The following is a 57,671-nucleotide window of genomic DNA, read 5'->3' on the forward strand; positions in this document are numbered from 1 at the left end:
TCAGGCCAGCACGGCGGATCAGAACCATGCTTACAGCGCCGAACAGCAGGCGTATCATCACGGTCTGGCCGATCTGTTTCCGCGTTATACAGGGCGTGGGACACCCGGTGGCGTAGGTGCTTTTTCAACCCGTGGGCAGGTTATGGGGTATTTTGACGGCAACACCGTCACGGCCTTCTGGAATTATGCGCAGAACTTCGCCATGAGTGATGCGGCTTATACCGATACATACGGTCCATCCACACCGGGTGCGCTCGAAGTCGTGTCAGGCCAGACGAACGGCATGACGATCGTGAAGTCCGCACAAAAGCGCTCCACACCCGAGCTCCAGTCTCCGTTCATCCCGGATGGTCAAGGTGGCTGGACTATGGTTAACGACATTGACCCGGCTGGAGATGTCTGCTCTGTCCCGACCGAACAGGTCATGATGACAAGCCGCAATATTGGAGACCTTCTGAACCAGCAGCATGTCAGTTGGGGAGGATTCATGGGAGGTTTTGATCTGACTGTCCGTAATCCTGATGGAACGACGGGCTGCAAACGCCAGACCTACTCCACAATCGTGGCGCAGAACATTCCTGACTATATTCCCCATCACAACTGGTTCCAGTATTACGCGAGCACGGCCAATCCGACCCATGCGCGCCCTTCATCATCCGATGTCATTGGTCAGACTTTTCAGAAAGACGGGATTCATAAAGACCCGGCCAATCATCAGTATGATCTGAAAGATTTTTACGCGACTGTCAGGGCTGGTCATCTTCCGGCAGTATCGTTTCTCAAGATGCCTGCTCTTCAGGATGGACATGCCGGGTATTCGGACCCACTGGATGAGCAACGCGGTGTCGTCAGTGTGATCAATTTGATCCAGCACAGTCCTGACTGGCGGGATACAGCCATTATCATCGCTTACGATGACTCGGATGGCTGGTACGATCATGCCTATGTCACACCCACACACGGCTCTTATGACAACCCGGCCGATCAACTGGATGGTCCAGGCCGTTGCGGAACGGCTCCGGCTCCGACTGGGGTCTCTGGTCAGCCTGTAAATGGTCGATGCGGTCCAGGGACACGGACCCCGCTGATCGTAATCTCGCCATGGGCTAAGACCAACTTCATCAGCCATGTTCAGATCACGCAAAGTTCGATTACGCGCTTCATCGAAGACAATTGGCTCCATGGTCAGCGCCTTGGCCAAGGGTCTTTCGACGCAGATACCGCAGACCTGACGGACCTGTTCGATTTCGGTCGTCAGCCACGTCTGTCTCCTGTTTTCCTGAACCCAGAGACGGGTGAGCCTGCCTCACAGCCGTCCGCATCTCCGCTTTGACCTCAAGAATAGTCTGGGGAGCCCTTTATTCTGGGCTCCTTCTGGGCACGCTTTTATCGGGACAACTCCATGCTCAGGGATGCCTGCCGACAGCAAATGGCAGCAATCCCTGCCCTGTTTCCCTGAAACGGCCGGGAATAGAGCCATTGTCAGAAATGGCCCTGATAGGGCGGGACATCTTTTACGATCCACTTCTTTCTGGTTCTGGCCGTCTGTCCTGCGCATCCTGTCACGACCCGCGTCACCATTACGGCCCTTCAAATAATCAATCCGTTTTCATGGGTGGAAAAGACCTGAAAAGCGCTGGCAGACGCGCCATCCCGTCTCTCGCCTATCTGGAGCATGTACCCAATTTCAGCATCGGACCTGATAATCCGGAAAGCGAGACGGCCCCTGTCCTGCCCTCTGCTGGCACAACCGCCTCACACACTGCTAAAAGTGCAATCGCCAGTTCCGCGACGGCGATTGTTCCGCAAGGTGGTCTTTTCTGGGATGGACGCGCTGATACCCTTCAGCAGCAGGCGTCCGGCCCACTTTTTGATCCGGCAGAGATGGCTTCTACGCCGTCAATCGCCCGTAACCGGATTGAAAATGCTCCTTATACCAAGCGTCTCAAAGCTCTCGCAGGCCCAGCTGCCGAAACATCACCAGATTTGCTTGTCTCTGAAGCCCTGTTCGCTCTGGCACGCTACCAAATCGAGGAACCGTCTTTTCATCCCTACAATAGCAAGTTCGATGCGTGGCTTGAGGGGAAGACCCGGTTTACACCGCAGGAAAGCGCAGGATATCGTCTTTTTAACGATCCCATGAAGGGCAACTGTGCAGCGTGCCACCTGGATCGACCTCTTCCCGGCAATCTGCCACCTCTGTTGACTGACCGGCAATATGAGGCTCTTGGTGCTCCACGCAATATGGCCCTCATGGGACCATATGAGAACGGTCATTTCGATCTTGGGCTATGCGAAACCATGCCCGGAGGAGCGGAACAGTCAGGCGCCTATTGTGGAATGTTCGCCACCCCAACACTCCGGAACGTGGCAGATCGCAAGGTCTTTTTCCACAATGGCGTTTTTCATGATCTCCGACGGGTTCTGGAGTTCTACGTTCTGAGAGATATTCAACCGGAGCTATTCTATAGCCGCGATGCACACGGGCATGTTCGAAAAACAGACGATCTCCCAGCGCAGTATCAGTCAAACCTTGATCAAACCGATGCCCCAATGGATCGCAAACCGGGCGATCAGCCAGCACTGACGCCCGAGGAGCGGACGGCTATCATCCGCTTCCTGGAAACTTTAACGGACGGGTGGTCTCCCACCCGCCCGTAAGTTTTTACTTCTGGCTGTCAGCTGTCAGACCACGATGAGCCAGCATCGGTTCAATATCCGGTGCCTTGCCATAGAAGGCTTCAAACATCGGCCCGTAATCCATGGTGTGACCCTTGGACAGGATCATGTCACGGAAGCGCTGGCCGTTTTCACGCGTCAGGCCACCATGCTGCGTGAACCAGGCAAACACGTCCTGATCCAGCATTTCCGTCCACAGATAAGCGTAATAACCAGCCGAATATCCATTGGACCAGATATGCAGGAAATAGCTGGATCGGTACCGCGGAGGGACGTTCGCCACATCAAGACCCATGCTGTTCAGAGCATCGGCTTCGAACTTGTCAGCATCCTGACGCGGAGCGCTTGCCGGAAGGGCATGCCACTTCATGTCCAGTTCAGCCGCAGCAACGATTTCGCCCAGAGCATAGCCCTGGTTGAACTTGGCGGCTTTCTTGATCTTGTCGACCAATGCCTGTGGCATAGGCGCGCCCGTTTTGTAGTGACGGGCGTAATGCGCCAGCACCTTCGGGTCCAGCGCCCAGTTTTCATTGAACTGGGACGGGAACTCCACGAAGTCACGGGCGACGTTCGTGCCAGACAGCGTTGGATAGGTTTGGCTTGCGAATAGACCGTGCAGCGCATGACCGAACTCATGGAACATGGTTGTCACATCATCAGACGTGATGAGCTGTGGCTGACCCGGCGCTGCCTTCGTGAAGTTTGCTACGTTGTAAATGACGGGCTTGGTACCAAGGAGCGAGGACTGGCCAACAAAATTGGACATCCAGGCACCGCCAGACTTCGTGTCACGCTTGAAGTAATCGAAATACATCAGGCCAAGCTGTGAGCCGTCCTTGTCGAAGACCTCGAACACCATAACGTCCGGGTTATAGACTGGAATATCTGTAACCTGCTTGAATGTAACCCCGTAAAGCTGGTTGGCAGCAAAGAACACCCCGTCCGTCAGGACCGTTTTGAGTTCGAAGTATGGCTTCACATCATCTTGGTTCAGCGCATATTTCTCACGACGGACCTGCTCCGCGTAACGGTTCCAGTCCCAGGGCTTCAGCGTGAAGTTTTCGCCATCACGATGGATTGCGTCCTGAAGAACGGCACCTTCCCGCGTCTGCTCGGCCGCCACGGCCGGAACGAGCTTCTGCATGAAGCCTTCGGCCGCTTCGGGCGTCTTGGCCATCTGGTCATACAGCGTATAGGCGGCGAAGCTTGGATAGCCGAACAGCGCAGCTTTCTGGGCGCGTAGCTGGGCCAGTTCGGAAATCGTGGCGCGGGTGTCGTTCTTGTCACCCTTCTCGGCACGGTTCCAGCTCTGTTCGAACAGGGCCTGACGGGTCTCGCGCTTGCTCAGGTTTTCCAAAGCGGGCTGCTGGGTCGTGTTCTGAAGCGGAAGAACCCATTTGCCGGTCAGCTTGCGACTTTCCGCGTCCTTCTGAGCCGAGGCGATGGCCCCATCATCAAGACCGGCTAATGCATCCTTGCTGTCAACGACAAGGGCTCCGTCTTTCGCAGCAGCGATTAGCTTCTGCTGATAGACGGACTCAAGATTGGCCAACTTGGTGTTGATGGCACGCAGTTTGGCCTTGTCGGCCTTGGATAGCTCCGCACCGGCATGAACAAACTGCTGGTAATACACATCCAGAAGCTGCGCCTGCTCGGCATTCAGGTTCAGGCTATCGCGGGTATCATTCAGTTTCTTGACGCGCGCAAACAGACGCGCGTTAAGATAGATCTCATCTTCATGCTGGGACAGGCGCGGCGCTTCGCGGCTCTCAACCTTGTCCAGCTCTGCATCACTATTCGCCTGATAAACGCCGAAGAACGTTTCCTGCACGCGATCCAGCAGACGGCCAGCCTTTTCCATGGCAACGATCGTGTTGTCGAACGTGGGCGCAGCCTTGTTGTTCGCAATGGCCGTGATTTCACGCAGATGATCCGCCATGCCCCGCTCGAAAGCGGGCGCGTAGTCACTATCCTTGATCAGATCAAAGCGCGGAGCCTGATAAGGAAGTGTGCTGGCCGTAAAGAAAGGATTAGTTGAAGCAGCGTGTGCCTCAGTTCCGGCGAGAGAAACCATAGACAGGGCAAAAGCAGCCCTTACCCAGAGGTTGGAAGTCATTGAAACATCCTGAAAGTCTTACGTTACCGCGACTGTATGGGAGAAGCCGCGCAACGTACAACCCTCTGTTTCGTCAGCCGGTTACGGGAATAGACGGGCCGCCCAGTCTTCCACGCTGTCGCCGCTACTGAATGCTGCATCAATCAACCCATCCACCATAAAGGTAGGAGACACATGAATACCGTTCTGGCGAGCATATTTCGCATGCCATTTCACGGCTTTCGTGACGTCTTCGAGAAGAAAGGCCTCAGCAAGGGCGACCCCACTATAAGCCTCAAGACGTTCAAGAATTTCTGCTGGCGTGGCATCCATGTTCGGGCCAGAACAATGATCAGTGAACTCGAACTCTTTCCGATGGTCTGCCACGGCAAGGAGGACGTCATGTGCTCTGTCCCGCCCCTGCTCCAGAGTGGATGCTGCAAGAATGGCACGGATGATCACGCCGGAAAACATGTGCCATGGCTGGGACTGAAGCCGGATGTGAACTGTCAGATTTTCGTGCCCCACCTTTTCAAGAAGCAAAGGAACTTTACGGAGCGCCTTGACCGAAAACGGACATGTCGGTTCCAGGAAGATCTCAAATATTCTCGTGCCTGTTCCCCATGTCAGTGCGGACAGATGTGCCATCATGTCTTTCTTTCTCAATCGTCCAAACGGACCTTGCGATTGCGTTTGATCCCCGCCCGGTGAGACTTCCCGTCCATTCGTCTTTGACGGGCCGCCTTGCCCGGTCGGGTTGGAACGCGGAAGACCTGCCGATGAGCGGCCTCCCGGATCATGGCTGCCAAACGTTCGATAACGTCTTCCCGATTGCGAAGCTGCGTGCGGAAGCGTCGCCCTGTCAACACGATTTCTCCGTCCCGGGTTGCGCGACTGCCTGCAATTTCAAGCAGTCTGGTCCGTACGCGCTCTGACAGTGCCGGAGAACCTGCTGCATCAAAACGAAGCTGTGCGGCTGTCGCAACCTTGTTGACGTTCTGGCCCCCTGGGCCAGATGCAAGGATATAGGTTACTCTCAGGTCTTCGTCTTTGAGGATCAGACCGGGCATGACTTCAACACTCATGCATGCGTTCCTACACGAGGTGGTCTCTCCCAGGAAATACCTATCGACTGGGGCGTCCGTTATTCTGTTGTTGCCAGACACGGGGAGACATTCCGAACCACCGGCGAAAAGCCCGGCTGAAGGCACTTGTTTCGGTGTAGCCCAGAAGAATGGCGATTTCGCTGATGTCTCTATTGGCTTCCGTCAGAAGGCGAATGGCGTCAATCTGACGGACTTCATCCAGTAAAGCAGAGTAGGAAAGCCCTAGCTGCCCCAGCCGACGCTGCAACGTCCAGGGAGAGAGGGCAAGTTTCTCAGCAATTTCCCAGAACTCGCATCCCCCATGCGGCAGACAGGCCCTGATCTGCATGATGACCTGCTGCCTTAGAGACGGTGCCTGTTCTGACTTCGCATTCTCAGGACCCCGGGCCAATGTTACCAGAGAAGATTTCATGATCTGCAACAGGCCAGCATCTGCTCCCGGCATCCGTGTCTCCAGCCTATCTCTCCGGAAGATCAGCGCATTTCGTCCTGCTGCAAAACGAACATCGGACTGAAACGCATCGCGGTGTTCTCCCGCCTGCTCCGGCTGATCGTGGGCGAACAGAACAGCCTGCGGGGTCCAGGCTGGCCCCAACCCTGTTCGGAGGATATTTGCAAACATGCCCATCGTCAGTTCGGCATCATGGCGACGGTGTTGAATGGTCGGGTCAGTAATCATGTAATCGAGCTGAAACGTCTCGGCGGTTTCGGTTAGACATGTCACAGTAGAAGCCTGATGATACCCGAAATAGGCAGCCAGATTGCGGACTGCCTGCTCGACGGTATCTGAACACAGGGCGATGTAGCCGATGAGGCCAAGTTGGTGGGGTTTGAACTGCTGGCCAAAGTGCAAACCAATATTTCCATTGCGCGTCTCTGTTTCGGCTTCGGTAAACAAACGACAATAAGACGCAAGGTTCAAAGTATCCGTGGGCAAGGCAAACTGTTGCGTGGAAAGGCCGGAACGTCCGGCAATCCGCTCCATGTCTCCCCCTTGGGATGTCAGAAAATCTTCTACTCCTGCTGCGGCTGCGGCAAGAACATGGGCTTCTGATTTAGAAGACTTTGAAAAGGATGGCATTGCATCTTCACGTTGCTGCTCACTCAACGCAGAGTGTTGGGCGTATTGTTGTCAAATGTCAAAATCTTGTCGTTTGTCGTCAAGTCACAATCAATCCGAAAGAGATATAATTGCGGTAACGGACAAAACTTTGAGCATCTCCTGATGGAGTTCGAACAGGTCAGTGAAGCAGGATTGTGACCATGGCTTACGGATACACCCTGAGAGGGGAACGGTATATATTCGACGACCTGAAAACCCTGATGGCCAAGGCTTCTCCCACGCGGTCCGGTGACGATCTCGCGGGACTTTCCGCCAGTTCGGATGCTCAGCGAATTGCTGCACGCTACGCTCTGGCCGACCTCCCGCTCAGCACGTTTCTGCATGAAGCGCTCATCCCTTACGAGGCAGATGACGTTACGCGCCTGATTATGGATACACATGATGCTCGGGCGTTTTCGCCTGTGGCGTCGCTGACCGTTGGTGGTTTCCGGGATTGGTTGTTGTCCGATGAGGCCTCATCAGAAGCGCTGTCTCCCATCGCTGCCGGGATCACGCCTGAAATGGCGGCCGCTGTCAGCAAGATCATGCGCAATCAGGATCTCATGACGGTCTCCCGCAAGATCCGGGTCATTACGAAGTTTCGGAACACTATTGGTCTGGAAGGCCGTCTGGCGACGCGCCTTCAACCCAATCACCCTACAGATGATCTAAAGGGAATTGCAGCTTCAACTCTGGACGGCCTTTTACGCGGGATGGGGGATGCCGTCATCGGTATCAACCCCGCGACCGACAGCGTCTCGAACGGCCTCGCTCTTCTGGAGATGCTCGACCATGCCCGTCAGCGTTACGAAATCCCGACCCAGACCTGCGTTCTGACACACGTTACAAACACGATCGAGATCATGAACCGTGGCGGCGCGGTCGATCTGGTCTTTCAGTCCATTGCGGGGACACAGAAAGCCAATGAAGGCTTTGGCGTCAGTCTCGGAATTCTGAAAGAAGCTCATGAGGCAGCGCTGGCTCTCAATCGTGGCACTCTTGGCAATAATGTCATGTATTTTGAGACGGGTCAGGGCGCTGCGCTGTCCGCCGAAGCTCATCACGGTGTTGACCAGCAGACCGTGGAAGCCCGAGCCTACGCCGTAGCACGGGCTTATAACCCCCTGCTGGTGAATACGGTCGTGGGCTTTATCGGCCCTGAATATCTTTATGACGGCAAGCAGATCATCCGGGCCGCGCTGGAAGATCATTTCTGCGCCAAACTGCTCGGCGTGCCGATGGGCTGTGATGCCTGTTACACCAACCACGCCGAAGCAGATCAGGATGATATGGATAACCTGATGGTCCTTCTGGGGGCAGCAGGCATCACGTTCCTGATCGGGGTTCCGGGTGCGGATGACATCATGCTCAACTACCAGAGCCTGTCCTTCCACGACCTTCTGAGTCTTCGCAAACTTCTGAACCTGAAACCAGCGCCGGAATTTGCGGGCTGGCTGGAGCGGATGGGTCTGTATGATGTGCGGAACGACCAGGTTCTCGACGTCCCTCCCGGACAGACTCTTCTCGGCCAGATGGTGCGCTGACCATGACGGACGACCGCATTACCTCCCCGTCATCCCGGATACCAGATCCATGGCAGGACTTGCGCCAACTCACCCGCGCCCGGATTGGGCTGGGCCGTACAGGAAATGCCCTAAAAACCAACGATGTTCTGGACTTTCAAGCCTCTCATGCACAGGCAAGGGATGCCGTTCATACGCCTCTGAACATTGAAACCCTGACAGGTTCTCTGGGCGACGAGCCATACTATTGCGTTCAGAGCCGTGCGCTCGACCGTTCGACCTATTTGCGCCGCCCGGACCTTGGACGGCGACTTGATCCGGAAGCCGCTACTACGCTTCCAAAAGGTGACTGGGATGTGGTTTTCGTCGCGGGAGACGGCTTGTCGTCCTTTGCCACACAGCAGAGCGCCATTCCCCTGTTCCGGGCTATGCAGGCACAGCTTGCTGACTGGACCGTCGCGCCTCTGGTCATCGCTACCCAAGCCCGTGTCGCGTTAGGCGACGACATTGCCGTGAGGCTTGGTGCGAGGATGGTTGTCATGATGATTGGCGAGAGACCCGGCCTCAGCGTGGCTGATAGTATGGGTGTCTATCTGACCTACGGGCCGTATGTTGGCTGCCCCGATTCATCCCGGAACTGCCTCTCGAACATCCACCCACACGGCATGACTGTCCCGGCTGCGGCAGCAAAGCTTTCCTGGCTGATGCGGGAAGCCAGCCACCTGAAGCTCACAGGCGTGGGTCTCAAAGATGCTGCTCCTGAAGTCGTAACCCTCGAAACTTCCGTTCCCCTTCTTGAAAAGGACAACGACCGATGAGCAATGCGCCGTCGCATCTCAACAAGTCCCTGAGTGCATTCCATCTTTGGGGCATTGCCGTTGGTCTTGTTATTTCCGGAGAATATTTCGGCTGGAGTTACGGCTGGGCAACGGCCGGAACGCTTGGTTTCCTGATCGCCACTGTGTTTGTCGCGCTGGTCTATACGAGTTTCATTTTCAGCTTTACGGAGCTTACCTGTGCCATCCCACAGGCTGGTGGCCCGTTCGCCTATAGTCATCGCGCCCTTGGCCGATGGGGTGGCCTGATTGCGGGTCTCGCCACTTTGGTCGAGTTCATTTTCGCGCCCCCTGCGATTGCTCTCGCAATCGGTGCTTACCTGAACGTTCAGTTTCCGCATCTCTCGCCCAAAGTCGCGGCTCTGGGCGCCTACATGATCTTCATGGCACTCAACATTGTCGGCGTGCATATTGCAGCGACGTTCGAACTGTTCATTACAATTGCCGCCATCATTGAGTTGCTCGTCTTCATGGGCGTCGTCGCTCCCGCCTTTTCGTGGGACAACTTCCTGCATGACGGCTGGGGCGTAGCCCCTCATTTCGGCTGGGAAGCCATGGGGGGCATTTTCGCGGCCATTCCTTTTGCCATCTGGTTCTTTCTCGCCATCGAAGGTGTGGCCATGGCGGCTGAAGAGGCCAGCAATCCGCGCCGGTCTATCCCGATCGCATATGTTGCGGGAGTTCTCACGCTTGTCTTCTTGGCCTTTGGCGTCATGGTTTTTGCTGGAGGTGCCGGAGACTGGCATGCTCTTGCCAACCTGAATGATCCTCTCCCGCAGGCCATGAAGCATGTCGTGGGCGCGCACAGCGGGTGGCTGCATATGCTGGTCTGGCTTGGTCTGTTCGGCCTTGTCGCATCCCTGCATGGCATCATCATGGGTTATGCACGCCAGATCTTTGCCATGGCGCGTGCCGGCTTTCTACCGGCGGCTCTCGGCAAAGTTCATCCGCGTTCTCATACACCCTATACGGCTACGATTGCTGGTGGCGTCATTGGCATTGCAGCCATTTTTTCCGATGATGTCATTTCGATTCACGGTCAGTCCCTGACGGCAACTCTTGTGACCATGGCTGTGTTCGGATCCCTCACGATGTATATCTTGAGTATGATCAGCCTGTTCCGCCTTCGTCGAACAGAGCCTTCCCTGCCGCGCACTTACCGCGCACCGCTCTACCCCGTCCTGCCCGGCATCGCCCTGACTGGCGCAATCGTCCTTTTGGCAGCCGTGACATACTACAATCCCGAAGTCTGCGCGATCTACATCGCATTCATGGCGATCCTGAGCACTGTCTTCATGCGAAAATACCAGAACGCACAAACGCGGCTCAGGGCCGAGGTCTGAGTTTATTCTCTGTCGTCTTTCCCCGAAACTTTCAGGAACGGATTTCGCGTGTCGGACAAACACGTCCTGGCAGTCTTCTGCCTGCTCGTTGGAGCGGCCCTCCCGTCTTTTGCTCACGCTCAGGCAGCCGCCACGTCGAACACAGCCATTACGCCGGACGGGACACCAAACCCCAATCCTCCGACCACGCTGCCGTCAACCTCTCATCAGGCTGACAGCACTGATCCGGATATACCGGTCCTGAAAGCGGGAAATCTGTTTTCACCCAAGACCGGGCGCTCCCTGTCCTACTGGGATGGGCTGGTTGGTCATCTGACGGTTGAAGCGGGGATCAGCGGTAATCCATGGACACGGTCTGGACGAAATTTCGGCCAGTTCTATCTGGACCGCGCCAATACCGTGACTCTTAATCAGATAATGGGTTCGATCTCTCATCCCATCACGTCCATAGGTGGTGGTTACGGGATCGGCTTTGTTGCTGAAGTCATGTACGGATCAGACGCGCGGTTCGATCCGACAATCGGTATGGGAGACGGTACGCTCACCGGGCTTTATCAATGGGCCCCTACTCAGGCGCATATCGACGTTCACACGCCGTGGATCTTTCGTCACGGGATCGATTTTCAGGCTGGGCAGATGTATGCTCTGATCGGCGCCGAAGGCACACCTGCCCTTGCCCGGCCGTTCTACTCCTTCAATTACGCATCAGACTATATCGTCCCGTTCGAAACGGTTGGTATCACCGCAACGATGCATCTCAGCCCGCATATGGACTGGATTCTTGGCATCGACGCAGGCAATTCTACAACATTTGGTCAGGCCGGAAACAATAGTCGCCCAAAGGGGTATTTCGGCTTTGCGTGGAACAATCTGATGGGCGGCAAGCTGAATCTGCATGCCATCGGCCACTTCGGACCACAGGGAAACAATGGTGCCAGTCGAACCTCTCCCGCTGGCTGGACCAGTTCAGGCATCGGCAAGGCCGCAAATGGTCTCATGCAATACAATGCGAGCCTTCTGGCTACCTATCATGTCAACAAAACGCTCTCGCTGATGGCGGAGGCACTTTACCTTCATGATGATGCGTCGCGCGATGATGCTTACGGCGTCACGTCCTACCTGTCGTGGGACATTCACCCCTCTTTGACTTTAAACGTTCGCGGTGAAATTTTCCGAGACAATACCGGCGGCATCATCAATCAGTATCCCGGCAATATGTCCTACACGAACTCCCTGCGAAACCGGCCCTATTTTTACTATGGCGCGCCTCCCACGACTTACGGTGCCCTGACGGTCGGCGTGGCCTATCGACCCCCCTTCGTTAACCGCCACCTTGGAAGTGGCGTCCTGACTGTTCGTCCGGAAATTCGTCTGGATAAGTCTCTCAACGGAACGCACCCCTTCAATCAGGCTGCCACGGTCTCTGGCGCAGCAGTCAATAATGGAACCAGCAATATGCTTTGGTTCAATCTGGATGCCGTTCTGAGTTTCTGATCTGCCACACCTGAGACTGCCAAAAGCAACAGAGCACGAAACTTCTTGACAGGTTCTGCGTGTTTGTGACGGTTTGCGCGTGTTTTACGCCCTGCCGGAGCAAATCCCATCCTCAAAGACGAGCGCCTGAGCCAGATCCGTGCCCGTTTGCTAAGTCACGGGCGCGTCCTTGCGGCCGATCTGGCTACTGAATGGCATGTACCCGTTGATATGGTCCGTCGTGATCTGCGCGAACTTGCAGAAGCTGGCGAATGCCGTCGGGTATATGGTGGTGCACTCCGTATGCAGCCGGCTGCGGCGCATATCCATGCCCGCATGGGGGAAAATATTGCGCTTAAAAACGCACTGGCCAGCCATACTGCGGGTCTTTTCAAAGCCAAACAGGTGGCCTTCATTGATACAGGCTCCACCAATATTGCCCTAGCAACGTCTCTTTCTCGGGATATGCCACTGACGGTCGTAACCTCCAGCCCTGCGGTGGCAGTCGCCTTGAGCGATGCAAGCCAGATTGAAACTATCATGATTGGTGGACGTCTTGATGACGCGACCGGAGGAGTCATTGGCTCGGTGGCTGTTCAATCGCTTCAGCATTACCGGTTCGATCTCTGCTCTCTGGGTGTCTGGGCGATTTCCGCCGAGGGCCCAAGCGTATGGGATCCGGAGGAAGCTGCTTTCAAGCGCGAAGTTCTCAGCCGGAGCGAAACCGTCGTGGTCATGGCAGAGGGGAGCAAGATCGGGTCGGGTGGTCGCTTTCCTGTTGCTCCGCTGGACACTGTTCATACGCTCATTGTCTCAGAAGACGCCCCTTCCGACGAACTTTCCCGCATGACCGCCTCAGGCGTATCCATTCTCAAGGTTCCAGTTCATGACTGACACGTCAGCCGAAACAGTTCGTCCCGTCCAGCGTGATCTCATCATTATTCTGGGGCTTCTGACATGTCTGGGGTCACTTAATATTGATATGTATCTGCCCGGTTTCCCAAACATCGGGCATGACTTTCAGGCAAGTGAAACAGCCGTTCAGTTCAGTCTGACCAGTACACTCATAGGGCTTGCGGTCGGGCAGCTTCTGGTTGGCCCATTCAGCGACGCCCGGGGGCGTAAGATCCCGCTTCTGGGGGCCATGGCTCTTTTTGCTTTATCATCGCTGTTCTGTGCCGTTGCTTCCAGCATTACGACTTTCATCGTTGCCCGCTTTCTGCAAGGCCTCACGGCTTCTGCAGGTCTGGTCCTCTCCCGCGCTGTGGTCAGAGACGTTTTCAACGGCCCGGATCTCGCTCGTTTCTTCTCGCGGCTGATGATCATCAACGCAGTTGCGCCCATGGTCGCCCCAATGCTTGGAGGCGCCATTCTGGCTTTGCCATCAGCAACATGGCGCACGATGTTCTGGTTCCTGACGGGATTTGGTGTTCTTGCATTAGGTTTGGTGGCGGCTCGCCTGACTGAAACACTGGAACTCCACAGGCGTCTTCCCAACTCTCCCCGTGCGACACTGGAAACATTCCACAGTCTGCTGACGGATCGCGAATTCATCGGCCATGCCCTGACTGTCGGTCTTATTCATGGTGGCAGCTTCGCCTATGTCGCCGGAACTCCCTTCGTCTATCAGGATATCTATGGTGTAACGCCACAGACCTTCAGTATCCTTTTCGGCATCAACGGTCTGGCGCTGGTGGGGGGGAGCTGGCTGATCGGGCGAGCGGGAAGTATGGCCCGTACCGATACATTCCTGCGGGCCTCAGTCATCTGCATCACAGTCGCGGCGGCTCTCATCACGTTGATTGCAACGCTCAAGGGACCGCTTTTCCTGCTGGTGGCTGCGATCTTCCTCTACATGACCTGTATCGGAATGATCCTAACGGCAACCTTCGTTCTTGCCATCGCAAAACAGGGACACCGCGCCGGGAGTGCCAGCGCGATCCTTGGATCGCTGAACCTCTTGATAGGTGGTGTGGCCGCGCCATTGGTAGGGCTGAGCAAGACCAGTGCCCTTCCCATGGGACTAGTTCTTTTGCTGACCTCCCTGGCGGGCCTGTTCACCTGCTTCCGGCTGGCGTCTCGTTATCAGAAGGATGTAACCCCCTGATAACAGGGGTTTTCTCAGGCTTTTTCAAGACCTGGACGACCACGCTCCATTGCAAAGCTCGCATAGGTGGAAAGCTGTCCATCATGGTTGCTGACCTGATCCAGCGTTTTGAGATCTGCACGCCAGATATCCCGACCCACATCACAGATGACATAGCCACGTTTGTCAGTCGTAGCCTTAAGATGCGGGTTTTCACGACGAACGGACTGGCTGTGTGCATCATTATCGCCGATACCATCGCCACCTGACGAGATGGACGTCGCCAGGAACTCAACAGAAACCGGTTTCTGTTTGTCAGGGTCAAGAACGAGATTACCCGCGTAATGCCGATGCGCATCGCCCGTAACGTTGACGACATTTCCGGGACAGTGATCCCCGATGAACTGAAGCAGCCGGTTGCGGCTGTACATATAACCTGACCACTGATCCATGCTGTAAAGCAGTTCGGAATGGGCTGATTTCCGGTGAGCGAGATCCATGACCATGACCTGATGGGCCAACAAGTTCCAGTGTGTGTCGGACTTGCTTAGCCCATTGAAGAGCCATTCTTCCTGCTGAGTGCCCATCATCGTGCGTTCTGGTGACCACACATCCGCACCTTGCGGTACATCTTTGTCACCATAGACCTGATCGCTACGGTACTGGCGTGTATCCAGAACGAACGTGTTCATCAGATCACCAAAGCGGAAGCTTCGGTATATCTGCATGTGGCTCCCATCTGGTAAAGAACTCGCGCGTAACGGCATATTCTCGTAATAGGCCTGCATGGCTGCAGCGCGACGCAGGCGGAAGAGGTCCGGCGGGGTCCCGTCCTGATCTGTGTCTCCGGCCCAGTTGTTATCCACTTCATGATCGTCAAAGCTGACGAGCCATGGTGCGGCAGCATGTGCAGCCTGAAGATCGGGGTCCATCTTATACTGGGCATAGCGCCGGCGGTATTCGTCCAGAGAGTAGATTTCCGGACCGAAATGGCGGCGAACTGCCGTAAAGGGCTTGCCGTAAACCGTGTGAACGCCAGCGCCGATGTCTGCACCTTCGTAAATGTAATCGCCGTAATGGAAGATAAAATCGACGTTCTCATTCGCGATGGCGCGCCATGCGGAATAATACCCGAACTCATAATGCTGACAGCCTGCCGCCACAAACCGGAGACGCTGGACCTCAGCACCCGGCAGAGGCAGCGTCCGCCCACGGCCAATCGCGCTTTCATGGCCTGCGATGCGGAAGCGATACCAGTATGGCCGATCAGGCTGCAATCCTTCGACCTCAACATGCACGGAATGCGCCAGTTCAGGATGAGCGATGGTTTGTCCTGTGCGAAGAACCGTTGAGAATTTTGGATCTTCGCTGATGTCCCAATCCACCAGAACAGGTTTCAGATGCGTCATTCCTCCCGCTTCTTCCATGGGACGGGGCGCAAGGCGCGTCCAGATGACAAAACCGTCTGTTGCAGGATCGCCGGACGCCACGCCCAGTTGGAATGGGGACACGCCAAACGTGGGTTTCTTGTCCAGATTATGGGGGGCGGCAGCAGAAAGCTGCCTGAGACGGTAGGTGAACAGAAGACCCGCTCCAAGGCCGGTCAGTACGCGTCTACGGTTCAAAAACATCGTTCAGAGTCTTTCGCTGAGGTCGAGCAGATGTGTGTTCACTCAAGACAGCGGATCGCCCCGTTTGCCCATGCCCTGCCCGCGTTCTTCATGAAACTGTCACAGACCTGACGTCGTAAATTCCGTAATGCATCGCCGCACGCTGTCCATCCTTCAGAATGAATGAGACGATCCTTGGCGGAAAACTGGTTTCCCTGTCAGCAGGAATGGTTGCGTCTGCGCCGACGCATCAGAACTTTCACGCACCGTGATGATGCTGAAGATCACCTGCAAACTGCCCTTGCGAATTACTATGAACGCTCACAGGGACAGGTCACCCATCCGGAAGCCTATATTACCCGAAGCGCCTTTAATCTTCATTTGAATGATCTGAAAAAAGCATCTTCCAGCACTGTTTCCACCACTGGAGAACAGGATCAGATCCTGGAGTTGCATGATCCTGCGCCTTCTCAGGAAGAAGCTTATGCAGCATCTCAAAGAATGACGCGGTTTCACGAAGGGTGCCGCCAGCTTCCTGAAAGGACGCGGCAGGCATTTTTGCTCAACCGTGTTGAAAAAATGAAATATCGAGAGATTGCCGTTACCCTGGGCGTTAGCGAAAGCAGCGTGGAAAAACATATCGCCAAGGCGCTCGTCTTTCTTTCTTCATGGATGGACCAGTGATCCCCTCTGAAAATATACTCGCCACACGGGAGCGTGCTGCAGAATGGATCGCGCGTCTGCACGCAGATGATTGCACTGAAAATGATCGCGCCGAGTTTGTTCAATGGATGCGCGGCGACGCCTGCAGAGCGGATGCCGTGGAGCTTCTGACAGACTATTGGGAGCTTGGCGGCGGGGTACAGACAAAAGACATTCTGCAAACTGTCGAGGTTCCATCTGTACCACAGAGCCAAATTCGACGGCGCCTTTTGCTGGCTCTTGCCTCTTTGGGGACGGTTACTTTGCTTCCCGTGAACAAAAGTGCAAAGGCTTCCCGTATTCTGCAAACCTCTGTCGGTCACACGTTGCGAGTGCCTTTGCCAGATTACGGTTCCTGCCTACTGGATTCCGGAAGCCGGATGGTTCTGTCTGAAGATGGCAGTCGGGCGAGACTGGATAAGGGACAAATTCTCCTTTCGCCTGGTCATCGAAAGGAATTTCATCTGTCAGCCCGGAACATTACGGTTCATTTGCCAGAACAGACATCGACGAATATCCGCACAGACAGTGCCTGTACTGACATTACCGCAGTTCGGGGGCAGATCCTTTTGAGCACAGGTGGGGGGGCTTCAAATGATGTCTGGATAAAAACCGGTCAGCGATTAAGGATTTTCCAGAACGGGCGGGTAAGTGTCGATTACCCCAATATGGAATCTCTCCTTTCGTGGCAGACAGGTAGGCTCATTTTTCGCAATACCCCCTTGCCTGACGCCATTTCCCAGATCCAGCGTTACACTTCACGGCAGATCACCATTACGTCTCCAACATTGGAAAACCTCAAGCTGAGCGGGATCTATTTCGTCTCTCAAGGCGATATGTTTCTGCGTATGCTGCCGCGCCTGCTTCCTGTCAGACTGCAAGAACAAGGCAATCATTATATGCTCCGGCCATTGTGACGGTTTCATGAAAACACAGGTAATGTCCTGAGGTTTTTTGAATTGTCATTGTCTTTCTGGGGAGAGCGCTTTTTGCGATCGCCAACAGGATAGAGAATACATGGCCGTGAACGTCCGGTGCCCCCTTCGCGCAGCTGGAGGGTTCGAAAAACTCTCTGTTTTTGATGCTTTCTATGTGATTCCCTTTCTTTGGTTTTGGTTGAGGGAATGCCGCTATGAAACAGCTTGGTTTCTTTGATGTTGAAGAGCGGCTTGCCCGTTTGAGCGGGCTTGGCGATCAGCTCGAAGCGTTCTCCCGGACAGTGGATTTTGAAGTGTTCCGCCCTGATCTGGAGCAGGCTTTGGCCTATTCAGACGGCAGTAAAGGCGGGCGTCCGCCGTTTGATCCGGTACTGATGTTCAAGATCCTGGTGATCCAGACGCTGAACAATTTGTCTGATGAACGGACGGAATATCTGATCAACGACCGCCTCTCTTTCATGCGCTTTTTAGGTCTGAGGCTGTCGGACCGTGTGCCTGATGCCAAAACGGTCTGGCTGTTCCGTGAACGCCTGACCCAGGCGGGGGCCATTGAAAGACTGTTTGACCGGTTTGACGCGACCCTGCGGAACGCGGGCTATCTGCCGATGTCGGGCCAGATCCTGGATGCAACATTGGTAGCCGCTCCAAAGCAGCGCAATACGAACGCTGAGAAAGCCGACCTCCGGGCAGGACGTACCCCCGAAGACTGGCAGGACAAGCCGGCAAAGCTGTCGCATAAGGATCGTCATGCACGATGGACACTGAAGTTCACGAAGGCGAAGCGTCAGGATGACGGGACGATCCCCACAACGGATCTGGCCATTCCGTTCTTTGGCTACAAGTCCCATGTCTCCATCGACAGGAAGTTCCGGTTCATCCGGAAATGGAAGACGACAGATGCCGCCGCCAGTGATGGTGCGCGATTGCGAGAAGGGCTGTTGGATAACACCAATACGGCCTCAAGCGTCTGGGCAGACACGGCGTATCGCTCCAAAGCCAATGAAGACTTCATGGAAAAGCAGGGATTTGTTTCGAAGGTTCACAGAAAAAAACCGCATCTCAAACCGATGCCCCGGCATATCCAGAGATCCAATGCAGGAAAGTCTGTGATCCGATCTCGTGTCGAGCATGTCTTTGCCGATCAGAAATCGCAGACGGGACTGTTCATCCGAACTGTCGGTATCACCCGGGCCACCATGAGGATCGGACTGGCCAATATTGTCTACAACATGCGCCGCTTTCTCTTCCTCGAACGATTGAGCGCGAGCGCGTAGTCATCCAGCGGGAAACAGCACTCGATCTGCTCAAAACGCAAACAGAAAACGCCCCAAAGAACCGTCAATCAAATCGCCAAAACCCAGAAATCACGGGCCAAGCACATCAATTGATGGTTCTTCGATCCCTCCAGCTTTGCTTCTGACCGTGGGAATGACCATTCTGACCCAGACTGCGATTGCCACTCCGACAGGCGCGGCAAATGTTCATATTGATCGGCAGCCGATGGCACAGGCGCTGGAATCCTTGAGCCGACAGACGGGAGAGAGCATCCTTTTCTCACCCGATTTGGTCGAACATCTTCAGGCGCCTTCCGTCAGTGGCGCATTGACCCCGGATGCTGCTGCGAAAAAACTTCTCAGCGGAAGCGGACTGACGGTTGAAGTCGCTCCCGGTGGTGGCATGATCATCCGGCGCGCAGTAGGTGCAAAACGACCGTCCAAGGCAAGACGCAGCCCTCGTGTCAGGGAAGCGAACGATATTGAGCAGATTGTTGCTACGGGCCACAGAACAAGATCTGTTCTGAGTATCAGCGGTGACCAGATGCAGGATATGATGCCTGGTCAAAATCCGATGCAGGCTCTTGATCTGCTACCTGGCGTCACATTCACAAACGTTGATCCCTGGGGAAATAACGAACAGAATTCAAGCATTTACGTTCATGGTTTTTCCAACACGCAGCTTGGGTATACTCTGGATGGTGTACCACTCGGTGCAGGAGCTTACGGCAACTATAACGGCCTCTCCCCGCAGCGGGCTGCCATCAGCGAAAACATTGGTCAAACGGCCCTATCTTCAGGCGCAGGCGCTCTCGGGACCGCATCAACCAGCAATCTGGGCGGAACAATTGAATTCACAACCCGCGATCCCAAAGCAAAAGCCGGGGCAACCATCCGTCAGACCTTTGGAAGCTATTCCACATTTCGGACCTACGCTCGTCTCGATACCGGAAATTTTGGGAATGGCAACTCAGCCTATGTTTCCTTTTCACGACAGGATGCCCGCCCATGGAATCTTGGTGAAGGCAATAGCCAAGGTGGCTATCAGGTAAACGGAAAATTCGTTCACAAAGGACAGAATACGACGATCACTGCGTATTTTGACTGGCAGAACAAGGCCGAACCAAACACACAGGGTCTGACGGCACCTACTGACCTCTACGCACGCGGCGCATTCTTTCCGGATCTGAGTGCTGCGATGGCGAATTATCCGTTAATGACTTCAAAATCCGCAGCTCCCGGCACGCCGAATAACAAGTACTATTTCTCGGCAGCACAGCGTACGGATTACCTCACCTATTTGAAAATTTCACATCGGTTCTCCCCTAACCTGACTTGGGATAACCAGCTTTATTTCCACTATGATGATGGCGCGGGCGTGGTTGCAACATCCATTCGCACGAATGCCATTCTAACCATTCTCGGGACATATCTTGATCCGACAGGTTCAAAATACATCAAGAATGGTCAGTTTACATATAGCAACGCCGGAATTGATCCCAAGGTCTGGAATGCTACGGGTGGAACGGGATTTGCCGTCCGCACCACGGAATATGAAGATTATCGTGGCGGCCTGACCAGTACGCTGCATTATCACCTCGGTCACCATAACATCGAAGTGGGAGGCTGGTACGAGCGCAACAACAACACTCAGGGGCGGTTATGGTATCCTCTGACAGCGACAGACACACTGACGCCTTACAAGCGCGCGACCAACCCACTTTTCACACAATGGATGAACGCGTTCTACACCAACACTTTCGTTACGCATTTGCAGGATAGCTGGAAAGTCACCCCTCACCTGACGCTGACGGCGGGTTTCAAATCCGAAATGGTGTATACCAACGGAACATTGCCGATTGCTGCTTTGCCGCAATCCCTGGCGTCTTCCGTCAAGGGTGCAAAGACGATCGTCGATACCAGCACGCATACTGTCGCGGGTGGGACTATTCCGTCCTACAAGCCTTTCCTTCCTGCTTTTGGTGCTTTGTGGAATTTTACGCCACATGAGCAGTTTTTCGCCAATATTCAGGAGAACATGAATTCCTTCGCCCAGACAGGCTATGGCAGCACATCCCCATGGGCTGTGACCAGTCAGGAAGCATTTGAAGACTTCAAACGGACTGGAAAACCCGAAACATCCTGGACGTATGAAACGGGCATTCGAACCAATCGCCCTCTGTTCCTCGGGCCATTGACGGGCATCAGTGGACAGCTTGAATACTACCACGTCGATTTCTTCAATCGACTGGGGGCAATCAAACCACCCAATCAAGGTATTTCAGGCGTTGGCGGCACGGTAGCCAATCTGGGCAGCGTTTCGACCAATGGTATGGATCTGTCTTTCACTCTGCGCTTTGGTCAACACTTCTCCGTTTATGATGCTGTGTCCTATGTAAGCAGCATTTACGGCAGTGATTTCATGGATGGTTCTACGCTTTACGCCACAAAAGGCGAGAAAGTCCCTGCTATTCCTGTTTGGTCCGACAAGTTTGCAATCAATTATAATCAGGCAGGATTCAATGCCCAGCTTTTTGGTACCTATATGGGCGTACGACCTGGAACGATCACCAACAGCATCATGGTTCCGCCCCGTTTCCAGCTTGGATTCAGCTCTGGCTATACATTCAAGCACATTCCTCACATGCAGAGCCTTAAACTGCAGTTCAACGTCAGCAACCTGACGAACACCCGGTCCTGGTCAACAATTACGGCAGGCGATGGCTCAACCTATGTCGGATACCCGACACCACCACGCATGTTCTTTGGTACGGTGGCTGCGTCTTTCTGAAGTTGACTTGGGGGGATGGCTTTTTTTACGCCATCCCCTTGCTGTTCAGAAATCTGCCCGAACCCGAACTTCCCATGTAGCCGGACGTCCTGCGACGGCGATGTTATCGCCCCCAACGAAATAACCTCGTGTCACATCGTAATGCTTGTTTGTGATGTTTCGACCAATGCCTTCGATCTTCCAGTGTCCTTTACGGGGGGCGAAAGAAATATACCCGCCCCACAGGGTGTAACCTGGAATGGTATTTGCATCGTTAAGCGCAGTGCTTGTCGTGCGAAGGCTGTAATCCACACCAGAAACAAGGTCATACCGGCCAAGGCGCCACGTATAATCGACAGAGCCATTAGCCGTAAAATGTGGGACTTCCACACTCCGGCCAGAAACATCCTGTTTCACTCCTACCCAGACACCGTTGACCTTCTTTGAACTCGTAACGGCGCTGAATTCATCATAGGCCCCTTCAACATACGCTCCAGACTGGGCTACGCGCAGACCTGGTATCGGTGACCATTCCACTTCGTACTCACCACCAAACATATGTGAACGCGGGGCATTGACGAACAACCCGATCGCAGAACCCGTCGTCGGGCTATAAGCAATCGATTGCACTTGGCGATCAAAATAGTCGTAGTAGAAGAAATCCGCATTGATCCGAAGATTATAGCGCGGAAGGATCAACTTGTTTCCCACTTCGAACGCATAAAGTTGCTCCGGTTTGAACGGATTTGTCATCTGCGTGACGTCAGAAGAGTTATACACTGTAAAACCGCCCGACTTTACACCTTTACTGAAGGTGAAATAGGCCATGTCATGACTGAACGGATGATACTGAACACTAAATTTGGCAGATGGCAGCGTATAGGACTGGCCCTGTTGCGCGACTGTGTTCTGAGGATTGGTCACAACGCCGTTGACGAGATAATGGGCATAAACATTATCCAGGGTGCGCTTCTCATGCTCGATCCGCAAACCACCAACCAACTGCAATTTAGACGTCAGATCATATGTGACCTGGCCGAAGCCGCTGATGGTATTGACTGTCTGTGAGTAACGGACATCGCCATCGGTGTTGTAAAGCGCCTCAAAACCCGACTGATACCGGTCATTCAGCCACTGATAACCATAATAAATACCGCCAATCCAGTGAAGACGCCCAGTCGTATTCGATGAGAAGCGCAGTTCATCCGAGACGACACTGGCACGCGTATTAAATTTTACATCGGCGAGCGAAAGCGATGAATCATCGAAATTATCGTATTCATTGCGCTGCATGTAATCATAGCTGGCCAGATTTGTGATCGTGAAATCCCTCAGATGCTTCTCGATCCGCAGGCTGCTGCCCCCGGTATCAATATGGCTGTAGGGCTTCTGATCCGGCGTTAGACCCGTTTCCTTGGCAAACTGTGCCGACGTGCCCCAACGCGTATTGTAGCGGCTGGCAGACGCAGGCATCGGATTGGTCGCACTCAGGCTGGTAATGGGACGCCAGGCATAGGGACCCGTTCCATCGGAGCGATCGCGGCTTCCATGCAGGTTCCATTCCACTTTCCAACTCTCTGATGGCGCATAATCCACCAGAAGCCGTGCGGCACCACGATCAACATTTCCAAGATGGGCCTTTGCTTCCGGATTATATTGCCAGGCACCACCCTGCTGCGTCTCACCGGAAAGACGGAACTTGAGTTTGTCGTTGATAGGGCCGGAAATATAACCATCAATCTTCGCGCTATCGAAGCGACCATACTGGGCAGAAACACCCCCTGTTAGCTTGTCAGTCGGCTTATTGGTGATGTAATTGATCGCACCACCTGTGGTATTTCGACCATATAGCGTTCCTTGTGGTCCACGCAACACTTCCACGCGCTGCATGTCAAACATCATGCCATTGATTCCGAACGGAACAGGATTGGCAACTTCATCAATATAGATACCAACTGTTGGAGAATTATTGCTGGAATAGTTATTAAAGCCAACCCCGCGAATGGTATAAGTGAACTGCCCACTGCCATAAGATGGCTGTATCTGTAGCGATGGCGTTGCGTATTGCAGATCAAACACATTGTTAATGTTGCGATTTTCCAGCATTTTTGCTGAAATAACGCTGATGGATGTTCCGATATTCTGTGGACTGTCGGCCTTACGTTCAGACGTTACGACGACGTTCTCCACACGGGATGCCTCATGAGTCTGCGGTTTCGATGCCGGACGCACATGAGTGATTTTAGAGGAGAGAGGCTCCCCTTTTCGCGTATTAACCTGCGCTGGCTTTTTGGCTGGAGCGCTATCTTCCGCATATGCTGCAATACTCCAGAGCGGTAGCAGTGCTACCGTAGAGACAAGAGCAGTTCGCCCACGGACAAGGAGGGCATTTCTGCGGTACGGAGCAGTGTGAACGTCGTGCATCGGTTCCGCCTAACAACTAATAATTATCGTTGTTATATAAAACAACTATCGGATAGCGTTTAAGGGATAGAAAAACGATTCACAACAGGTTATGCTGTGAACGCAACATTTTTTTGTATTTCTGACCGAGACAAAGACAAGAGATCGAACACCCATGGCTTCCCAGATGAAACTCGCCGCATTCCTTCTCCCAACCGGCCATCATGCGGCAGCCTGGCGCCATCCCGGCTCAGCTCCGGACGCTGGCAGCAACTTTCAGCGGCAGCTCGAACAGGCACTTCTTGCTGAGCGCGGACTCTTCGATGCTGTGTTTATCGCTGATTTTACAAGCTCCATCGACGAAGCCACCATCGACGGTTTCCGCCGTATGACCTACGCGGCGTCTTTTGAGCCTTTAACTCTTCTTGCTGCTCTCGCAGCCACAACGAACAGGATCGGCCTGATCGGCACCGTCAGCACGACCTATTCGGTACCCTATCATCTGGCTCGACAGTTTCTGTCCCTTGATCAGATTAGTGGCGGACGCGCAGGATGGAACCTTGTCACGACTGCGAACGTGAAAGAGTCCATTCATTACGGACACCCAAGCCACGTGCCTCACGCAGATCGCTATCAGCAGGCTCGCGAATTCGCCCAGATTGTGCAGAATTTCTGGGATAGCTGGGATGACGACGCCTTCCAGAGAGACATAGAGAATGGAGAGTTCTTCAGGCCCGAAGGTCGTCGCCCCTTTGATTTCAAGGGGGAATTTCTCACGGCCGCAGGTCAGATAGATATTCCACGTTCTCCGCAGGGCCGGCCTGTTCTGGTTCAGGCGGGATCGTCTGAGCCTGGCCGTCAGCTTGCTGCTGAGACCGCCGAAATGGTTTTCACGGCGCAGCAGACTCTTGAAGAAGCAAAGGTATTTCGTCTCGATCTGCATCGTCGGATGCGGGATCTTGGTCGCGATCCTGCATCTCTGAAAGTCATGCCGGGCGTCTATCCTCTGGTAGGGCGGACACAGATGGAGGCTGAGGATCTTCGAGCACAACTCGATGATCTCACGCATCCGGATGTTGGTCTGTTTCTTCTGGGGGGAATGACAGGCACTGATCTTCGTGGGTTGCCTCTCGACGCCCCCCTCCCAGAGGCGCCTGCAGACTTCAACGGAAACCGCAGCCGTCAAACGCTTCTGGTTGAGATGGCGAAGCGGCGGAACATGACATTGCGTGACCTGTATCTGGAAGTCAGCGGTGCTCGCGGACACTGGTCCATTTATGGCGGTCCGAAGGAGATTGCAGATCAACTGGAAGAGTGGTTTGTGGAAGGCGCAGCTGATGGCTTTAACGTCATGCCCCCTATTCTGCCGCAGAGTTTGGAACTGTTTGTGGATCATGTTGTGCCTGAACTACAGCGCCGAGGTCTGTTCCGTACCGCCTATGAAGGCACGACCCTGCGTGAGCATCTGGGACTAAAACGACCGGCTCCCGGCGAGACCCCATGAAACCGTCTTTCATTCTGATTGCCGTAGCGAGCCTCGGGCTGGCATTGCCAGCTTTGGCTGCCCCGCGCGATACCATGAGTATTGGCGTTTCTATTGAGCCGCCTGGTCTGGACCCAACCCGCACGCCAAGTGAGGCGGTTGGAACGATCACATACAACAATATCTATGAAGGACTGACACGACTGGATCGTGAAGGTCACGTTCAACCTCTTCTGGCCCGGAAATGGACGGTTTCAGACGACGGACGTGTGTATCATTTCACCTTGCAGGACAATGTTCGCTTCCATGATGGATCGCCCCTTACGTGCGAGAACGTCCGTTTTTCGCTTCTTCGTGCGGGTGCTGCAAATAGCACAAATCCGGATCGAACCGTTTTCACAAATATCGTCGATGTCGTCTGCCCGGACCCCGCGCATGCGGATGTGACGCTGAAAAAACCTCATGGCAGTTTTGCCTACGAACTAGCATGGAATGACGCGTCCATCCTGTCACCGGCATCTTCAGGCAGCAATGTCAGTAACCCGGTTGGAACAGGGCCCTTCAGGTTTGAAGAGTGGCAGCGCGGCGACCATGTCACCTTGGAACGCAATCCGGACTACTGGGGGAAAGCACCTTTTCTGAAAACAGTAACGTTCCGGTTCATGCCTGATCCTCTTGCTGCGAGTAATGCCCTTCTCGCCGGGGAACTGGATGCTTACCCGTCCTTCCCTGCGCCGGAAATTTTGAGTCGATTTATAGATCATCCGAGCATTCGGATTGTTCGTGGCACCTTCCCCTTTAAGGCCATTCTCGCTCTCAATAATGCCCGCAAGCCGTTTCATGACATTCGGGTTCGCCAGGCAATTGCATACGCCATTGATCGTAATGCGCTTGTTCAGGCTGGGGCTGATGGCGAGGGCACGGTTCTGCAATCGCATATGGCGCCTAATGACCCAGATTATGTCGCGCTTCCTGACCGTTATCCTTATAATCCCGAACATGCTCGCGAACTGCTAAAAGAGGCTGGGGTCCGACCGGGTACGCAGATTACCCTTTCCTACCCACCCATTACTTATGCGCGGGATACCAGCGAAATTGTCGCAGCCTATCTCGAACAGATCGGTCTAATCGTGACATTACAGCCTCTCGAATGGCCAGCATGGCTCGGGCAGGTTTTCGGGCAGGGCAAATTTGACATGACGGTCATTGCTCATACCGAGCCTCATGACATTGGTATCTATGACCGCGACACCATATATTTTCATTATAGAAATCCGGTGTTCCACAGTCTTTTCGAGCAGTACGAGGCAACAGAAAACCCTGAAGAGAGACATCGTTTGTCAGTTGCCATGCAAGATCGCCTTGCACAGGATGAACCCAATGTTTTCCTGTATTCCCGCCCTCGGGACACGGTCATGAACCGCCATATATCAGGTCTCTGGACGGATCAGCAGATCGCGGCCTGCCCCATGGCTGATGTATTCTGGGAGCCACGATGACCGGTTTTGCTCAAACTTTCTTCGGGCGGCTTGCTGTGCTGGCTGTTGCCAGCGTAATCGTTTTTGCGCTGCTCACTGTTCTGCCCAGTGATCCCGCGACCGTAATGCTGGGCCTGGACGCCAGTCCTGAAAGCATTGCTGCCCTGCATCATCAGCTTGGTCTCGATGCAGCTCCTGCTTCCCGTTATTTTCGGTGGATTTCCGGTCTTTTCCATGGAAATTTGGGCACGAGTTACGTTTATGATGTGCCGGTTTCCGGGTTGATTCTTGAACGCTTTCAGAGCACCTTGCCACTCATTATCTTTGCAACCGGGCTTGCCCTTCTCATCGGTTTGCCCGTTGGGTCTGTCGCAGCGACCAACCGTGGAAAACGGCTGGATCTGATGCTTATGGTATTGCTTCAGTTCCTGAAATCCATCCCGGATTTCTGGCTTGCCATGATGATGACCTTTCTGTTCTCCCTGACTCTGCACTGGTTTCCTGCAGGGGGATTCAGTGGTTGGAACCACGGCGTTTTTTCCGGTCTTCGTGCCCTCACCTTACCGGCACTCGCTCTTGCGATTCCACAAGCCGCAATCATTGCACGATTCATGCGATCATCTCTGATTGACACATTGGGACAGGACTTTATCCGTACCGCCCGTGCCCAAGGTTACAGTCGCCAAGGCGTTCTCTGGCGGATCGCAATCCCGAATGCGGTTATTCCAGTTCTGACGCTGGTCGGAATTCAGCTTCCTGTTCTCGTAACAGGGTCAATCATCGTTGAGAACGTGTTCAACATTCCAGGATGTGGCAAGCTTCTTCTGGAAGCCGTGAATCAGCGAGACATTCCGGTTGTGCAAAATCTTGTCATGCTGATCGTTGCGGGTGTCCTGGTGTTGAACCTGTGCCTTTCGGTCATCATTCACTGGCTGGACCCACGGCTTGCAGGAGGCGACGCATGATCTCAAGGCGTCTTCCCAATAGCCTGATTGCCGGAATTATCCTGCTTCTTGGTTGTCTTCTTCCAGCAGCAGTTGTCTGGGTCTGGCATGGTGGTCACGCACCATTCATTGACATACCAAACCGCTATGCTCCGCCCTCTTCCGCTCATCCGCTAGGAACCGATCCCTTCGGGCGGGACCTCGCCAGCTATGTTCTGACCGGAGCCTTCAATACAACAGTCATTGCGGTAATTTCCGTCACACTCGCAACCATTACCGGCACCATTCTGGGGCTTATTGGCACGCAAGGTGGAAAAAGAGGCTGGGCTGTCATGAGTGCCACCGATCTTGGGCTGGCATTCCCCCCCATCCTCATTGCTGCTATGCTCGTGACTCTACGGGGAGCCTCTGCGACAGGTGAGATTCTCGCCATTGCCCTGTTCGGTATTCCGGCACAGATCCGCATTACAAAACAGGCCGCACAGTCTATTCTTGTGCTGGATTACATCTCAGCCGCGCGCATGGCAGGATTGGGACCAATAGCTGTAACGGTTCGACATATTCTCCCCAATATCGCGCCAATCCTGATCGTTCATGCTTCAACGTCTCTGGCTCTCGCTATCCTGTCCGAAGCAGGTTTATCCTATCTGGGGTTAGGCGCTCCCCCCCCACTGCCAGATCTTGGGCGAGCGCTGGCCTCCTATCAGGTCCATATTTTCGATCATCCTTTCCTGGTTGCCGCGCCGGGGATCGCGGTCATGGTGCTTGTTCTTGGCTTCAACCTGTTGGGAGACGGGTTGAGAGATCTTCTTGAGCGCCCTTTTACCCGTAGCGAAGCACACCTGCCATGACGACACTCCTTTCTGTTCAGGATTTAGCGGTTCTCTCCGGAGCAAAATCCATCCTTCACCCATTGTCGTTTACGATCAGTCCTGGTGAGACGGTCGCTGTGACAGGTGAATCTGGATCTGGGAAGTCTACTCTGGCCCACGCCTTGATAGGACTGCTACCGGATGGCTTTAAAACCTCTGGGCAGATTATTTTTGAAGGGCAGGATCTTGCAGCTCTTTCTGAGCGCACTTTTCGCGATCTCCGGGGGCGCCGCATCGCCATGGTGTTTCAGGAGCCCATGACAGCCCTCAACCCAATCCGCCGTATTGGCCAACAGATTGGTGATACACTCAGGCTTCACAATGCATTTTCATCACGAGACATCGCGTCGCACGTCCAGACATTGCTGGATCGCGTGGGCCTAAGTAGTGTGGGAATCTCTGCAGAAGCGTATCCTCACGCCTTGTCTGGCGGGCAGCGTCAGCGCGTTCTTCTCGCAATGGCGATTGCCTGTAAGCCCGTCCTTCTCATTGCCGATGAATTTACAACTGCGCTGGATAGCAAAACGCAAGCAGACGTAATGGACCTTGTGAAGGATCTTTCCGTTGAACACGGGATGGCCGTTCTCATGATTTCCCATGATCTGGGTGTCATAAGGCGTCACGCACAGCGCGTCCTGGTTCTCCAACAGGGTTGCCTTGTTGAAAGCAACGAGACAGAGCAACTCTTTGATTGGCCGCAGCATCCTTATACCCGCTCACTTCTGAGCATGTCTTTGCATGGAACAGGCCATCCTCCTTTGACGCACATTCCTGTTCCCTCGGATGTCGCTGAAGGTATTCAGCCATGACCATTCTTCTGGAAGCGAAGAACATTCAGTTCAGCGTAGCCACACACAAATCCTCCTTTTTTACTCCCCTCAGAAAAAACGTTCTGCAGGATGTCAGCCTTCATGTGGCAGAGCGCGAAACACTGGGCATTGTTGGGTCTTCCGGGAGTGGAAAATCAACCCTGTCCCGTATTTTGACAGGCCTTGTAAGACCGGAGAAAGGAGAAATCCTCTTCCGGGGGCAGAGCCTGATCGATACTAGGAGGCAAGTCAGGAAAGACGTTCGCCCCAGCATCCAGATGATTTTTCAGGACCCTCAAGGGGCACTCGATCCTCGCCAGACCGTACGGCAGATTGTGAAAGAGCCTCTCCATCAGACGCCCTTGGACAATGAAGAAAAGGAACGTCGGGTTCGGCAGGCTCTGGCAGATGTTGCCCTTCCGGAGGATGCGGCTGATCGTTATCCAAGAATGTTCTCCGGAGGGCAGCGACAACGCATTGCCATTGCCCGGGCTCTTGTAACACGCCCTTCCGTCATCATCGCGGATGAGGCGGTCTCTGCGTTGGATGTTTCCACGCAGGCTGTCGTGCTGAACCTGCTGTTGGATCTTCAGAGCCGACACGGTCTTTCCTATGTTTTTGTCAGTCATGACCTGGCTGTTATCCGGCATATTTCTCATCGTGTTGCCGTACTCGACGCGGGGCGGATTGTGGAAACCGGCCCAACCCTCTCAGTGCTGGACCATCCTCAGCATCCCACGACCCGCGCCCTGATTGACGCCAGTCTTTGAAACGATTTGAACCATGATTTCCCAATCGCTCAATAATCTCGTGACAGACGTGCCCGGTATCCGCGTCGGCAATGTTCAGAACCTCGATCAGCGGACGGGTGTCACAGCCCTCCTTTTCGATCGACCTGCAATAGCGTCTGGCAGCTTTCTTGGAGGTGCCCCGGCATTACGGGAAAATGCGCTGCTGGAACCTGAAATGCTTGTGGGCGGGATTGATGCCATCGTTCTGTCAGGTGGCTCCACCTATGGGTTGGATGCGACCGCAGGTGTGCAGGCATGGCTACGGGAACAGGCTGCAGATCTGCCAACCCCCGACAATCAGGTTCGTGTCCCTATTGTCGTTCAGGCAAGCCTTTTCGACCTTGTGAATGGAGGCAACAAAGAATGGGGCCGGTATTCCCCGTATGCCGAACTCGGCTACCAGGCTGCACAGGCAGCCCGTAAAGGGCAGTTCGCTCTTGGGACCACAGGAGCCGGAACCGGAGCGACGACTACCCTGCTCAGAGGAGGGCTGGGTTCTGCAAGCACCATCACGCCATCAGGGCATACCGTTGCCGCACTGATGGTGGTCAATGCCGTTGGGACTGCGACAGTTGGCAATGGCCCTCATTTCTGGAGCGCTCCGTTTGAACGGGATAATGAATTCGGCGGCTTAGGATTTCCATCACGCCTCGCGGAAAACGACCTGGCTTTGCGCATGAAGCCAAACTATGTGGCCGGTACTACGATCGGTGTTATCGCGACTGACGCGATTTTGACAAAGGCCGAAGCCAAACGCCTTGCCATCCTGGCGCAGGATGGTATCGCCCGCGGGGTCTTTCCCGCCCATCTGCCGCAGGATGGAGACGCAGTCTTTGGTATTTCTACAGGTCACGCACCAGCCCCTGCATCTGTAGAAATCTGGACGGAAATCCTGCACGCCGCGACGCAGGTTACAGCTCGTGCCATCGCCCGTGGCGTGTATGAAGCCTCACCATTGCCAGGAGAGCCCTTCCTTCCAACATGGAAGGAACGCTTTGGTGATGTGAAACAGGGAAATGTGGACCATGGCTGATATTCTGCCTGCCCCGGCCAATTTCTTCCGCGTTCCCGGGCGACGACTGGCTCTTTCCACGCTTCAAAAAGGTAGCGATACGACACTGATCTTTGTTCATGGATTAGGCGGTAACCGACAGCAGTGGCGTTTGCAGTGGGAACATTTTTCTCAGGAGAACGTCAATCTTATTGCATGGGATGCTTACGGCCATGGCGACAGTGCGCGTTCTCACCATGAACAGGCGTTCGTAAGCTCCTATGCGGTGCAGGATCTCGCTGCAATTCTGAAGGCTTATCCCTCTTCAAAGCGCATTCTTGTTGCACATTCTTTTGGATGTCGTGTGACGTTGGAATGGGTTGCGGGTCTGTTGCAGGCAGAACAGGCGGTTCCGATTGATGAGCTTATTCTTCTTGGACCGGCCTCTCTTGCTCCGTCTCTGAAGGGGCCCATGTTTGGGAACTGGATGGACCTGCTGCCCTTCTGGTTGTCATCCTTGGCACGGCCATTTTTGCAAAAACGTTTTGAAGCTCTGGCCTGGGCTTCAACGGTTGATCCAAACCTTCTGAAGGCCGAACGCAAGGCCACAAAACGCAATAGTCTTTTCATGATCAATGCTGTCCGTGCGGGAGCACAATCCATTGATCATGATGTTTTGAGACAATTCGGAAAGCCAGTGCACATTCTGGCTGGCCAGCAGGATGGCATCGTACCTCTCGAAGAAATAAAGAAACTTCAATCGCTTATGACCGGAAGTTCTCTGAACATTCTCCCGGAGTGTGGGCATCAGATCATGCTGGAGCAGCCTGCAACCGTAAATCGTTGCATTGAGAATGCTCTCAAACACCTTTCCTCTGAGCAGGAGACGCGCTCATGAGCCAGGACGTTCTCGGCAACGCAGTGTCCACAGACGACAGCAGAGCGTTACAAGGTATCAACGCTTTTATTCTCGGTTATCTGGGCTACGACCTCAAACTGGTGGAAATTCTTGGTGTCGCGGATCAGTCCGATGACTGTCTGGCGAATACTTATGCAGGACTTCTCTGGATGTTGTCCGAAACAGGAGATATCCCTGCTGAAGCATTGCGCTATCGGGACCGGGCAAGCGCCTCTTTTGATCGAGCCCTTCCACGTGAAAAACTGCTCTTTTCGGTTCTGGAAGCTTCGATAGCAGAAGATCCGGATCGAATTATTGCTCTGACGGATACGATCCTGACCGAATGGCCGCGGGATCTGGTCACACTGAAACTCAGGCAGTATCATGATTTTATTCGTGGACGGTTCACGGATATGCTGGCTATCGCCCTGAAGAGCGAAGATGCTGCAGGAGATATTGCCGCACTGCATGGAATGCTGGCGTTTGGTTTTGAACAATGCCACGACCTGACTGCGGCTGAACGCTCCGCACGACGCGCTCTTGAGATGGACCCTTCCGAGCCATGGGCGCAACATGCTCTTGCGCATGTTTTTTTGACGCAGGGACGGATTGAAGAAGGTATTGCCTTTCTGGAAGACAGGTCGGTTGGCTGGGGGCACCTGACCTCTTTCATGTACACGCATCTCTGGTGGCATCTCGCTCTATTCTATCTGGCTCAGGGCCGGGTAGCGGACGCGCTTGATATTTACGATCAGCATTGCTGGGGACGGGAGCGGAGTTTTTCGCAGGATCAGATAGGTGCTGTGTCCCTGCTCGTCCGTCTTGAACTGGCAGGTGCGGATGTGGGGCAGCGCTGGGATGATCTTGCGGAATGGCTTACCCCCAGGCAGGAGGATGTCAGTCAACCGTTCCTGAGTTTGCAATATCTCTATGGCCTTCTGAAAGCACGCCGCCCCGAGGGGGGGCATCTACTCCAGCGTATAGAGAACCTTTCAGACAAAAACCTTCCAGATCAGCAAGCCTGGACTTTAGTCGGCATTCCCCTGGCTCGTGGCCTGAAAGCCTATCTGGACCATGATCCAGTCACAGCCCAGCGATACTTTGAAGCTGCCGTCCCTCACCTTCAGGATATTGGTGGCAGCCATGCGCAACGTGATCTGTTCATGCAGATCCACAAAGATATCGTCCGTCAGCTAGTCACCCTGTCGCCCTGAAATTTCGACTCGGATTTTAGCTGCAAGTTCGAGAGATCGACACCGGCTGTCATGATCATGAATCGGGACAGCAATCATGAGTTTCGTCAGGTTTGTGGCGATCTGCAAAAGCTTGAACCTGCGTAGAAACGCTTTCTCTTGAACCCGAAAACGTACAGGCCAGCGTTTGCCCTAGCATATGCTGCTCTTCTGCTGACCAGGGAGAAGGACCGCTGTTCACAGGCGGCGGAAAGGCGATCGGGCGGCCACGTCTTAACGCCACGAAATATTGATAAAGTGATGTCGCCAGACGTTTGCCTTCTGCTTCTTCATCAGCAGCGATAATGTTCACTGTCAGCATAACATGCGGTTTGGCGCATCGTTCAGAAGGTTCAAACCTGGCGCGATAGAGGGTAATGGCTTCTTCCATCTGTGCGGGGGCGAAATGGGAAGCAAACGCATACGGAAGCCCCAGGTGAGCAGCCAAAACAGCGGAAAACAGCGATGAGCCCAAAATCCAGACCGGGACATGAAGACCCGCCCCCGGCACAGCCCTGATGAGGTGCGTGTCCTCCTCAGAGGATGGCTCAAAGTAATGAAGCAGCTCCACAACGTCCTCAGGGAACCTATCAGGCGCAGCTGGATCACGTCGAAGAGCCCGCGCCGTCCTCTGGTCTGCCCCGGGAGCGCGCCCCAGCCCAAGATCAATTCGTCCGGGGAAAAGGGTTTCCAGTGTTCCGAACTGTTCGGCAATCACCAGCGGAGAGTGATTGGGCAGCATGATACCACCTGATCCCACCCGGATACGGGTTGTCGCACCTGCTACCTGCCCGATTAGCACTGCCGTTGCGGCAGATGCAATGCCAGGCATTGCATGATGTTCAGCAAGCCAATACCGATGGAAGCCAAGGCTTTCCGCCCGTTTGGCAAACTCAATCGAATGTCGGAACGCTTCCCGCGGACCGGAACCCCGTGTGATGATCGAAAGATCAAGAACAGAAAATGGAATCATGGTCTTTATCCTCGACAGTCTGTGAGACCAGACAGATCAAAAGCGCACGCACCCGTCACTGCATCCTGATGCTCGTCCATCACATGTGTTGCGTTAAACATCCTGTCACGACTTGAGTTTTCCGCAAGGCGTTAAGGAGCGATCAAAATACCAGAAATATTTGAAGAAACAGTGCTCTTCCATATTTTCTGATGTCTGATCTTCAGCCATGCTGAGATGTCGATCCCGTTTTCCTGATCCTCATGACGCAGACTTTATAGCGGAATTCGGTTCATCAAAGGATATGGAAAATGATGCTGGCAATCTTCGCGGAGGATCTGATTCCGTCGTTCTTTCACTTTCGTTCCTGACCCTCTTTCTCGTTCTGACGGGGCTGCGTTCCATATGACAACAACCTTTGCCATTCTTCTTGCAACATCTGCGATCATTGCCGTGGTCGTCCTGATTGCGCGTTTTCGCCTGAACCCGTTCATTGTTCTCTTTAGCGTTTCACTTCTCCTTGCCCTCTGCGCCGGTATGCCTCCCAATCAGGTGGTGGCGTCTTTTGAAGCCGGTGCAGGACATGTCCTTGGGCATGTGGGAACCATCATTGCTCTGGGAACCATGCTCGGCAAAATGCTTGCTGAATCCGGAGGTGCGGACCGGATTGCCCTGACCATTTCAGAACGAGCCGGACGGCAGAGAATTGACTGGGCCATGATGGTGATCGGGCTACTGGTTGGTTTGCCGGTCTTCTTTGAAGTTGGCGTTGTTCTACTGTTTCCGCTGGCCTTCGTACTGGCAGCGCGAACCAACACGTCCATTCTTCGGGTGGCTCTCCCTATGGGAGCGGCGCTCTCCGTCACTCATGCCATGATCCCGCCCCATCCAGCGACACTTCTGGCGCTTTCCGCCTATCATGCGAATACAGGAACGACGATTTTCTGGGGGGTCATCCTCGGAACGCCTATTGCAGCCATAGCCGGCCCGCTTTTTGCGCGATTTATCAGCTCGCGTGTTCCCATCACCGAGACAAATCCGCTGGCAGAGCAGTTCGTCAGCCGCGAAATTCCTTCAAATCTTCCGGGCTTCACCATTACAGTCCTGACCATTACGTGTCCTGTCATCCTCATGCTGATCGGGTCTGCGGCTGATCTGTTTACGACGCCCAGGAGCGCGCCCAATACGTTCCTGCATTTCATTGGAAACACCGATATTGCCCTGCTGCTGGCAACAGTCATGTCCTTTTATGTTCTGGGTTTGGCGCGTGGTTTTTCCCGTGAGACAATCCTGAGATTCACCAATGAATGCCTCGGGCCAACGGCGCTCATCATGCTCCTGGTTGGTGCGGGTGGTGGCTTCGGGCGCGAACTGATCGACAGTGGCGTTTCAAAAGCCATCACGGATGCTGCTGTTAGCGCACATGTACCCCTTCTGGTTCTGGCTTGGCTTTTGGCAGCAATTGTCCGTGTTGCCTGTGGTTCATCCACTGTCGCCATGAGCACGGCTTCCGGTATCGCAGGCCCCATTTTGGCTCATTCACAGGGTGTATCACCTGAACTGATGGTGATTGCGACGGGTGCAGGATCTGTCGCTTTCGGCCCTATGAACGATGCCGGGTTCTGGCAGATGAAGGAATATCTTGGTCTGACCGTCCCCCAGACTATCAAGACATGGTCAGTTCTGGAAACGATTATTGCGGTTCTGGGGCTCCTGTTCTGCCTCGGGGCGTCCATGGTCATCTGACAGCATTGATTACAGATATACACAGGGAAAAACTCCACCATGAGTACCACTCTTTTCGATCTGACGGGCCGTCGTGCTCTCGTAACCGGCTCATCTCAGGGAATTGGTTTCAGTCTGGCCCAGGGGCTTCAGGCTGCGGGAGCCGAGATTGTTCTCAATGGTCGTGATTCTGAAAAACTGCTTGCAGCGGCCGAGAAACTGGGCGGTGTGAAAACACTCCCTTTCGACGTTACGGATCATGCTTCTGTCAAAGCTGCGATTGATCGCTTTGAGGCTGAAACTGGCCCGATCGATATTCTCGTCAACAATGCCGGAATGCAGCATCGGGCGCCTCTAGAGGATTTTCCGCCGGAGATGTTTCAGAAGGTTCTCCAGACAAACCTGACATCCATTTTCAATGTTGGTCAGGCTGTCGCGAAACATATGCTAGGCCGAAAGAGCGGAAAGATTATCAATATTGCGAGTGTGCAGACAGCCCTCGCCCGCCCGAATATTTCGCCGTACACTGCAACCAAAGGGGCCGTTGGGAACCTGACAAAAGGGATGGCCACGGAATGGGCCAGACATGGCCTGCAATGCAATGCAATTGCGCCTGGGTATTTTGATACCCCTTTGAATGCCGCTCTCGTCAATGACGCAGAGTTCTCACAATGGTTGGAGAAGCGCACTCCTGCCGGACGATGGGGCCAATTGGATGAACTGACCGGAGCCTGCATCTTCCTGGCATCCTCGGCGTCCTCGTTTGTAAATGGTCACGTTCTGTATGTGGACGGCGGGATCACCGTCTCGCTTTAAGAGAAGCTTATCGGCGCAGGAGCAGAGCCAGTAGAAATGCTGCGCCGATTGCTGAAATTACAATTCCGACTGGCAGTTCCTGAGACGGTAACAGACACCGGCTCAGGATATCTGCCAGGACCGTCAGCATCCCTCCGGCAACCATAATTGGCATGAAACTTCTTTTCAGAGCGCTGCCCCAGCGTGGACGAACAAGATGTGGAATAATCAGCCCGACAAAACCGATAGGACCACACAAAGCGACTGTCATGGCACAGCCAAAAGCGCAAACTACTAGAACACAAAGCCTAAGTTTCTGAACATGGATGCCAAGTGAAGCAGCCGTTTCTTCACCAGCCATCAGGGCATCAAGATCTCTGCGATAGATCAGAGCGCCCAATAAAACTGTCAGAAAACCAATACCGACGATGGGAAGTGCTGCCCACGACCCACCTGAAAAACTTCCCATCGTCCAGAAGAGCACGGATTGTGCCGTATTTCGGTCGCCCCAGAAAATCAGAAGGTTGGTCAGTGTTGAAAAAACAAATGAGACCGCAAGCCCCGAGAGTAAGACACGCTCGGTCGAAATCACACGATTTTTCTTTCTTCTGGCAGCAATCAGCAGAAGCAGAGTAGCCGTAGCAAACAACGCTCCTGTTGCAGCTCCAATTGCTGCCGTCCAAATGCCGAGCATGTCACCACATAAAACGATGACCGCAACGGCCCCTGTTGCTGCCCCAGAGGACAGACCAAACAGAAAAGGATCGGCCAGAGGATTTCGTGTTGCGGCCTGAAGAAGGGCACCTGCCCCGCCAAGCGTAGCCCCTGTTAGAAAAGCGAGAAAAAATCTGGGTATTCGTAATGACCATATAATGCGTGCAGCAATGTCATGACTGTAAGGCCCTGCCCAGAAAGCTACTTTTAACGTCTGCCAGGATAGCGACGCGCTACCAAGCGCAATTTCCAGAAAACAAAGTCCGACAATAACAGGTATGGCAACACAAAGACTATTTTTCCGGGTCATGGCTTAGTCTCGGGATGCAGAAATACGGATATTTTTTCAATGGCATCAATATTGGCTGGAGAAGGCGTCATTTCATCATAACGTACAGCCATAATACGATTAGCTTTTAACGCCGCAGTCTCAATCAAAAGAGGATGACTTTTCAAAAAGGCCAGGCTTTGTTCAATACCGCCGCCATAATCGACGATCAAAATAGCTTCTGGATCTCTGACAGCAACGCTTTCCCATGAGGCAGGCCCCCAGTTTGTCGGTAGATCTCTGAAAATATTTTGCCCACCTCCCAGATGCATCAATTCTGTCGCGAGGGCATATTTTCCGGCCGTAAAAGGACGATCCCGGCCGCTATCATAAAGAAACACGCGCACAGGAGGACGTCCTGCCAGCTGCTTCTGAACAGCTTGAACTCGTATTTTCCAGCCACTTACAAGGCTTTGAGCTTCTGTTGTGCGATCAAAAACCTGTCCCAAACGTTCTTCATCACCATACAGCAAGTCCAGCGTCGGAAGCGCATAGACCTGCCCCGCTCTCATGCAGCTCTCGGAGAGAACAAGTGTCGGAATACCCTGTGCGGCCAACGTCTCCGGTGTGACGTCCCCTCCCACGTGCATTCCGTAGTTCCAGCCCGCAAAGAAGAAATCCGTTCCAGCGTTCAGAAGCTGCTCAAGTGTTGGATAATGTGTAGCGATTTCCGGAAGATCGCCGAGTTCTTTCTCGAATACGGGTGTTCGCTTGTTCCAGCCAGAAATTCCGGTCACTCCCGTCATGAATGGCTGTAAGTGGAGCGCAAAAGCCATTTCTGCCATGTTGACATCATGAACGACGGCATGGGTTGGCCTATGCGTTATGGTTACTGGCTTACCGCAACTTTGGATCGTGACCGGATAAGAAAATGCGCTCTGAATACTCAGAAGCGTGCCCAGACCAAATGCTTTCAGACAGTTTTTCACGGCTGTATCGGTCTGAACAAAAGCGACACATGTCCATCGTCGAGCGTAACCTGATGCGCTTTCTGGTTAAATGCCAGCTCGAACATCGGCGAAAACAGAACCTTCCGGGACGCGTCATCCATAATCAGACGTCCCTCTCTCAACAGGAGCGTTCTATCTGCAAAATCAGGAACAAGAGAAAGATCATGCAAAACAGCAAGAATAGTCATGGGAAGCGTTCGAAGCAGGGTCAGAAGTTCTGAACGTGCGGATAAATCCAAATGATTGGTCGGTTCATCCAGCAGTAGGATACGAGGGGTTTGCGCCAGACAGCGCGCCAGCATAACACGCTGGCGCTCTCCGCCTGACAGGCTTCCCATGGTGCGCGGCATTAATGAACTGATACGACAATGATGAATGGCAGTCTGTATTGCGGCCTTCCCTTCAGTCGATGCTTCAATTCCTTGAAAGGGTAATCGGCCAAGAGCAACGTAATCAGAGACAAGAAACTCTGATGCAACATCATCGCTTTGGGACAACCATGCAATCTGCCGAGCGATTTCTCGCCGTGTCAGATTGTGGAGTGGTTGGCCAGCAAGTATGACGCAGCCACTGGAGGGTTTCAACAAGCCTGCCAGGAGTTTTAGCAAAGTGCTCTTGCCGGCACCGTTCGGCCCGATAATCGCAATATGTTCACCAGCCCTGACGGAGAAATCCGCCAGAGCCAAAGCCTCCTCGTATCCTAATCCTGTAGCCTGCAGCATGATGTCTGACACTGTCAGAAGCCGGCCTGAAGGCTGATGGAAAAGGATCGTGGGGCTCCGAGCATCACTTCGCTTGGATAGCTTGTGTCAGCCCATTGGATGAAGTGCTTGTTACCCACATTGTCAATCCGGCCATACACCGTGACACCACGATAAGCGTGCCATGCAGCAAAAAGATTAACCAGAGCATAATCTTTCAAACTCAGTGTGTTAGCATAATCTCCTTGACGTGCAGAGACGTATCTCATTCCTGCCCCAAGATCGACTGGCAGATCCGCGATGTGGGACCAGACACCCCAGAGATTGGCCGTCACCGCAGGAACATTCGGGACTTGATTGCCTGACGCATTCACGGATGCTGACGGATGGAAAGAGCCATATCGCGACCACGTGTATGCGACGTTTCCGGAGAGGCTCCAGTGTTTGCCAAGTGTCAGATCCCCCTGCCATTCCACACCACGAGATTTCTGCACCCCGGCCGTCGCAACGGTATCGACCCCTGTTGCGACCAGAACGCGGGTTCGCCGGATATCGTAGAGGGATAACGTCGAGGTCAGATGCCCTTTCCAGAACGATCCCTTGGCTCCTATTTCGCCCTGTCGAGAGCGGCTCAACTGACTGAACTGACCTTTGTTGACGAGGAAAATATTAGAGCCTGGTGGGTCCTCGGCGGTCGTATAAACACCATAAAGACTGATGTTGTCCGTCAGATCATAAACAGGACCAATACGGAAATTGGCAGGGTGGTAGGTGCCTTTGAAGCTTGTTCCCGCGTTAAAAGTCCCATTCTGCCTGTAATTCTGACGATCCAGTTTCAGCCAGTCATAACGGAAACCTCCTACAACCCGAAAGTTATCGCGGATTGTCAGCACATCTTCCATGAAGATACCGGCATCAACCATCGTTGTGGGTGACTTTGTGTAAGGATACTCGCCGGCAAAGCTACCCGTTTGCGTCCGTTCCGGACTGGCCAAAGAAACGCTGTCTGCATAATTAGCATCAGGAAACCCACGGTTTCGGATCAGCCGTACATAATAGGCATCCCCGCCGACCACGAGACGGTTTTTCATTCCAAAGAGATGGAAATCAAACTGTCCATCCACGGTGTCTCCAACCTGATGCTGGTTCATGTAAACATAGAACCGATCACGACCTACGCGTCCTGGAGCGATTGCGTTTCCGCTCGCATCTGTCTGGCCCGGGGTGCTGATATAGCTATAGGACTCAGCATTGTTCCATGTACGATTGGCATACACGACATAAGTTTTGTTATGAAAAGCTGTATTTACAGTGGGTTGCCACGTTAAATGCAGTGTGGGTGTTACGTTGACCGAACCTGCTTTGGCGTCCTTTGTATTGTAATATCGCCATAGCGAAGACCGGCTGACCCCAAGCCCTTTGGAGGAAGACAGCAAACCGCCGACCCCATCATGCACCTGAGAGAGTGGAACAAGAGGCGTTCCGTAATAGGTTGAAAGTCGATCCGTGAGATAGTCCACGCTCAGACGAGCTGTGAACTTTTTAGACGGATGCCAGAGCAATGTTGTCGTAAAATCGTTACTGTGCGGGTCGGCCCCTGCGACATACCCGTCTGAGGACGTGCGGCTGAAATCACTGCGGATTGCCAAGGTATCAGTGATGGGAACAGAGCCTCCAACACCTGCATTCCAGGTATTAAAGCTGCCATAGGACACAAGCGCATTCGCATGAGGACCATCGAATGCAGGGTCGCGTGTTCGCATGTCCACGGTCCCGCCCACAGCACCCTGCCCGTACAGAACGGATGATGGACCTTTAAGAACCTGAACGCTCTCTAGGTTAAAGCTGTTAAGTGGACGGTTCACCATGGTGGTTGGGCCATAATAGATCCCGTCCCGCAGGATCAGAACCTGATTTCCACTGAAGCCACGCATCATCATCTGGGCCGGACTTCCGGGGGAGCCGCCAGATGACACGCCCGGAGCACTATCGGCGGCCTCTTCAGCGTGAGCATAGCCCCGCTGCTCCATAACACTTCGCTGGACGACGTTGATGGTTGCAGGGTTATGCCGAACCGTTAGCTCAAGCCGTCCGCCAATTGCCGCTGTGTCTTTGAGAGACTGCATCCGGCCATGTGCGGTAATGTGCTCTTCTTTTACTTTTGTTTCGGTATTCCGAACGTCTTCCGTCTGGGCAAATGCTGGTTGGAACACAGTGAGTGCCGCGACAGGCAGGGCACCAACAAAACTCTTTTTCCTCATGGATAACGCAAACTTCACTCAACAATGCGTCACTACGATGAGTGAGAGAAGAAGACTCTCACTGCGTCCGGTGCACCCCGCCCTTCCGCTTCGTCTGTAACCATTTTCGATGGCAGGTCTCCTGGCTCGCGGATCAATGACAGGTCACAAACCTTCCCAAAGCAGATGCTTCAGTGGTCGGGCGTAAAAGCCTCTGTGTGATCTGTCTCACCACTTACAGTTGCGGGGGCAGCCACAGCATTTCACTGCGTTCCCTTTTCATCCCCTCTCGGGGAACCATCCGTGAGCAAGGGACATAACCGAAACTCCAAAACAGTCAAACATATATGTTATAACATAACAATATGCTTTTTGAATTAAATTTAGTTTTGGTATTGCAATATTGATGAAGTGAGACAAACCAGCGCAGCAGACCTGTTCTGAACGATTCCCCTATGGGGTATATATATCAAACATTTTCCAAGGTTTATGATCCCCCTGAAAACTCTTGGAAAATCGCTTCGCAACACCTCTATATTGAAAAAACATTTAACTTTCATATTGCTCTTTTTGAGAATGAGTATCATTTCCAAAAATAGTTCGCAGAAATATATGTAACATTCCCGCGAACACTCACTCTTGCTGGAGGTAGTCAGACCATTCCATGAAACCTGTCCTGTCGGGTTCCTTACCCCGGAAGAAGCTTTATCCTGCGTTGTTCACAGCTTTTTTGCTGTCCGGGTCATGGACTGGCGCATTTGCCGCTACGTCTGACGATACTGGGAAACCTGAAGACGGACATAAAAAACTCCTTCCCACGGCTTCGACCAAAACCCCTTCCGTTCACCAGGGCAGCAAAACACAAGCACATTCAAACGCTCAGGACGACAACGAGCCGCCCGGAAGCATCGAACAGCTTCTTGTGGAAGGTCACCGCAAGGATGCATCTACGGATGGGACCGGCACCTATACTGTCTCGGCTGTTTCTACGACCAAGATGCTGCTTAAGCCCATGGACGTTCCTCAATCCATCTCGGTGCTTAGTAGCCAGCAGATGAAAGACCAGAATCTCAATACGGTTGATGCTGCCCTCAAACAGGTCGCTGGTGTCAACGTCAACATGTATGGAGATGGAACTGGCGGATACACAGCGCGTGGATTTACTCTGCAGGCGCGGTATGACGGCGTTCCATCCATGGGGGGACTGACCCTCAGCCAGCAGTATGATCTGGCAATCTATGACCGTATCGAGGTTCTGCGCGGACCAGATGGCATGCTACAGGGCTCCAGCACACCTGGTGGTAGCGTCAATTTCGTGCACAAGCGCCCAACCAACGATTTCCAGGGAAATGCCTCGTTCTCTGCCGGGTCATGGAATAACTATCACGCCACACTGGACGTGGGTGGACCCATCGCACATTCAAAGATCATCTCTGCACGTCTCGTATTTGCAGGGACTGATCGCAATCAGTTCTACAACAACGCCTACGACCGTCGGTGGACGATTTATGGCGTAACAGATGTCCATCTGACCCGCCGTGACACACTGACTGTTTCAGTCACGTCCCAGACCAACGATACAACGCGCTATATGGGGCTTCCCCGTGCCAGCAACGGTGCGGATTTGAATCTGCCAACCAGTACCTTTGTTGGCGCTAACTGGGGGAAATCCGAAGTACCCATGACGGAAGTAGAAGCTCAACTCGAGCATCTGTTTTCACATGGATGGCGCGGGCGCATTAACTATCGGCACCGAACGGCTGATACAACGCTGCAATATGCATACCTCAATGCCTATAACGCTACGGCCCGAACCGGAAATTTTGTCGTCGCCAATACTCGGTATGACGAAACCAATGATGGCCTGGATGCCTATGTCACGGGGCCAGTGCATCTTTTCGGGCAGCGACATACCCTGATGATGGGCGCCAATTATGACCGCTACGTCTATGAAGGTGGCGGAGCCAGCGTAAATTCCCGCAGCTATGCTGCGCTGGGAGGAATTCCGCTGACGGCCTCAGGCTCTATTCCATCCCTTGCGCTTCCTACGATCAGCAATCGCTATTGGGAGCCCTCGACCCAGTGGGGCGTGTACGGCCAGGCACAAATCAAACCGATTTCACCTTTTGCTATTCTGATTGGCGGTCGCGTTAGTGGTTACGTCAGCAAGACGCGTCGTATTTCCCCAACCGTTGGCACAACCAGCACCGACATTGATCAACAAGGTATTCTGACCCCTTATATCGGCGGCGTTCTCCATCTGCGTCCAAACGTCACGGCTTATGTCAGCTATGTTTCTACCTTCTCCCCGCAATCAGCTTTCGACACAACGGGGCGCCTTGCCCCTGTTCGAGGCAATCAGCTTGAGGGTGGTATCAAGGGTGAGTTCTTTAAAGGCCATCTGGGCATGACCCTGTCAGGCTACAAGATCATCCAGAAGAACGAAGCAATCTACAACAGTACGATTGGTGCCATCTGTGGGCCGGGTGGGGTGGATGACTGTTATGTCGCTACCGGAAAGACCCGCAGTCAAGGTGCTGAAGCCGAACTGATTGGTCGCCCGCTGGAAGGATGGGACATCAACGCCAGCTACACATATAACGACAACAAGATCGTCAATAATGGCAATGCGACCCAGGCCGGCCTGACCTATGCCGGGAACTCACCCAAGCACTTGTGGAAGCTGTGGACGCATTATCGCTTTGAACCTTATCATGGGGCACAGAAAAACATTTGGAGTATCGGAGGTGGTCTGAATGCCCAGACCAGCACTTTTGGTACCAACCGCACCGTCACTCAGGGCGGCTATATCATTGGATCTGTTCAAGCCAGCTATCAGTGGAACAAATATCTGTCCCTGTCTGCAACATTGAACAACATCGCCAACAAACGTTACTACCAGCGCCTCGGTAATCTTTACTACTATAACTACTACGGAGAGCCGAGAAACTTCATGTTTACGCTCCGATCAAACTTCTGACGCCGGCTTTAGGCTGCTCTACAAATTGACTGAAACACACCGTGGCTCAAAGGATACGGAGGCACGGTGTTAAGCGCCTGGGGAGCAGTTTTCTCTGTATGTGTGCCTGTCCCTACCGTACCGGGATCGGTCTGCTTGGACCACATCAACAGCATGATGAGAGCTGCGAGAACGATAATAATTGTTAGAAGAACCCAACGTTTTTCCATGATCTTTCTCCGGCTGCCGCTGGAACACGAGGCGTGTGCAGCCCTCCATGGAAGAAAACACTCGGGAGAGATAAGTTTTCTTCACACAAAAGAAAATAATGCCTCTTAATCCAAGATAGCCTTTTTCCATGGGTGTACGCTTGGAGCAGATCACATAGACGGAGAAAGTACCATGTCAGATCTCGCGACATGATACTCCACTCCCCGGCGACCACGCAGATATCCTTTATCGTTGCCAAAGGATGAAAGGCGCCTCCAGAGGAACGCACAGACCGTCAATAACGGGTATTATACGAAGCGTATAATCAGAGATTTCTCCCTCCAGATTCACATCTGTCTCGTAAGCGATCCACCCATCCTGAAGATCTTCAGTTCGATGGAGAGGTACGATTCGCACCTTCTCCTCTATTGGCTCGGCATAAAGCTGAACATCAAGCAGTTTTGGATCGAGCGTTCCGGGATGGATGAAAGCATGAGTAGATTTGCCATTATCTTTACCAGAAATGACCACTTCTCCAATCCGAAGACTACTCCATCCTGCCTGAAGCATTTTACTACGATCAAACGCATCCTTGGCAGAGGCGTTATTAATCTGATGCCGCTCTCTGTAGCGCTCTGACAGAGGCAGATAGAACGTCTCCGTATATTCGCGAACAGTGCGGTTTGCAGAAAAATGCGGTGTCAGACGAGCCATGCTCTCCCGGATTTTGGCGGTCCAGGCCCGAGGAATGCCTTGTTCATCCCGCTCGAAAAACTCTGGCAAAACGTGCTCTTCCAGCAGTCGATACAGCTCCTGCGCATCCATATGATCGAAAGCCGGGTCCCCTCCATGCTCCAACCCATCCCCCAATGCCCATCCGACTTCCGGAGTATAAGCTTCCGCCCACCATCCGTCCCTTTCAGAGAGATTCAGGCCACCATTCACCAGAACCTTCATGCCGCTCGTGCCGCTGGCTTCCCACGGACGACGCGGCGTATTCAGCCAGAGATCTACGCCCTGGACCATCTTCTGTGCGAGAGCCATATCGTAATCCGCCAGAAAGACGACTTTGCCCACGATATCCTGACGCTGACAAAAGTTGACCCAGCGCGTAATCATGGCCTGCCCCTCCATGTCTTTGGGGTGAGCTTTTCCAGCCAGAATGATCTGAACAGGGCGGTTTTCGTCTTTCAGAAGTCTGACAAGCCGTTCCTCATCATGCAGAATAAGATCCGGCCGCTTGTAAGTCGCAAATCGTCTGGCAAACCCGATCGTAAGTGCGTCTGGCCTGAGAGAGGGCGTTGGCAGGCACCATAGCCCATCCTCTCCGACAGTACATTGTCGGGAGGGAAGCTCTTCGGATAACGCCTGAAGAAGACCACGCCTTGAGGCGCATCTCATTTGCCATAAACTTTCTTCGTCCAGATGACGGACAGCCTCTCCCAGTCCTTCGAGCGTTCCCTGCCAGCGTCCCTTCCCCGCTATTCTGGTCCAGAGATCATCCGCTGCAACAGAATCCCACGTAGGCGTATGAACACCATTGGTAACGAAGGAAACCGGAACTTCCCTTTGTGGCCAACGAGGAAACAACGGAGCAAAAAGAGAGCGACTTACCTCTCCGTGCAACTGGCTGACACCATTCACGGCACAACTGCTTTTCATGGCCAGATAGGCCATGTTGAAGAACTCATCCGTATTCTCGGGATTGAGTCTCCCGAGGGCCAGAAACTCCTGAATGGGGAGGCCGAGACGCTCTTCCGAATAAAACGTCAGATGGCTTTCGATGAGTTTAGGCGGGAAAAGATCAAATCCGGCAGGAACAGCGGTATGGGTTGTAAAAAGTGTCCCGGCCCGAGCGATAATTTGTGCTTGTGAAAACGGAATATTCAGGTCTTCTGCAATGCAGCGGGCTCTTTCCAGCGCGGCGAAGGCTGCATGCCCTTCATTCAGATGGCAGATCTCTGGTCTATGTCCGAGAGCATGGAGAAGCCGCCAGCCTCCAATACCCAAAACCATTTCCTGACGCAGTCGAAGTTCAGCATCGCCTCCGTAAAGCTGCGTGGTAATGCAGCGAATGGCGGGAGGGTTGGAAGGGTCATTCGTATCCAGAAGATACAGGGTTGCCCGCCCAATGACGGCCTTCCAGGCACGGAGCCAGATTTCCCCCGTCGCAGTCTGGACAGATAGGCGAAACCATTCGCCGTCAGGCGTTAGAACGGGCTGAATAGGGAGATGAGCGGGGTCATTAAAGGGATAAAGGGCTTTCTGCGTGCCTTCAGGCGTAATTTCCTGCCGGAAATACCCTTGTGCATACAGGAGCCCTACCGCGACAACTGGTACACCCAGATCACTGGCGGCTTTGAGTTGATCGGCGGCTACATTTCCCAACCCACCTGAATAAATGGGAAGAGCCTCGCTAAGCATGAATTCCATGCTGAAATAGGCGACTTCAGACAGACTGCTTTCCGGGTATTTTTGAGTAAACCAGGTACGCCGTTCGAGTTCGTACTTCCGTCGCGCCATACTGGCTTTTATCAACGCCTTGGTGTCAGGATCACTCAGAGCTGCTGCAAGGTCTGATTTGGGTGTCCTGGTCAGCGTAATCCAGGGATTGCGCGTTTTTTCCCAGAGGTCAGGATTGATACTTTGCCACAGAAGATCGGCTTCATGGTTCCAGGTCCAGTGAAGATCCAGTGCGAGAATTTTCAAAGCTGTTTCTGTCGTCCGTGATGGACGGGATGATGTTGCAGTCATTAGACCGGAACTCCCATGGCTTTTGCCTGAAGGACATTGCCTCACGCAAGCACGTTGACCAGAAGTATAACGCACCAAAGCCAAAGAAAGACGCTTTCAGAACATCACAGACATACTTCGTGATGTCATGCTTTATTCCCAGAAAGAAAATCATATTTTTGACCATTTGCGGCCAGTTTCTCTCCAGTAATCAAGTCACGAACTACACAACGTAGGACTATTCTTGAGCGCGATTTTTCGCAGCCAGAAATGCGTAAAAGCTATTCCTGAGAAGAAAAACAGAAAATAACGCATTGTGTTCCCCCCTTTCAGAGGTGATCATGAAGCACAAATCTGTCAGATATATGCGGGAACCGTGGCAAACGTGCTTCCGTGCGTGAAAGTTTCTTTTTTAGAGTGGGAGAAAACAACATGTCGCTTGGGGTTATTATTGTTATTAGCCTTGTCGCCGCCCTGTTTATTCTGGGACCAATTCTTGTCGCTGTTGGCGCAGCGGCCTGGATCAATGATCGTTTTTTGACCCGCAAGTAGTTTCAAAATCTGATTTTTCAGGAGGAAGAGAGAGGGTCTGCAGACGCCAGTGCGTCCGGTAAGAAAGAATGTTCCAGCTTGTCGGTGCGACATCCATTAGATTTTCCCAAGTCACATCCAATCCAAGACAGGCCAGAATCAGGAGCCGGACGATATCGGCGTCCGCCATTACCGCCACTGTCTCATCTTTTGTCTGGATCTTCCGAAGCCACTGCACCACGCGATGATAGACCATGCTACGGCTTTCTCCGGCCGGCGGCACAAACTTCGGATCATGAAGCCATTTCTCCAGATCTTCTGCTGAAATTGTCTTCAAAGGGCGTCCGCTCCACGCTCCATAATGACGAGAACACAATTCTGGGGCGACCGTAACTAGCTGTCCGATAGTTTCTGCCAGTTGTTCTGCTCCTTCTTGTAAAGTCCCGACAACCCATTGATCAGCCGTCGGCCAAGCGAGCTTTCGTAGCTCTGAACAGTCTCGCAGCACCTTCCCGTCAGGGAAAACGCCCTGTTTTAGACTTGGCAACATCGGCAATGCGAAACAGAGAAGCTTCATCTGGACCCGGACGCCCAGTCAGACAGGGCTCTTTCCAGTCGATGCCACTCTTCCTCATTGCGGGGTACTCCCAGCCTCAACTCGACGGGGCGCTGGGGGAAAACGCGCGTTACAATCCCTCTTTTGCACAGGAACATCCAAAGTTCAGACGCCTGTTGTGTGTAAATCAAAGTAAACAAACGCGTTGATCCATACACAGACAGTCCAGCGCTGGTCAGAGCGGCGTTAAGCCGTGTCCTGTCAGCATCAAGGCGCTTCCTGATACGAGCAATCCATGCCGTATTGGTGAGCGCCTGATACCCTATGGTCAGTGCGGGCGCACTGACAGCCCAGTCCCCCATAAATGTGCGCATTTGATCTGCAAGCTTCTTGGAGGCCACCAGAAAACCAAGCCTTATCCCTGGCAATCCGTAGCTTTTCCCAAAAGATCTCAAAATGATCAGGCTCGGAGAAGGAAGAAGAGAAACTGTATTTTCTTCTTCAAAATCTGCAAAAGCCTCGTCCACAATCAGATAAGATCCTGATTTGGCACATCTTTCTGAGAGTTTACGAAGATATGCAATCGAGAGGTAGCGGCCGTCTGGATTGTTAGGATTGCAGAGGACACAGACCTGATTCGGCTGATCAACAGCGTTTTCAAAACTGGAACAATCCGTCACAATTGAAACGTCTGCGCCTGCCTTACGCCAGGATTGCTCATGTCCAGAGTATGTCGGGCCAAAAATCGTGACACGTTTAGCCTGCAGGACCACTGGCAACAGTGCGATAAGCATCTGTGTTCCTGGCCCGGCAACGATCATATCGGAAGATGCAGCGCCGTAAGCTTGAGCAGCAGCCCGCCGGAGCGCTTCTTCTTCTTCCGCTTCTGGTAATCGTGTCCAATCCCCTATCGCCGCCTGATCGACAGGGTAAGCGTAAGGGCTGATCCCGGTTGAAAGATCCACGAAGGGCTGCGGCGCTTCGGGAAAAGATCGCATGACCTGACGAACCTGCCCGCCATGGGCTGGCATATTTTTCAGCATGGCGGCGGTCATGTTAGATCACGGCATCCGGATGAAATATGCAGGTCCATGAGCGTCTCCTTTCTCTCCCACACGATTTCCGTTGCCTGTCTCGCCTGCACAACCGAGGCCGTTTTTGGCTATCCGGCTTGGCTGTTTCGTCTGATCGGCCATCCCGTGACGTGGGTTGGCGCTCTTATCGCCCGACTGGATCATCGGCTCAACCATTCCAATGACACTCCACGGCGTCAAAAACTCAAAGGTGTCATTGCTCTTGGCCTGCTGGCGTCCCTTCCTGTCTTGATTGTCTGGTTGTGTCTCAAGCTTTTGAGCCTGATCGCCACTTCTCTGGAAATCCATATTCTGGAAGGGTTCGTCGCAAGCACCCTTATTGCTCAAAGATCCCTCTGGGAACACGTCCGCGCCGTTCTTTATAGCTTGAAGCTCGAAGGCCTGGCAGGAGGCAGGAAAGCTGTCTCCATGATTGTAGGGCGTGATCCCGAGCAACTGGACGAAGCCGGTGTAATCCGGGCAGCCATCGAAAGCCTGGCTGAAAATTTCTCGGACGGGATCGTCGCACCGCTATTCTGGGCGGCACTTGGTGGTTTGCCTGGAGTTGTGGCCTACAAATCTATCAATACTGCGGATAGCATGATTGGCCATCTCACGCCTCGTCATGCTGCCTTCGGCTGGGCTTCTGCGAAGCTGGATGATCTGATCAACCTCCCCGCCTCCCGTCTTTCTGCTGTGTGGATCATTCTTGGCGCCATGACGATGCGGCAGGCCAGTCCAGCGGGGGCTTTTCGGGCCGTCAGATACGATGCCCGCCATCATCGCTCCCCCAACGCAGGCTGGCCGGAAGCTGCCATGGCAGGTGCACTGGACCTCAAACTTGCAGGACCCCGTGTCTATGGTGGCGTGATGGTTGAAGACCATTGGATGGGTAATGGCCGATCGGAAGCGACACAGGACGATCTCGCAAGGGCACTCCGGCTTTATCGTCGGGCATGTGGGGTTCAGGGTCTTGTTCTTATCTGCCTGGTGTCGTTGTTCTGGCTCTGACGCACATCAAACAGGCTGAGCCAGCGATAAAAGCGCGTCCAGATCCAGACAGTTCTCCAGATGGTCAGCCCATGCCTCCAGGGCGTTTTCAACACGCTCATCCTGATCCTGCAAGGAACTGAGTGGCATCCCAAGACGTGCGAGAAGTGCTGCGCGTGCCTTGCCGCCGGAAAGCAGCCCATGCAGATACGTTCCCCAGACCTGCCCGTTTGCAGAAACGGCACCATCAGGCTGGCCTTCAAGATCAGCAAAGGGTCTGCTGCAATCCGTACCGGTCGTACGGCCAATATGAATCTCATATCCGGACAGCCCAATGTTTTCTGGAAGAAGTGTTCCGCACACTTCGGTCAGACGTTTCTCCTTTGTCAGAACCGTCTTCACATTCAGCAGACCCAGCCCTTCCACCATTTCGCAGGAGCCTTCAAGGCCCTCCCGATCTTCAATCGTGTGGCCAAGCATCTGATACCCCCCACAGATACCCAGAACCCGGCCTCCCCGACGGACATGGGCCTTGAGATCTATATCCCACCCCTGTTCTCTGAAGGCCTTCAGGTCAGAAATAGTCGCCTTTGATCCTGGAAGAATAACGAGGTCACACACGGGGAGCGGCCGACCCGGCGGAACAATATCCAGAGAAACGCCCGGATCGGATTTTAAGGGATCGAGATCATCAAAATTGGCAATTGTCGGCAGGTGCGGCACGACTATGCGAAGGCCACTCGCAGCCCCCGTGGTCGTTATAAGGTCTGAAGCGTCCTCGGCCGGCAGATCTCCGACGCGCGCCAGATGCGTGACAAGTCCAAGAGGCGGCCAACCTGTTTGCTGCGCGATAACGGTCATACCTGCAGCAAACAGCGAGGCATCTCCACGCATTCTGTTGACAATAAATCCCTTGATCCGCGCGGCATCCGTGTCAGGTAGAACAGCTTGTGTGCCCACCAGACTGGCAATCACGCCACCCCGGTCAATATCACCAATCAGAACGACGTTGACATTCGCTGCCTCAGCAAACCCCATATTAGCAATGTCATTCGCCCTGAGATTGACTTCGGACGCAGACCCTGCCCCTTCGATCAAAACAATATCCGCGTCTGCCGCCAGTCGCTGAAAAGCACTGAGAACTTCTGGTAGAAGAGCTTTTTTGACGCTTTGATATTCCCGAGCCCGAACGGTTCCGCGCATCTTTCCACAGACGACCAGCTGTGAGCCGGTTTCGCTTTGTGGCTTCAGCAAAACGGGGTTCATATCGACCGTTGGATCAACACCGCAAGCGCGCGCCTGCAAGGCCTGCGCACGCCCGATTTCACCACCATCGCGCGTTACGGCGGCGTTATTGGACATATTCTGAGGTTTGAAGGGCCTTACCTTTAGTCCACGTCGCGTCAAAGCACGGGCAATACCCGCAACCAGCACCGATTTTCCAACGCTGGAGCCGGTTCCCTGAAACATGAGAGCCCGCGTCTTCGGTACGCTACCCATCAGAATTCAAACCCGGCCTGTGCTTTGACGCCTGCGCTGAAATGATGCTTTACCAATGTCATTTCCGTCACCAGATCCGCTGCTTCCACCAAAGCAGGCTTGGCGTTTCTGCCAGTAATGACGACGTGCTGCATGGCTGGTCTGTCCTTGAGGTCAGACAGAACCTGCTCCAGCGGAAGGTAGTCATAACGCAGGGCAATATTCAGTTCGTCCAGAACCACCAAACCGACATCGTCACGCTTCAAAGCTGCTTTCGCAACCTCCCACGCGCGCTCACAGGCCGCGATATCCTTTGAGCGATCCTGTGTCTCCCATGTAAAGCCCTCGCCCATGGTGTGCCATTCAAGAAGGTCATCAAAACGCTCCAGCGCGGACCTTTCTCCCGTCATCCAGGCCCCTTTGATGAACTGTACCACCACAACGCGTCGGCCATGACCCAGTGCCCTCAGAGCAAGGCCGAAAGCCGCCGTTGACTTCCCTTTTCCCGATCCGGTGTGAACGGCCAGAATGCCTTTTTCCACGGTCTTGGATGCGACTTCCTGGTCCTGCACATCCTTGCGTTTCTGCATTTTTTCCCGATAGCGGGCGTTTTCATCCGAATTGCTCATGCCGCATCCCTGCCTCTGCCTGCCATGACGTGAAAAAATGAACCTGACACATGCCCACGATATCCGCCTGCTGATCCCAGATCGTTGCCATTCCCATCGCGAAGGAGTGCCAGCGCAGAGTCTGTTCCCGGATTTGTCACACGGGCGTAGTGAAACTCATGCCCGCGGAAAACCGCGCCTTTCGTACCCAGAGCGCAATCCGTCTGGAGAATAGCTTCCCGATAGCCAAGATTCATTTTCCGCTTTGCGAAACTTGTCTCATGGCTGAGAAGGCCGGTCATCTGATGGATTATGCCATCAGCATCTTCAAGCATCCGTCCCAGCACCATGAAGCCTCCACATTCTCCATGAACCGGGCGCGTTCGGGAGAAAGCTGCAAGACGGTTGATGAACTGATCGGCCGCAGCCAGAGAGCTTGCATGCAGTTCCGGATATCCACCGGGAAGCCAACAGGCGTCGCAGCTCTCATCAGGCCCCTCATTGGCGAGAGGCGAGAACGGGATCAGTTCTGCACCGGCCTGCCGCCAGCTTTTTGCAACATGCCCGTAAAGAAAGGAAAATGCAGCATCATCCGCAATGGCGATCCGTTGTCCAGGGGGCAGGACTGCAAGCTCTCCTCTGTCCTGCGCGTTCAATGGGGATGCGGCCTGAAGAAGACTATCGAGATCAAGAGATTCTTCCGCACGGCTTTGAAGGCGCTGGAGGAGCTCTTCTAACGTCGCCTGTTCTCGTGCCTGCACCAGTCCAAGATGCCGTTCTGGCAATTTTAGAGACGGATCACGCATGAAGGCTCCCAGAACCGGGATTCCAGCCGCAAGCACAGCCTCACGCGCCATGGAAAGATGACGGGGGGACGCAACCTGGTTCAGAACAACACCCGCAACACGAACATCCGGGTCCAGTGTTGCGAAGCCATGTGCGATGGCAGCGGCTGATTGTCCCTGTCCTGAGATATCCAGAACCAGCACAACCGGAATATCGAAACGGGCCGCGATATCCGATGGTGCTCCGCGCGACTTTTCAGGCCCGAGCAGCCCATCAAACAATCCCATAGCCGATTCAACCACCAGCAGGTCCGCCCCTTCAGCAGACCGGGCCAGCATGGTTTCCAAAAGGCTGGGCGTCATGGCCCAACTGTCCAAATTGAGGCTGGAGCGTCCTGTCACAACCTCATGAAACGCAGGGTCTATATAGTCTGGCCCGGTTTTCGCCGCCTGTACGGCAATGTTTCTTCCGCGTAGAGCCGCCAGCAGCCCGAGGGTCATCGTTGTCTTCCCTCCCCCTGAACGGGGAGCGGCAATCATGATAGCGCGTGTCATTTCTTGCCTTCGTTCAGGGGGTGTGGCTCGCTTTCAAGCATAAATATCGTATTCTGTACCTGATGACTGCCCAAGCGCCCCCACTCCGATATGGCTGGACGACCGGAAGCTGCGCTACGGCGGCGGCCAAGGCAGCGTGGACGGCTTTGAAGACGGGTCAGTTCCCTGATCCGGTCCTCATCACTCTTCCTGGCGGCAAATCGGCCAGCTTCGTTCTGGCTAGTCAGGGCTTCAACGAAAACGGAGCCTGGGCGGCCGTCGTCAAGGACGCGGGCGATGACCCGGATGTGACGCATGGCGCTCTCATTCATGCGGCGGTACGGGAACATCCATCGGGAAACGGTGTGATATTCGTAGCGGGTGTCGGTGTCGGCACCATTACCCGTCCCGGTCTGCCTCTGCCACCCGGAGAGCCCGCCATAAACCCTGTTCCCCGCCAGATGATTATTCGCGCGCTTGAAGACGTTTCCGGACCGGATGTTTCCGCGGAAGTGACTGTGTCGGTCGAAAACGGGATCGCCTTGGCGAAAAAAACACTGAACAGTCGGCTGGGGATTGTTGGCGGTCTGTCTATTCTGGGCACAACTGGGATTGTCGTACCTTTTTCCTGCTCCGCATGGATCGACAGTATCCATCGAGGCATTGACGTCGCGCGTGCCCTTAACCTTCCCCACCTGGCTGCTACCACTGGAAACGTCTCTGAACGTGCTGTTCAGGAACTTTACGGGTTGCCGGAGACGGCTCTGATCGAAATGGGAGATTTCGCAGGTGGTGTTCTCAAATATATCCGACGCCATCCGGTCCCACGTCTGACGATCGGGGGTGGTATTGCGAAAATGACGAAACTGGCTCAGGGCCGGATGGATCTGCATTCCAAACGAGGAAGTGCCGACATGGCTGCCCTCGCGGCGCTGGCGACGACTGCTGGTGCCACCCCAGACCTCGCGGAGGCCATTGCCCTCACGCCAACCGTTGCAGAAGCCTTTTTGCTTGCATCCCAGGCGGGGATCCCGCTTGGGGATCATATCGCAAGTGTTGCACGGCAATTTGCCCTCAGCGTTCTGGAAGGGAGTAACGTCATGCTGGATGTGCTGGTATTTGACCGACAAGGGCAGTGCGTTGGGCGCAGTCATCCAGTGGGTAACCCACCTCTGAAACGTCTCTGATACTCGGGGTCATACAGCGCACTCTCGCGAAATTCTTCCGCGTCGAGAGCAGGCCCCACCAGAACAAGAGCGGTCCGTTCGACGGGGCTTTCAGCTGCTTTTTCCAGCAATGTGCCAAGTGTTGCCCGAATGGTAATCTGGTCCGGCCAGGTTGCCCGTGCAACGACTGCCACTGGGCAGTCTGCCCCATAAAACGGCAGCAGCTCCTTTACGATTCGCTCAAGCGCATGGACTGCAAGATGGATGGCAAGCGTTGCTCCCGTCGCTGCATAAGCTGCCAATGTTTCCCGGGGAGGCATGGACGATGCACGCCCGCTAACGCGGGTGAGTACGACAGTCTGCGCCACTTCGGGGACTGTCAGTTCTTTGCCGAGAACAGACGCGGCCGCAGCGAAAGCAGGCACACCAGGTGTCATGGTCCAGGGAATCCCCAACCTGTCCAGACGACGGGTCTGTTCGGCGATTGCACTGTAAATAGAAAGGTCTCCAGAGTGGAGACGCGCAACGTCCTGTCCGGCTTCATAAGCTCGAACATATTCCTGCTCGATCTGGTCCAGAGAAAGCGGCGCAGTGTTTACTTTGCGGACGTCTTGCGGGCAATGCTCCAGCATTTCCTCAGGGACGATGGAGCCCGCATAGAGACAGACCGGGCAGGAAGCCAGAATGTCACGACCCCGGAGTGTCAGAAGATCGGCTGCGCCAGGACCAGCGCCAATGAAATGAACCGTCATCCGTTCTCTATTCCTGTCGTGTTTGATGATATCGCAAGTGCGCAGGTCACGTCTCTGTTGCTCTGTCGTGTGATGAGCAGGCGGCTTTTGGGCCCTGCTCCGGCAAGAGCGCACGCTTCGGCCACGGAACTGAAACCGGTTTTTTCGAAAGCGACGGCTGAATGGGTTTCACATTCTACCTGTCGTTCAGCCATGTCCTGCGCGCTGATCCAGACCAGTTCAACTTTCAAAGTTTTCGCTAGCGCAGAAATAGCTGGCTCCCCTTTTCTGAAGGCCGGAGCAGCGAGCCTGGCCAATGAGTGACCAGCCGAAACACGTTGGACCAGCGACAACAAAGCATCTGTGGTAATGTCTGGCCGACAGCCAATACCTGCAACAATCATTCACTGTCCCCTGAGATTGTCGTCCCATATTGGGTGACCCGCATAGCGGGCCGGAATGCATGAAGACGGCCCACCGTGTCGAGCCGTTCAATACCGATGCGCGTTAGGGTGCCACCATATTTCGCATGTTGAGCTGCCAGTATGGCCTCTCCTTCAAGCGTCACAGCATTGGCGACAAGACGTCCTCCTACGGGGAGCGCCTTGCGCGCATGCAGGAAGATAGCCTCGCTGGTGAGTCCCCCGCCAATGAACACGGCATCAGGACGATCCAGAGATACAAGCGCCCCGGGCGCACGACCTTCTACGACCTGCAGACCGGGAACGCCCAGCGTCAGAGCGTTGCGGCTGATCCGGGCTGCCCGTTCTGAATTCTGTTCAATAGCGATCGCGCGATTTGAGGGGTGGCGCAGCATCCATTCAATCGCGACCGACCCGGCCCCTCCTCCAATGTCCCACAGAACCTCCCCCGCTCTTGGCGCAAGCGTGGAGAGGGTGATGGAACGAATTTCGCGCTTGGTAATCTGCCCGTCATGCTCGAACAGATCGTCATCAAGGCCAGACGCCAGAGGAATAACCCGCGCGTCTTTATTCGCCTCGACCTCAATTCCGATCAGATTGAGATCCGAGACAGGCAATGTGCCATCTTCTGCCCGGAAACAGCTTATGCGTTCGTCAGGGCCTCCAAGATGCTCCAGGACATGAATTCGGGACTTTCCAAACCCTCGGTCCGCCAGAAAGCGGCAGACCATTCCGGGTGTATTCCCATCAGCAGAAAGCACAACCAGTCTCAAAGTAGGTTGTAGATGCGGTGCAAGTGTTTCCAAAAGTCTCCCGCATAGCGAAAGGACACGAACGTCTTGCTGTGACCATCCAAGACGGGCACAGGCCCAGGCGATTGAAGATGGTGCGGGTATGCAGATCAGTTCTCCGGATTCAAGATGCCTGGAAAGCGTGCTTCCGACACCAAAAAAGAATGGATCTCCCGAAGCCAGAACGGTTACGGGTTTTCCTCGCATCTCCAGAACACGCTGTATCCCGTCAGAAAACGGCGAACCCCAAGTTTCTGTTG

General features: G+C 53.9%; 45 protein-coding genes, 1 pseudogene and 1 riboswitch (2 of these 47 only partly in view). Of the genes and pseudogenes, 26 read left to right on the forward strand and 20 right to left on the reverse strand.

Going from position 1 to position 57,671, the window contains the following annotated elements; genetic code table 11:
• A protein-coding gene (locus AC3B6F_RS09950) for a phospholipase C (protein WP_489824228.1) crosses the window boundary here: on the forward strand, positions 1 to 1,333 show its 3' portion. 323 nt of this gene lie to the left of the window's left edge; 1,333 of the gene's 1,656 nt are visible here — the last part of the coding sequence; its start codon lies off the left edge, out of view; it ends in the stop codon at positions 1,331 to 1,333.
• A 155-nt stretch (positions 1,334 to 1,488) separates the two neighbouring features.
• A complete protein-coding gene (locus tag AC3B6F_RS09955; RefSeq protein ID WP_489824507.1) occupies positions 1,489 to 2,661 on the forward strand; it encodes a cytochrome-c peroxidase in 1,173 nt (390 codons plus the stop codon).
• 4 nt (positions 2,662 to 2,665) lie between these two features.
• Here the strand turns inward: AC3B6F_RS09955 and AC3B6F_RS09960 are convergent, their stop codons facing one another.
• From AC3B6F_RS09960 to qhpR, 4 genes are all read right to left on the reverse strand, one after another.
• On the reverse strand, positions 2,666 to 4,795 hold the full coding sequence (locus AC3B6F_RS09960) for a M3 family metallopeptidase (protein ID WP_489824229.1): 2,130 nt from the start codon (positions 4,793 to 4,795) through the stop codon (positions 2,666 to 2,668).
• 81 nt (positions 4,796 to 4,876) lie between these two features.
• Positions 4,877 to 5,422: a DsbA family protein gene (locus AC3B6F_RS09965; protein WP_489824508.1), complete on the reverse strand. Its 546-nt coding sequence runs from the start codon at positions 5,420 to 5,422 to the stop codon at positions 4,877 to 4,879.
• A gap of 14 nt (positions 5,423 to 5,436) precedes the next feature.
• A complete protein-coding gene (gene arfB / locus AC3B6F_RS09970) occupies positions 5,437 to 5,859 on the reverse strand; it encodes an alternative ribosome rescue aminoacyl-tRNA hydrolase ArfB (protein ID WP_489824230.1) in 423 nt (140 codons plus the stop codon).
• A gap of 40 nt (positions 5,860 to 5,899) precedes the next feature.
• Complete coding sequence (gene qhpR, locus AC3B6F_RS09975; protein WP_489824231.1) at positions 5,900 to 6,961, reverse strand: AraC-like transcriptional regulator QhpR; 1,062 nt, start codon at positions 6,959 to 6,961, stop codon at positions 5,900 to 5,902.
• A gap of 182 nt (positions 6,962 to 7,143) precedes the next feature.
• Between qhpR and AC3B6F_RS09980 the strand changes: the two genes are divergently transcribed.
• The 6 genes from AC3B6F_RS09980 (at position 7,144) to AC3B6F_RS10005 (ending at position 14,264) form a co-directional block, all read left to right on the forward strand.
• On the forward strand, positions 7,144 to 8,526 hold the full coding sequence (locus AC3B6F_RS09980) for an ethanolamine ammonia-lyase subunit EutB (RefSeq protein ID WP_489824232.1): 1,383 nt from the start codon (positions 7,144 to 7,146) through the stop codon (positions 8,524 to 8,526).
• A 2-nt stretch (positions 8,527 to 8,528) separates the two neighbouring features.
• A complete protein-coding gene (eutC, locus tag AC3B6F_RS09985; protein ID WP_489824233.1) occupies positions 8,529 to 9,323 on the forward strand; it encodes an ethanolamine ammonia-lyase subunit EutC in 795 nt (264 codons plus the stop codon).
• Positions 9,320 to 10,684, forward strand: a complete 1,365-nt coding sequence (eat, locus tag AC3B6F_RS09990; protein ID WP_489824234.1) for an ethanolamine permease — start codon at positions 9,320 to 9,322, stop codon at positions 10,682 to 10,684. Before eutC ends, eat begins: the two co-directional genes overlap by 4 nt.
• A 48-nt stretch (positions 10,685 to 10,732) precedes the next feature.
• Positions 10,733 to 12,178 carry an outer membrane beta-barrel protein gene (locus AC3B6F_RS09995; protein ID WP_489824235.1) on the forward strand — a complete coding sequence of 482 codons (1,446 nt, stop codon included), beginning with the start codon at positions 10,733 to 10,735 and terminating at the stop codon, positions 12,176 to 12,178.
• Between the two features lie 135 nt (positions 12,179 to 12,313).
• Entirely contained in the window at positions 12,314 to 13,051 is a 738-nt protein-coding gene (locus AC3B6F_RS10000; protein WP_426067061.1) for a DeoR/GlpR family DNA-binding transcription regulator, read from the forward strand.
• Complete coding sequence (locus AC3B6F_RS10005) at positions 13,044 to 14,264, forward strand: multidrug effflux MFS transporter (protein WP_489824236.1); 1,221 nt, start codon at positions 13,044 to 13,046, stop codon at positions 14,262 to 14,264. The genes AC3B6F_RS10000 and AC3B6F_RS10005 overlap by 8 nt, the downstream gene beginning before the upstream one ends.
• A 14-nt stretch (positions 14,265 to 14,278) precedes the next feature.
• Here AC3B6F_RS10005 and AC3B6F_RS10010 read toward each other — a convergent pair whose 3' ends face one another.
• Positions 14,279 to 15,874 carry an alkaline phosphatase D family protein gene (locus AC3B6F_RS10010; RefSeq protein ID WP_489824237.1) on the reverse strand — a complete coding sequence of 532 codons (1,596 nt, stop codon included), beginning with the start codon at positions 15,872 to 15,874 and terminating at the stop codon, positions 14,279 to 14,281.
• 162 nt (positions 15,875 to 16,036) lie between these two features.
• On the opposite strand from AC3B6F_RS10010, the gene AC3B6F_RS10015 reads away from it, so the two are divergent.
• The 4 genes from AC3B6F_RS10015 to AC3B6F_RS10030 all read left to right on the forward strand — a co-directional run bounded on the left by AC3B6F_RS10015 (position 16,037) and on the right by AC3B6F_RS10030 (position 21,558).
• Positions 16,037 to 16,537, forward strand: coding sequence for an RNA polymerase sigma factor (locus AC3B6F_RS10015; RefSeq protein WP_167347214.1), 501 nt, complete (start codon positions 16,037 to 16,039; stop codon positions 16,535 to 16,537).
• Positions 16,534 to 17,472, forward strand: coding sequence for a FecR family protein (locus tag AC3B6F_RS10020; protein ID WP_489824238.1), 939 nt, complete (start codon positions 16,534 to 16,536; stop codon positions 17,470 to 17,472). Before AC3B6F_RS10015 ends, AC3B6F_RS10020 begins: the two co-directional genes overlap by 4 nt.
• Positions 17,473 to 17,687: 215 nt before the next feature.
• Complete coding sequence (locus AC3B6F_RS10025) at positions 17,688 to 18,767, forward strand: IS5 family transposase (protein ID WP_489823012.1); 1,080 nt, start codon at positions 17,688 to 17,690, stop codon at positions 18,765 to 18,767.
• A gap of 154 nt (positions 18,768 to 18,921) precedes the next feature.
• Positions 18,922 to 21,558 carry a TonB-dependent receptor gene (locus tag AC3B6F_RS10030; protein ID WP_489824239.1) on the forward strand — a complete coding sequence of 879 codons (2,637 nt, stop codon included), beginning with the start codon at positions 18,922 to 18,924 and terminating at the stop codon, positions 21,556 to 21,558.
• A 45-nt stretch (positions 21,559 to 21,603) separates the two neighbouring features.
• Here the strand turns inward: AC3B6F_RS10030 and AC3B6F_RS10035 are convergent, their stop codons facing one another.
• Positions 21,604 to 23,961, reverse strand: a complete 2,358-nt coding sequence (locus tag AC3B6F_RS10035) for a TonB-dependent receptor (protein ID WP_489824240.1) — start codon at positions 23,959 to 23,961, stop codon at positions 21,604 to 21,606.
• A gap of 154 nt (positions 23,962 to 24,115) precedes the next feature.
• On the opposite strand from AC3B6F_RS10035, the gene AC3B6F_RS10040 reads away from it, so the two are divergent.
• The 9 genes from AC3B6F_RS10040 to AC3B6F_RS10080 are packed head-to-tail and all read left to right on the forward strand — an operon-like array spanning position 24,116 to position 33,420.
• Positions 24,116 to 25,444 carry an LLM class flavin-dependent oxidoreductase gene (locus AC3B6F_RS10040; protein ID WP_489824241.1) on the forward strand — a complete coding sequence of 443 codons (1,329 nt, stop codon included), beginning with the start codon at positions 24,116 to 24,118 and terminating at the stop codon, positions 25,442 to 25,444.
• Positions 25,441 to 26,922 carry an ABC transporter substrate-binding protein gene (locus AC3B6F_RS10045; protein ID WP_489824242.1) on the forward strand — a complete coding sequence of 494 codons (1,482 nt, stop codon included), beginning with the start codon at positions 25,441 to 25,443 and terminating at the stop codon, positions 26,920 to 26,922. The genes AC3B6F_RS10040 and AC3B6F_RS10045 overlap by 4 nt, the downstream gene beginning before the upstream one ends.
• Positions 26,919 to 27,866 carry an ABC transporter permease gene (locus AC3B6F_RS10050; protein WP_489824243.1) on the forward strand — a complete coding sequence of 316 codons (948 nt, stop codon included), beginning with the start codon at positions 26,919 to 26,921 and terminating at the stop codon, positions 27,864 to 27,866. The genes AC3B6F_RS10045 and AC3B6F_RS10050 overlap by 4 nt, the downstream gene beginning before the upstream one ends.
• Complete coding sequence (locus AC3B6F_RS10055) at positions 27,863 to 28,696, forward strand: ABC transporter permease (protein ID WP_489824244.1); 834 nt, start codon at positions 27,863 to 27,865, stop codon at positions 28,694 to 28,696. The genes AC3B6F_RS10050 and AC3B6F_RS10055 overlap by 4 nt, the downstream gene beginning before the upstream one ends.
• Positions 28,693 to 29,526: an ATP-binding cassette domain-containing protein gene (locus AC3B6F_RS10060; RefSeq protein WP_489824245.1), complete on the forward strand. Its 834-nt coding sequence runs from the start codon at positions 28,693 to 28,695 to the stop codon at positions 29,524 to 29,526. The genes AC3B6F_RS10055 and AC3B6F_RS10060 overlap by 4 nt, the downstream gene beginning before the upstream one ends.
• Positions 29,523 to 30,296: an ATP-binding cassette domain-containing protein gene (locus AC3B6F_RS10065; RefSeq protein ID WP_489824246.1), complete on the forward strand. Its 774-nt coding sequence runs from the start codon at positions 29,523 to 29,525 to the stop codon at positions 30,294 to 30,296. Before AC3B6F_RS10060 ends, AC3B6F_RS10065 begins: the two co-directional genes overlap by 4 nt.
• 13 nt (positions 30,297 to 30,309) lie before the next feature.
• Complete coding sequence (locus tag AC3B6F_RS10070) at positions 30,310 to 31,350, forward strand: P1 family peptidase (protein ID WP_489824247.1); 1,041 nt, start codon at positions 30,310 to 30,312, stop codon at positions 31,348 to 31,350.
• Complete coding sequence (locus AC3B6F_RS10075; RefSeq protein WP_489824248.1) at positions 31,343 to 32,206, forward strand: alpha/beta fold hydrolase; 864 nt, start codon at positions 31,343 to 31,345, stop codon at positions 32,204 to 32,206. Before AC3B6F_RS10070 ends, AC3B6F_RS10075 begins: the two co-directional genes overlap by 8 nt.
• Positions 32,203 to 33,420, forward strand: a complete 1,218-nt coding sequence (locus tag AC3B6F_RS10080) for a tetratricopeptide repeat protein (RefSeq protein WP_489824249.1) — start codon at positions 32,203 to 32,205, stop codon at positions 33,418 to 33,420. Before AC3B6F_RS10075 ends, AC3B6F_RS10080 begins: the two co-directional genes overlap by 4 nt.
• Here the strand turns inward: AC3B6F_RS10080 and AC3B6F_RS10085 are convergent.
• A pseudogene (locus tag AC3B6F_RS10085) lies at positions 33,400 to 34,411 on the reverse strand (LLM class flavin-dependent oxidoreductase). The gene AC3B6F_RS10080 and the pseudogene AC3B6F_RS10085 overlap by 21 nt on opposite strands.
• 384 nt (positions 34,412 to 34,795) lie before the next feature.
• Between AC3B6F_RS10085 and AC3B6F_RS10090 the strand changes: the two are divergent.
• Positions 34,796 to 36,136: a GntT/GntP/DsdX family permease gene (locus AC3B6F_RS10090; RefSeq protein ID WP_489824250.1), complete on the forward strand. Its 1,341-nt coding sequence runs from the start codon at positions 34,796 to 34,798 to the stop codon at positions 36,134 to 36,136.
• Positions 36,137 to 36,175: 39 nt separating this feature from the next.
• Positions 36,176 to 36,931 carry an SDR family oxidoreductase gene (locus AC3B6F_RS10095; RefSeq protein WP_426066972.1) on the forward strand — a complete coding sequence of 252 codons (756 nt, stop codon included), beginning with the start codon at positions 36,176 to 36,178 and terminating at the stop codon, positions 36,929 to 36,931.
• Positions 36,932 to 36,938: 7 nt separating this feature from the next.
• Here AC3B6F_RS10095 and AC3B6F_RS10100 read toward each other — a convergent pair whose 3' ends face one another.
• From AC3B6F_RS10100 to AC3B6F_RS10115, 4 genes are read right to left on the reverse strand one after another with little or no spacing between them, the layout of a single operon-like run.
• On the reverse strand, positions 36,939 to 37,934 hold the full coding sequence (locus tag AC3B6F_RS10100) for a FecCD family ABC transporter permease (RefSeq protein ID WP_489824251.1): 996 nt from the start codon (positions 37,932 to 37,934) through the stop codon (positions 36,939 to 36,941).
• Positions 37,931 to 38,881 (reverse strand): ABC transporter substrate-binding protein, encoded by a 951-nt coding sequence (locus AC3B6F_RS10105; protein WP_489824252.1) that lies wholly within the window; start codon positions 38,879 to 38,881, stop codon positions 37,931 to 37,933. Before AC3B6F_RS10105 ends, AC3B6F_RS10100 begins: the two co-directional genes overlap by 4 nt.
• Entirely contained in the window at positions 38,878 to 39,624 is a 747-nt protein-coding gene (locus tag AC3B6F_RS10110) for an ABC transporter ATP-binding protein (RefSeq protein WP_489824253.1), read from the reverse strand. Before AC3B6F_RS10110 ends, AC3B6F_RS10105 begins: the two co-directional genes overlap by 4 nt.
• A 14-nt stretch (positions 39,625 to 39,638) precedes the next feature.
• Positions 39,639 to 41,864 carry a TonB-dependent receptor gene (locus AC3B6F_RS10115; RefSeq protein WP_489824254.1) on the reverse strand — a complete coding sequence of 742 codons (2,226 nt, stop codon included), beginning with the start codon at positions 41,862 to 41,864 and terminating at the stop codon, positions 39,639 to 39,641.
• Between the two features lie 94 nt (positions 41,865 to 41,958).
• Positions 41,959 to 42,160, reverse strand: a riboswitch (cobalamin riboswitch).
• A gap of 347 nt (positions 42,161 to 42,507) precedes the next feature.
• Between AC3B6F_RS10115 and AC3B6F_RS10120 the strand changes: the two genes are divergently transcribed.
• Entirely contained in the window at positions 42,508 to 44,823 is a 2,316-nt protein-coding gene (locus AC3B6F_RS10120) for a TonB-dependent siderophore receptor (RefSeq protein WP_489824255.1), read from the forward strand.
• 435 nt (positions 44,824 to 45,258) lie between these two features.
• Here the strand turns inward: AC3B6F_RS10120 and glgP are convergent, their stop codons facing one another.
• The 3 genes from glgP to cobD all read right to left on the reverse strand — a co-directional run bounded on the left by glgP (position 45,259) and on the right by cobD (position 49,887).
• Positions 45,259 to 47,766 (reverse strand): alpha-glucan family phosphorylase, encoded by a 2,508-nt coding sequence (gene glgP, locus AC3B6F_RS10125; protein ID WP_489824256.1) that lies wholly within the window; start codon positions 47,764 to 47,766, stop codon positions 45,259 to 45,261.
• Positions 47,767 to 48,268: 502 nt separating this feature from the next.
• Positions 48,269 to 48,853, reverse strand: coding sequence for a histidine phosphatase family protein (locus tag AC3B6F_RS10130; protein WP_489824257.1), 585 nt, complete (start codon positions 48,851 to 48,853; stop codon positions 48,269 to 48,271).
• Positions 48,850 to 49,887, reverse strand: coding sequence for a threonine-phosphate decarboxylase CobD (gene cobD, locus AC3B6F_RS10135; protein WP_489824258.1), 1,038 nt, complete (start codon positions 49,885 to 49,887; stop codon positions 48,850 to 48,852). The genes AC3B6F_RS10130 and cobD overlap by 4 nt, the downstream gene beginning before the upstream one ends.
• 36 nt (positions 49,888 to 49,923) lie before the next feature.
• On the opposite strand from cobD, the gene cbiB reads away from it, so the two are divergent.
• On the forward strand, positions 49,924 to 50,916 hold the full coding sequence (gene cbiB / locus AC3B6F_RS10140; RefSeq protein WP_023941951.1) for an adenosylcobinamide-phosphate synthase CbiB: 993 nt from the start codon (positions 49,924 to 49,926) through the stop codon (positions 50,914 to 50,916).
• Between the two features lie 6 nt (positions 50,917 to 50,922).
• On the opposite strand, the gene AC3B6F_RS10145 is transcribed toward cbiB, so the two are convergent.
• Genes AC3B6F_RS10145 through AC3B6F_RS10155 form a run of 3 tightly spaced genes read right to left on the reverse strand, consistent with a single transcriptional unit; the run spans position 50,923 to position 54,322 of the window.
• A complete protein-coding gene (locus AC3B6F_RS10145) occupies positions 50,923 to 52,365 on the reverse strand; it encodes a cobyric acid synthase (protein ID WP_034881349.1) in 1,443 nt (480 codons plus the stop codon).
• A 29-nt stretch (positions 52,366 to 52,394) separates the two neighbouring features.
• Positions 52,395 to 53,003, reverse strand: coding sequence for a cob(I)yrinic acid a,c-diamide adenosyltransferase (cobO, locus tag AC3B6F_RS10150; RefSeq protein ID WP_489824259.1), 609 nt, complete (start codon positions 53,001 to 53,003; stop codon positions 52,395 to 52,397).
• Positions 53,000 to 54,322, reverse strand: a complete 1,323-nt coding sequence (locus AC3B6F_RS10155; RefSeq protein ID WP_489824260.1) for a cobyrinic acid a,c-diamide synthase CobB — start codon at positions 54,320 to 54,322, stop codon at positions 53,000 to 53,002. The genes cobO and AC3B6F_RS10155 overlap by 4 nt, the downstream gene beginning before the upstream one ends.
• On the opposite strand from AC3B6F_RS10155, the gene AC3B6F_RS10160 reads away from it, so the two are divergent.
• On the forward strand, positions 54,316 to 55,488 hold the full coding sequence (locus tag AC3B6F_RS10160; protein ID WP_489824261.1) for a cobalt-precorrin-5B (C(1))-methyltransferase: 1,173 nt from the start codon (positions 54,316 to 54,318) through the stop codon (positions 55,486 to 55,488). The genes AC3B6F_RS10155 and AC3B6F_RS10160 overlap by 7 nt on opposite strands.
• Here the strand turns inward: AC3B6F_RS10160 and cobM are convergent.
• The 3 genes in view from cobM to cbiE are tightly spaced (each overlapping or abutting the next) and all read right to left on the reverse strand, a layout consistent with a single transcriptional unit that may run on beyond the window.
• Positions 55,452 to 56,219: a precorrin-4 C(11)-methyltransferase gene (gene cobM / locus AC3B6F_RS10165; protein WP_489824262.1), complete on the reverse strand. Its 768-nt coding sequence runs from the start codon at positions 56,217 to 56,219 to the stop codon at positions 55,452 to 55,454. The genes AC3B6F_RS10160 and cobM overlap by 37 nt on opposite strands.
• On the reverse strand, positions 56,216 to 56,602 hold the full coding sequence (locus AC3B6F_RS10170) for a cobalamin biosynthesis protein (protein ID WP_489824263.1): 387 nt from the start codon (positions 56,600 to 56,602) through the stop codon (positions 56,216 to 56,218). The genes cobM and AC3B6F_RS10170 overlap by 4 nt, the downstream gene beginning before the upstream one ends.
• Positions 56,599 to 57,671, reverse strand: partial view of a precorrin-6y C5,15-methyltransferase (decarboxylating) subunit CbiE gene (gene cbiE / locus AC3B6F_RS10175; RefSeq protein ID WP_489824264.1) — the 3' portion only. It continues 148 nt past the right edge of the window; 1,073 of the gene's 1,221 nt are visible here — the last part of the coding sequence; the start codon falls outside the window, past its right edge — the gene reads right to left on this strand; it ends in the stop codon at positions 56,599 to 56,601. The genes AC3B6F_RS10170 and cbiE overlap by 4 nt, the downstream gene beginning before the upstream one ends.

The organism is Gluconobacter sp. ESL1110 (assembly GCF_058107395.1).

Coding starts and splice junctions, on each gene's coding strand:
- AC3B6F_RS10040 (WP_489824241.1), top strand. CDS start 24,116: ATGGCTTCCCAGATGAAACTCGCCGCATTCCTTCTCCCAACCGGCCAT.
- AC3B6F_RS10110 (WP_489824253.1), bottom strand. CDS start 39,624: ATGCTGCAGGCTACAGGATTAGGATACGAGGAGGCTTTGGCTCTGGCG.
- AC3B6F_RS09960 (WP_489824229.1), bottom strand. CDS start 4,795: ATGACTTCCAACCTCTGGGTAAGGGCTGCTTTTGCCCTGTCTATGGTT.
- AC3B6F_RS10050 (WP_489824243.1), top strand. CDS start 26,919: ATGACCGGTTTTGCTCAAACTTTCTTCGGGCGGCTTGCTGTGCTGGCT.
- AC3B6F_RS10090 (WP_489824250.1), top strand. CDS start 34,796: ATGACAACAACCTTTGCCATTCTTCTTGCAACATCTGCGATCATTGCC.
- AC3B6F_RS10060 (WP_489824245.1), top strand. CDS start 28,693: ATGACGACACTCCTTTCTGTTCAGGATTTAGCGGTTCTCTCCGGAGCA.
- AC3B6F_RS10075 (WP_489824248.1), top strand. CDS start 31,343: ATGGCTGATATTCTGCCTGCCCCGGCCAATTTCTTCCGCGTTCCCGGG.
- arfB (WP_489824230.1), bottom strand. CDS start 5,859: ATGAGTGTTGAAGTCATGCCCGGTCTGATCCTCAAAGACGAAGACCTG.
- AC3B6F_RS10100 (WP_489824251.1), bottom strand. CDS start 37,934: ATGACCCGGAAAAATAGTCTTTGTGTTGCCATACCTGTTATTGTCGGA.
- cobD (WP_489824258.1), bottom strand. CDS start 49,887: ATGACCGCCGCCATGCTGAAAAATATGCCAGCCCATGGCGGGCAGGTT.
- eat (WP_489824234.1), top strand. CDS start 9,320: ATGAGCAATGCGCCGTCGCATCTCAACAAGTCCCTGAGTGCATTCCAT.
- AC3B6F_RS10010 (WP_489824237.1), bottom strand. CDS start 15,874: ATGTTTTTGAACCGTAGACGCGTACTGACCGGCCTTGGAGCGGGTCTT.
- AC3B6F_RS10130 (WP_489824257.1), bottom strand. CDS start 48,853: ATGAAGCTTCTCTGTTTCGCATTGCCGATGTTGCCAAGTCTAAAACAG.
- cbiB (WP_023941951.1), top strand. CDS start 49,924: ATGAGCGTCTCCTTTCTCTCCCACACGATTTCCGTTGCCTGTCTCGCC.
- AC3B6F_RS09965 (WP_489824508.1), bottom strand. CDS start 5,422: ATGGCACATCTGTCCGCACTGACATGGGGAACAGGCACGAGAATATTT.
- AC3B6F_RS10045 (WP_489824242.1), top strand. CDS start 25,441: ATGAAACCGTCTTTCATTCTGATTGCCGTAGCGAGCCTCGGGCTGGCA.
- AC3B6F_RS10070 (WP_489824247.1), top strand. CDS start 30,310: ATGATTTCCCAATCGCTCAATAATCTCGTGACAGACGTGCCCGGTATC.
- AC3B6F_RS10080 (WP_489824249.1), top strand. CDS start 32,203: ATGAGCCAGGACGTTCTCGGCAACGCAGTGTCCACAGACGACAGCAGA.
- AC3B6F_RS09955 (WP_489824507.1), top strand. CDS start 1,489: ATGGCCCTGATAGGGCGGGACATCTTTTACGATCCACTTCTTTCTGGT.
- AC3B6F_RS10145 (WP_034881349.1), bottom strand. CDS start 52,365: ATGTTTCAGGGAACCGGCTCCAGCGTTGGAAAATCGGTGCTGGTTGCG.
- AC3B6F_RS10030 (WP_489824239.1), top strand. CDS start 18,922: ATGACCATTCTGACCCAGACTGCGATTGCCACTCCGACAGGCGCGGCA.
- AC3B6F_RS10015 (WP_167347214.1), top strand. CDS start 16,037: ATGAGACGATCCTTGGCGGAAAACTGGTTTCCCTGTCAGCAGGAATGG.
- AC3B6F_RS10120 (WP_489824255.1), top strand. CDS start 42,508: ATGAAACCTGTCCTGTCGGGTTCCTTACCCCGGAAGAAGCTTTATCCT.
- qhpR (WP_489824231.1), bottom strand. CDS start 6,961: ATGCCATCCTTTTCAAAGTCTTCTAAATCAGAAGCCCATGTTCTTGCC.
- AC3B6F_RS10005 (WP_489824236.1), top strand. CDS start 13,044: ATGACTGACACGTCAGCCGAAACAGTTCGTCCCGTCCAGCGTGATCTC.
- AC3B6F_RS10115 (WP_489824254.1), bottom strand. CDS start 41,864: ATGAGGAAAAAGAGTTTTGTTGGTGCCCTGCCTGTCGCGGCACTCACT.
- glgP (WP_489824256.1), bottom strand. CDS start 47,766: ATGACTGCAACATCATCCCGTCCATCACGGACGACAGAAACAGCTTTG.
- AC3B6F_RS10035 (WP_489824240.1), bottom strand. CDS start 23,961: ATGCACGACGTTCACACTGCTCCGTACCGCAGAAATGCCCTCCTTGTC.
- AC3B6F_RS10065 (WP_489824246.1), top strand. CDS start 29,523: ATGACCATTCTTCTGGAAGCGAAGAACATTCAGTTCAGCGTAGCCACA.
- AC3B6F_RS10170 (WP_489824263.1), bottom strand. CDS start 56,602: ATGATTGTTGCAGGTATTGGCTGTCGGCCAGACATTACCACAGATGCT.
- AC3B6F_RS10055 (WP_489824244.1), top strand. CDS start 27,863: ATGATCTCAAGGCGTCTTCCCAATAGCCTGATTGCCGGAATTATCCTG.
- AC3B6F_RS10155 (WP_489824260.1), bottom strand. CDS start 54,322: ATGACACGCGCTATCATGATTGCCGCTCCCCGTTCAGGGGGAGGGAAG.
- cobO (WP_489824259.1), bottom strand. CDS start 53,003: ATGAGCAATTCGGATGAAAACGCCCGCTATCGGGAAAAAATGCAGAAA.
- cobM (WP_489824262.1), bottom strand. CDS start 56,219: ATGACGGTTCATTTCATTGGCGCTGGTCCTGGCGCAGCCGATCTTCTG.
- AC3B6F_RS10095 (WP_426066972.1), top strand. CDS start 36,176: ATGAGTACCACTCTTTTCGATCTGACGGGCCGTCGTGCTCTCGTAACC.
- eutC (WP_489824233.1), top strand. CDS start 8,529: ATGACGGACGACCGCATTACCTCCCCGTCATCCCGGATACCAGATCCA.
- AC3B6F_RS10025 (WP_489823012.1), top strand. CDS start 17,688: ATGAAACAGCTTGGTTTCTTTGATGTTGAAGAGCGGCTTGCCCGTTTG.
- AC3B6F_RS09980 (WP_489824232.1), top strand. CDS start 7,144: ATGGCTTACGGATACACCCTGAGAGGGGAACGGTATATATTCGACGAC.